The sequence below is a fragment of the Paraburkholderia sp. UCT31 genome (assembly GCF_014397655.1).
In the GTDB taxonomy this organism is placed as follows: domain Bacteria; phylum Pseudomonadota; class Gammaproteobacteria; order Burkholderiales; family Burkholderiaceae; genus Paraburkholderia; species Paraburkholderia tuberum.
This window is the reverse complement of record NZ_VZQP01000052.1, coordinates 1-57,671: the sequence shown is the minus strand read 5'-3', so window position 1 is coordinate 57,671 and position 57,671 is coordinate 1. Positions and strand designations below refer to the sequence as shown.

The 57,671-nt window shown below is 63.1% G+C and carries 47 protein-coding genes and 3 pseudogenes (1 of these 50 running past the window's edge); 27 read left to right on the top strand and 23 right to left on the bottom strand.

Translation table 11 applies throughout. From position 1 onward, the window contains the following. Positions 1-2,443, top strand: the 3' portion of a protein-coding gene (locus tag F6X40_RS32445) for a DUF3772 domain-containing protein (protein WP_262421629.1). It extends 110 nt beyond the left edge of the window; 2,443 of the gene's 2,553 nt are visible here — the last part of the coding sequence; its start codon lies off the left edge, out of view; the stop codon is at positions 2,441-2,443. Between the two features lie 67 nt (positions 2,444-2,510). On the opposite strand, the gene F6X40_RS32440 is transcribed toward F6X40_RS32445, so the two are convergent. Further along, positions 2,511-2,888 (bottom strand): hypothetical protein, encoded by a 378-nt coding sequence (locus tag F6X40_RS32440; protein ID WP_222946218.1) that lies wholly within the window; start codon positions 2,886-2,888, stop codon positions 2,511-2,513. Between the two features lie 511 nt (positions 2,889-3,399). On the opposite strand from F6X40_RS32440, the gene F6X40_RS32435 reads away from it, so the two are divergent. After that, complete coding sequence (locus tag F6X40_RS32435) at positions 3,400-3,822, top strand: DUF4148 domain-containing protein (protein WP_262421628.1); 423 nt, start codon at positions 3,400-3,402, stop codon at positions 3,820-3,822. 80 nt (positions 3,823-3,902) lie between these two features. On the opposite strand, the gene F6X40_RS32430 is transcribed toward F6X40_RS32435, so the two are convergent. Next, positions 3,903-4,067, bottom strand: a complete 165-nt coding sequence (locus F6X40_RS32430; protein WP_187630633.1) for a hypothetical protein — start codon at positions 4,065-4,067, stop codon at positions 3,903-3,905. Between the two features lie 402 nt (positions 4,068-4,469). On the opposite strand from F6X40_RS32430, the gene F6X40_RS32425 reads away from it, so the two are divergent. From F6X40_RS32425 to F6X40_RS32420, 3 genes are all read left to right on the top strand, one after another. Continuing rightward, positions 4,470-5,021: a YMGG-like glycine zipper-containing protein gene (locus tag F6X40_RS32425; RefSeq protein ID WP_187630632.1), complete on the top strand. Its 552-nt coding sequence runs from the start codon at positions 4,470-4,472 to the stop codon at positions 5,019-5,021. A gap of 932 nt (positions 5,022-5,953) precedes the next feature. Then, on the top strand, positions 5,954-6,076 hold the full coding sequence (locus F6X40_RS42820; protein WP_013094087.1) for a hypothetical protein: 123 nt from the start codon (positions 5,954-5,956) through the stop codon (positions 6,074-6,076). Between the two features lie 72 nt (positions 6,077-6,148). Then, a complete protein-coding gene (locus F6X40_RS32420) occupies positions 6,149-6,760 on the top strand; it encodes a recombinase family protein (RefSeq protein ID WP_184023420.1) in 612 nt (203 codons plus the stop codon). 165 nt (positions 6,761-6,925) lie between these two features. On the opposite strand, the gene F6X40_RS32415 is transcribed toward F6X40_RS32420, so the two are convergent. The 8 genes from F6X40_RS32415 to F6X40_RS32380 all read right to left on the bottom strand — a co-directional run bounded on the left by F6X40_RS32415 (position 6,926) and on the right by F6X40_RS32380 (position 16,182). After that, on the bottom strand, positions 6,926-7,924 hold the full coding sequence (locus F6X40_RS32415; protein WP_187630631.1) for a UDP-glucuronic acid decarboxylase family protein: 999 nt from the start codon (positions 7,922-7,924) through the stop codon (positions 6,926-6,928). A gap of 51 nt (positions 7,925-7,975) precedes the next feature. Next, positions 7,976-8,932, bottom strand: a complete 957-nt coding sequence (locus tag F6X40_RS32410; protein ID WP_187630630.1) for a glycosyltransferase family 4 protein — start codon at positions 8,930-8,932, stop codon at positions 7,976-7,978. Continuing rightward, entirely contained in the window at positions 8,922-10,061 is a 1,140-nt protein-coding gene (locus F6X40_RS32405) for a glycosyltransferase family 9 protein (protein ID WP_187630629.1), read from the bottom strand. The genes F6X40_RS32410 and F6X40_RS32405 overlap by 11 nt, the downstream gene beginning before the upstream one ends. Then, complete coding sequence (locus F6X40_RS32400) at positions 10,058-11,146, bottom strand: glycosyltransferase (RefSeq protein WP_187630628.1); 1,089 nt, start codon at positions 11,144-11,146, stop codon at positions 10,058-10,060. The genes F6X40_RS32405 and F6X40_RS32400 overlap by 4 nt, the downstream gene beginning before the upstream one ends. After that, positions 11,143-12,888, bottom strand: a complete 1,746-nt coding sequence (locus tag F6X40_RS32395; RefSeq protein WP_187630627.1) for a carbamoyltransferase — start codon at positions 12,886-12,888, stop codon at positions 11,143-11,145. The genes F6X40_RS32400 and F6X40_RS32395 overlap by 4 nt, the downstream gene beginning before the upstream one ends. A 22-nt stretch (positions 12,889-12,910) precedes the next feature. Then, positions 12,911-14,152, bottom strand: coding sequence for a lipopolysaccharide heptosyltransferase II (gene waaF, locus F6X40_RS32390; protein ID WP_187630626.1), 1,242 nt, complete (start codon positions 14,150-14,152; stop codon positions 12,911-12,913). Continuing rightward, complete coding sequence (locus F6X40_RS32385) at positions 14,149-14,751, bottom strand: D-glycero-alpha-D-manno-heptose-1,7-bisphosphate 7-phosphatase (RefSeq protein WP_187630625.1); 603 nt, start codon at positions 14,749-14,751, stop codon at positions 14,149-14,151. Before F6X40_RS32385 ends, waaF begins: the two co-directional genes overlap by 4 nt. Before the next feature lie 123 nt (positions 14,752-14,874). Next, a complete protein-coding gene (locus F6X40_RS32380; RefSeq protein ID WP_187630624.1) occupies positions 14,875-16,182 on the bottom strand; it encodes a glycosyltransferase family 4 protein in 1,308 nt (435 codons plus the stop codon). Between the two features lie 378 nt (positions 16,183-16,560). Between F6X40_RS32380 and F6X40_RS32375 the strand changes: the two genes are divergently transcribed. Then, positions 16,561-19,257 (top strand): ATP-binding cassette domain-containing protein, encoded by a 2,697-nt coding sequence (locus F6X40_RS32375; protein WP_187630623.1) that lies wholly within the window; start codon positions 16,561-16,563, stop codon positions 19,255-19,257. 28 nt (positions 19,258-19,285) lie between these two features. Here the strand turns inward: F6X40_RS32375 and F6X40_RS32370 are convergent, their stop codons facing one another. Beyond that, positions 19,286-20,218 carry a glycosyltransferase family 2 protein gene (locus tag F6X40_RS32370; RefSeq protein ID WP_187630622.1) on the bottom strand — a complete coding sequence of 311 codons (933 nt, stop codon included), beginning with the start codon at positions 20,216-20,218 and terminating at the stop codon, positions 19,286-19,288. Between the two features lie 58 nt (positions 20,219-20,276). Then, positions 20,277-20,984: a PIG-L deacetylase family protein gene (locus F6X40_RS32365; protein WP_187630638.1), complete on the bottom strand. Its 708-nt coding sequence runs from the start codon at positions 20,982-20,984 to the stop codon at positions 20,277-20,279. Between the two features lie 352 nt (positions 20,985-21,336). On the opposite strand from F6X40_RS32365, the pseudogene F6X40_RS43660 reads away from it, so the two are divergent. Further along, positions 21,337-21,657: pseudogene (locus tag F6X40_RS43660) on the top strand (phosphatidylserine decarboxylase); the annotation flags it as partial. Between the two features lie 28 nt (positions 21,658-21,685). On the opposite strand, the gene F6X40_RS32355 reads toward F6X40_RS43660, so the two are convergent. Next, the gene (locus tag F6X40_RS32355; protein ID WP_187630621.1) at positions 21,686-25,768 is read right to left on the bottom strand and encodes a CheR family methyltransferase; all 4,083 of its coding nucleotides are present in this window, start codon (positions 25,766-25,768) and stop codon (positions 21,686-21,688) included. Between the two features lie 136 nt (positions 25,769-25,904). Between F6X40_RS32355 and F6X40_RS32350 the strand changes: the two are divergent. The 3 genes and pseudogenes from F6X40_RS32350 to F6X40_RS32340 all read left to right on the top strand — a co-directional run. Then, positions 25,905-26,291: pseudogene (locus F6X40_RS32350) on the top strand (hemerythrin domain-containing protein); the annotation flags it as partial. Between the two features lie 166 nt (positions 26,292-26,457). Then, positions 26,458-26,730 (top strand): DUF6723 family protein, encoded by a 273-nt coding sequence (locus F6X40_RS32345; protein WP_184068463.1) that lies wholly within the window; start codon positions 26,458-26,460, stop codon positions 26,728-26,730. 300 nt (positions 26,731-27,030) lie between these two features. Next, complete coding sequence (locus F6X40_RS32340) at positions 27,031-27,309, top strand: DUF2934 domain-containing protein (RefSeq protein ID WP_187630620.1); 279 nt, start codon at positions 27,031-27,033, stop codon at positions 27,307-27,309. Between the two features lie 81 nt (positions 27,310-27,390). On the opposite strand, the gene F6X40_RS32335 is transcribed toward F6X40_RS32340, so the two are convergent. Beyond that, positions 27,391-27,918 (bottom strand): CinA family protein, encoded by a 528-nt coding sequence (locus tag F6X40_RS32335; RefSeq protein ID WP_187630619.1) that lies wholly within the window; start codon positions 27,916-27,918, stop codon positions 27,391-27,393. 229 nt (positions 27,919-28,147) lie between these two features. Here F6X40_RS32335 and F6X40_RS32330 point away from each other — a divergent pair, with 229 nt between their 5' ends. The 3 genes from F6X40_RS32330 (at position 28,148) to F6X40_RS32315 (ending at position 32,100) form a co-directional block, all read left to right on the top strand. Next, entirely contained in the window at positions 28,148-30,184 is a 2,037-nt protein-coding gene (locus tag F6X40_RS32330; RefSeq protein WP_187630618.1) for a protein-L-isoaspartate(D-aspartate) O-methyltransferase, read from the top strand. Positions 30,185-30,514: 330 nt separating this feature from the next. Continuing rightward, positions 30,515-31,450 (top strand): cation:proton antiporter, encoded by a 936-nt coding sequence (locus F6X40_RS32320; RefSeq protein WP_187630617.1) that lies wholly within the window; start codon positions 30,515-30,517, stop codon positions 31,448-31,450. Between the two features lie 233 nt (positions 31,451-31,683). After that, positions 31,684-32,100 (top strand): organic hydroperoxide resistance protein, encoded by a 417-nt coding sequence (locus tag F6X40_RS32315; protein ID WP_187630616.1) that lies wholly within the window; start codon positions 31,684-31,686, stop codon positions 32,098-32,100. Between the two features lie 107 nt (positions 32,101-32,207). On the opposite strand, the gene F6X40_RS32310 is transcribed toward F6X40_RS32315, so the two are convergent. Continuing rightward, on the bottom strand, positions 32,208-32,942 hold the full coding sequence (locus tag F6X40_RS32310; protein ID WP_187630615.1) for an ABC transporter substrate-binding protein: 735 nt from the start codon (positions 32,940-32,942) through the stop codon (positions 32,208-32,210). Positions 32,943-34,315: 1,373 nt separating this feature from the next. On the opposite strand from F6X40_RS32310, the gene F6X40_RS32305 reads away from it, so the two are divergent. Together F6X40_RS32305 and F6X40_RS42810 are read left to right on the top strand one after the other, a co-directional pair. After that, entirely contained in the window at positions 34,316-34,912 is a 597-nt protein-coding gene (locus F6X40_RS32305) for a lysozyme (protein WP_187630614.1), read from the top strand. A 199-nt stretch (positions 34,913-35,111) separates the two neighbouring features. Further along, positions 35,112-35,384 (top strand): lysozyme inhibitor LprI family protein, encoded by a 273-nt coding sequence (locus tag F6X40_RS42810; RefSeq protein ID WP_262421626.1) that lies wholly within the window; start codon positions 35,112-35,114, stop codon positions 35,382-35,384. A gap of 99 nt (positions 35,385-35,483) precedes the next feature. Here F6X40_RS42810 and F6X40_RS32295 read toward each other — a convergent pair whose 3' ends face one another. The 3 genes from F6X40_RS32295 to F6X40_RS32285 all read right to left on the bottom strand — a co-directional run bounded on the left by F6X40_RS32295 (position 35,484) and on the right by F6X40_RS32285 (position 39,500). Beyond that, entirely contained in the window at positions 35,484-36,773 is a 1,290-nt protein-coding gene (locus F6X40_RS32295) for an MFS transporter (RefSeq protein ID WP_187630612.1), read from the bottom strand. 51 nt (positions 36,774-36,824) lie between these two features. Beyond that, entirely contained in the window at positions 36,825-38,153 is a 1,329-nt protein-coding gene (locus F6X40_RS32290; protein WP_187630611.1) for an MFS transporter, read from the bottom strand. A 72-nt stretch (positions 38,154-38,225) separates the two neighbouring features. Next, positions 38,226-39,500: a glucarate dehydratase family protein gene (locus tag F6X40_RS32285; protein ID WP_187630610.1), complete on the bottom strand. Its 1,275-nt coding sequence runs from the start codon at positions 39,498-39,500 to the stop codon at positions 38,226-38,228. Between the two features lie 205 nt (positions 39,501-39,705). Between F6X40_RS32285 and F6X40_RS32280 the strand changes: the two genes are divergently transcribed. From F6X40_RS32280 to F6X40_RS32270, 3 genes are all read left to right on the top strand, one after another. Further along, the gene (locus F6X40_RS32280; protein ID WP_184068489.1) at positions 39,706-40,410 is read left to right on the top strand and encodes a GntR family transcriptional regulator; all 705 of its coding nucleotides are present in this window, start codon (positions 39,706-39,708) and stop codon (positions 40,408-40,410) included. 257 nt (positions 40,411-40,667) lie between these two features. Next, positions 40,668-40,925, top strand: coding sequence for a hypothetical protein (locus tag F6X40_RS32275; RefSeq protein ID WP_187630609.1), 258 nt, complete (start codon positions 40,668-40,670; stop codon positions 40,923-40,925). A gap of 133 nt (positions 40,926-41,058) precedes the next feature. Continuing rightward, positions 41,059-41,406, top strand: a complete 348-nt coding sequence (locus F6X40_RS32270) for a hypothetical protein (protein WP_084754269.1) — start codon at positions 41,059-41,061, stop codon at positions 41,404-41,406. Positions 41,407-41,503: 97 nt separating this feature from the next. Here the strand turns inward: F6X40_RS32270 and F6X40_RS32265 are convergent, their stop codons facing one another. Both F6X40_RS32265 and F6X40_RS32260 read right to left on the bottom strand, forming a co-directional pair. Beyond that, positions 41,504-42,517 (bottom strand): Gfo/Idh/MocA family protein, encoded by a 1,014-nt coding sequence (locus tag F6X40_RS32265; protein WP_187630608.1) that lies wholly within the window; start codon positions 42,515-42,517, stop codon positions 41,504-41,506. Between the two features lie 176 nt (positions 42,518-42,693). Next, on the bottom strand, positions 42,694-44,358 hold the full coding sequence (locus tag F6X40_RS32260) for an alpha-amylase family protein (protein WP_187630607.1): 1,665 nt from the start codon (positions 44,356-44,358) through the stop codon (positions 42,694-42,696). A gap of 48 nt (positions 44,359-44,406) precedes the next feature. Here F6X40_RS32260 and F6X40_RS32255 point away from each other — a divergent pair, with 48 nt between their 5' ends. Next, the gene (locus F6X40_RS32255; RefSeq protein ID WP_187630606.1) at positions 44,407-46,038 is read left to right on the top strand and encodes an alpha-amylase family glycosyl hydrolase; all 1,632 of its coding nucleotides are present in this window, start codon (positions 44,407-44,409) and stop codon (positions 46,036-46,038) included. 101 nt (positions 46,039-46,139) lie between these two features. Here F6X40_RS32255 and F6X40_RS32250 read toward each other — a convergent pair whose 3' ends face one another. Continuing rightward, positions 46,140-46,997: a helix-turn-helix transcriptional regulator gene (locus F6X40_RS32250; RefSeq protein ID WP_187630605.1), complete on the bottom strand. Its 858-nt coding sequence runs from the start codon at positions 46,995-46,997 to the stop codon at positions 46,140-46,142. Positions 46,998-47,101: 104 nt separating this feature from the next. Here F6X40_RS32250 and F6X40_RS32245 point away from each other — a divergent pair, with 104 nt between their 5' ends. Continuing rightward, positions 47,102-48,001: an SDR family oxidoreductase gene (locus F6X40_RS32245; protein ID WP_187630604.1), complete on the top strand. Its 900-nt coding sequence runs from the start codon at positions 47,102-47,104 to the stop codon at positions 47,999-48,001. A 57-nt stretch (positions 48,002-48,058) separates the two neighbouring features. On the opposite strand, the pseudogene F6X40_RS32240 reads toward F6X40_RS32245, so the two are convergent. Continuing rightward, positions 48,059-48,178 (bottom strand): annotated as a pseudogene (locus tag F6X40_RS32240) (phosphoesterase); the annotation flags it as partial. A 292-nt stretch (positions 48,179-48,470) separates the two neighbouring features. Here F6X40_RS32240 and F6X40_RS32235 point away from each other — a divergent pair. The 3 genes from F6X40_RS32235 to F6X40_RS32225 all read left to right on the top strand — a co-directional run bounded on the left by F6X40_RS32235 (position 48,471) and on the right by F6X40_RS32225 (position 50,646). Next, a complete protein-coding gene (locus F6X40_RS32235; RefSeq protein ID WP_187630603.1) occupies positions 48,471-49,343 on the top strand; it encodes an endonuclease/exonuclease/phosphatase family protein in 873 nt (290 codons plus the stop codon). A gap of 139 nt (positions 49,344-49,482) precedes the next feature. Next, entirely contained in the window at positions 49,483-50,268 is a 786-nt protein-coding gene (locus tag F6X40_RS32230; protein ID WP_187630602.1) for a hypothetical protein, read from the top strand. 144 nt (positions 50,269-50,412) lie between these two features. Further along, positions 50,413-50,646 (top strand): hypothetical protein, encoded by a 234-nt coding sequence (locus tag F6X40_RS32225; protein WP_187630601.1) that lies wholly within the window; start codon positions 50,413-50,415, stop codon positions 50,644-50,646. Between the two features lie 244 nt (positions 50,647-50,890). Here the strand turns inward: F6X40_RS32225 and F6X40_RS32220 are convergent, their stop codons facing one another. Beyond that, on the bottom strand, positions 50,891-52,075 hold the full coding sequence (locus tag F6X40_RS32220) for a glycoside hydrolase family protein (protein WP_262421624.1): 1,185 nt from the start codon (positions 52,073-52,075) through the stop codon (positions 50,891-50,893). A 1,883-nt stretch (positions 52,076-53,958) separates the two neighbouring features. Between F6X40_RS32220 and F6X40_RS32215 the strand changes: the two genes are divergently transcribed. From F6X40_RS32215 to F6X40_RS32200, 4 genes are all read left to right on the top strand, one after another. Continuing rightward, a complete protein-coding gene (locus F6X40_RS32215) occupies positions 53,959-54,603 on the top strand; it encodes an SCO family protein (RefSeq protein WP_187630636.1) in 645 nt (214 codons plus the stop codon). A gap of 17 nt (positions 54,604-54,620) precedes the next feature. After that, positions 54,621-56,579: an RICIN domain-containing protein gene (locus tag F6X40_RS32210; RefSeq protein ID WP_187630600.1), complete on the top strand. Its 1,959-nt coding sequence runs from the start codon at positions 54,621-54,623 to the stop codon at positions 56,577-56,579. After that, positions 56,579-57,013, top strand: coding sequence for a hypothetical protein (locus F6X40_RS32205; protein ID WP_187630599.1), 435 nt, complete (start codon positions 56,579-56,581; stop codon positions 57,011-57,013). The genes F6X40_RS32210 and F6X40_RS32205 overlap by 1 nt, the downstream gene beginning before the upstream one ends. A 456-nt stretch (positions 57,014-57,469) precedes the next feature. Continuing rightward, positions 57,470-57,671 (top strand): Wzz/FepE/Etk N-terminal domain-containing protein (locus F6X40_RS32200; protein WP_187630598.1); only part of this gene is annotated, 202 nt, incomplete at its 3' end.

Sequence of the window (57,671 nt, the reverse complement as noted above, 5' to 3'; positions counted from 1 at the left end):
TGCCTCCAACGCAGCGACGCTGCCACCCCTTAGCATAGATGCTCCTGCTGATTCTTCGCTATCCATGGGCGCGGGCTCCGAGGCATTACCAAGGCTCGGTGCGCTTCAGGAAAAACAGGACCAGATCCGGCAGCGTGCTTCGACGGCAACAAGCGATGCGCAGCTGTCCGAGCTGGACGCATTGAGCCGGCGCGTCGCCGAAGACGTCGACAGGCTGATAACCACGTCGCTGGAGCCCGATCGCGCGAAAACGCATGCCCAGCTCGACGTACTCGGAACAGCACCCGCTTCCGAATCCGCCGCGGAAACTCCCGCGGTCGCCCAACAGCGCAGCGTTCTCGCTGCTCAGCAATTGCAACTCGATGCCGAACTCAAGCAGGCGGCAACGATCAAGGAGAACCTTGCCAACCTGAGCGCCCAGATCACGCGACTGCTGCAAAACCATCTGAAAGATCAACTGGCCCTTCGTTCCGACAGTGTAGTCAGCGCCGCGTTCTGGGCGTCGGCGCTCCACCCGGACACGGCTGACTATCAACGTCTGCGAGACTTCAATGCGCAGATCGACAGGCAGATTCAAACGACATGGCAAACGGGGCAGCGGGTTGCAACGTCCCTGCTTGTGCTGCTCGCCCTGGCCGTTGCAACGATCGGAACACGGCTTCTTGACAGAGCATCAGAACGGTTCTGCCTACGCCGCCTTCCAGAAGGCCGGATACGGCGCAGCGCGATGGCGATCTCGACCGTCGTCGCGTCTTTGGTGACCACCATATGTGCCATTGATCTGCTCTATTTCGCGTTGACCCGTCAGCAGGCGCTGCCTCCTGCGCTGCAAAGCTTCGCCAGCGAAATCATCAAACACGTTGTGACCTGCGCGCTTGTCGCCGCCCTCGGCCGGGCATTGCTTTGCACACGACATCCGTCATGGCGGTTGCCGGCCATCGCGGATCCCGTCGCTCGCGCGCTACGCCCTTTCCCATGGACACTGGCCGCACTGCTGCTGTTTTCAGGAGCCATCGAGCAGATCAACCGGGCCGTCGATACCAGCGTGCAACTTACGCTCTTTACTCGCGGCGTGGTGGCGTTGGTGGTCGCTCTGACCATCGGGATGTCGCTTTTACGCGCAAACCGGGTACTCACTGCGCTCGCCGCTGCCGGAGAATCGCCTGAGGCGCGTTCTACCCTCGCTGGCATTATTCATGCCGCCGTCAGCCTTGCCGTCGGAGCCTCTCTGATTGCATTGCTCTGTGGTTATGTTTCGTTCGCGCGGTTCCTGACTTACGAACTGGTCTGGTTCGATCTCGTACTGAGCAGCGTTTATCTGCTGACGAAGCTCGCTCATGATGTTTGCGAAACCGTATTTTCGCCATGCCACGCCAGCGGCAAAACAATCAGGCATCTATTCGGGCTGCAAGATGTTCATCTCGAACAGGTGGCAACGGTACTCTCCGCCATTCTTCGCAGCGCATTGATGCTCGCCGCAGTCATCGCACTGCTTACGGGCGGCCTCGGGACAACGCCCCGAGATCTGGTCGATAGCATTCTCGACGTATTCGGTGGCGAGCGATTACATGCGCTCAATATCGTTCCCGCCCATATCTTCAGCGCTATCTTTACCTGTGCAGTGTGCCTGTATCTGGTTGGGCTCATGCGCAAATGGCTGGACGCCGAGTTTCTGCCCAAGACGCAAATGAGTTCGGGTATGCGCGCGTCGCTGGTGACGGTCTTCGCCAACGTCTGCTATGTCCTCGTCGCGCTGCAAACCTTGTCCGTACTCGGCGTGAAATGGCATAACCTGGCGTGGATCGTCAGCGCATTGTCGGTAGGCATCGGCTTTGGTCTGCAGGAAATCGTTAAAAACTTCATTTCCGGGCTGATATTGCTTGCTGAACGGCCGGTCAAAGTAGGCGACATGATCAGTATCACCGGCATTGAAGGCGATATCCGGCGCATCAGTGTGCGTGCGACCGAAATACAGCTCGCAGACAGATCAACGGTGATCGTTCCCAATTCGCACCTGATTTCTCAGAATGTGCGCAACGTGACAATGGGAAACAAAACGCAGGGGGTTGTCACACTGGCCCTTACTTTTGCGCTGGACGTCGATCCGGAGCAGGTGCGCGATGTTCTTCTGCAAGCTTACCTGGATCACCCATCGGTTCTCGATCGTCCCGCGCCATCGGTGATCTTTAGCCAGTTGACGCCTGACGGTATGACATTGACTGTTACCGGCTATGTCGGTAGCCCGAGAATCGCCGGGGATACCAGAAGCGATCTGCTATTTGCAATCCTGAAGCGACTACGTGCTGCAGAAATACCGCTGTCGATCTCTCGAACCGTCGTAGTCCGAAGTACGAGCGATATCATCTCGAACCAGGAACCCACCGATCGCAATTCCGGTCCGGTAGAGCTCCGTGTCCTGTCTGCAATCAGCGAGAATAGATAGTCGTCGACGTGATTTCTCGCACTCATGGGACTGGTAAAAGCCGTTATCGGTGGCTTGCTGGCCCTCGTTACACCGGTGATCGCAGCTCTACGCTATCGCCCACGCGGAACCGCTTTCCGCCGGGCGAATCCAGCGAAACACGTTCCTTGGTGTAGGTTCCGTTCGCTTGCAGGCATTCCGAGTAACTGATAACTGTCATCCAGTCATAGACTTTTCCGTCCTGGGTCACTGCAGCGATGCGCTCTGCCATGCCACGCGGCGCACGCGCAGTCTGCTGCAGTACACCGTAGTAACGGCACTTGCTGTCCGCTGACCGTAGCACTACGAGTCCGCCGAGTTGATTCATACCTGCGACGCTTTCAACCGTTGCGCTCATCGACGAATCGCCGGCTGCATGCGAACTCGCTGCGAATAAAATCAGCAGCGCGGCAAACCACTTTTTCATTGAAGACTCCTATGGGTTAAAGGAAGGGTAGCGGCTGCTTTTGCGCCGAGGTCCGATTGTCTGCGCTTGAACGTGAATCGTTGCGCTGGCTAATCCTTTGTAAATAACGGAGCCGGTATCCACCGCAAAACTGAGCACATGCTGTGTCAGATGTGGGTTGCAGTATATCGACAGCGCGTCGTTATTCGACGCGCGCAATTGTGAGTTGCCATTTCATGAACATGGAGGTTGGATGGCTCGCGAATCGTTGGCCGGACAAGGTAGACCCCGAGTTATCCAAGCGTATCGGTTCTTGACGCGCCTATACATTCGCCGTCCGCTCGCAAATTACGTCGGTTGGGCGGCCTTCATCAAATGCACGTCGCAGCACGAGGGCTCCGCGCCCCGAGATCGCCATTCGGTCCGGCGCCCTGTCGTTTCGCGACCGCTGCGCGCGGATAGATGCCTCTCGACGTTGCAAGCTCGGAAACAATGTATTGAAGAGAACTATTTGTAATCAAACGATAAGAAGATGACGGACCTCAACGGAACGGGCACTTGGGCTTCAAGACCTTGCCTGGTCGTTGTTTCGCTAACCCTGCGTCTGTTGTTCCCGGCGCTCGAGACTGGAAGCTTCATCATGGCTAAAGCGTTCATGCCCGTTCTCACTGTCGTGTCAGTCATCGCTCTCCCCACGGCCACCTCTGCTCAGGGTAATGGTCCTCTGACGCGTGAGCTAGTGCACGAAGAAGTCATCCGACTTCAGCTAGCGGGCTCTGACCACCCCAACGGTGACGCACACTATCCGGCGAACATCCACGCGGCCCTGGCGAGCGTGGCGGCTCAACAGCAGGCGTTCAGTGGGCACGGTGGCGTGAAACTGGGCTCCGCAGTTTCGGGGGTACCGGCAATGGCTCAGCTGGCCTCGTATCGTTCTATCTACAACGAATGTTGATTGGACATCACGGCGGGGCAAGCCGCAGCCTTGTCTGGCTTTCCATAGCGACGTCGGCGTACCCCCTCCGGACGCGAGGTTCAGCGGAAGGCGTAGATGTCGGGAATCTGCATTCGGGGTCGGCCGGCCCCGGAATCACCAGGTTCGGCCACGCGGGGATTCACTTCAACCAGCACCAACGAGATTCCCTTTTTTGTCGCGCAGCGGAATTCGCCAGGTTGAACCCGTTCGGTTTTTTGCGCCATGGCCTTACCGTTTTGCGCCGGATCGCGGCAGGCCCGCTTCATCGAATAGGAGAAAGTTTGTGAGATTCAGGATAGTTTTGCTTGCGCTGATCGCGACTACGGCCGTATGCCTGAATAGCACCGCGCAAGCGCATGTGCGCGTCGGTGTCCTTGTGGGTATCCCGCCCCCCATGATGATGGCGCCCCCCGTCGTCTACTACGCTGCGCCCGCCCCACTCGTCGTCCAGTCCGTCCAGCCAACCCCGAGCACCGTCTACGTCGAAAAAACGCAGACGAGTCCGCCGTCTGGTACCTGGTGGTATTGCCCGGTGACAAAAAAATATTACCCGTACGTGAAGGGGTGTTCGAGCGGCTGGGTGGAAGTGCCGGTGAGGCCAACCGGGCCGAAATGACATGAGCAAAATGAATTCCCTCTCTCTGGCAATGCGCACGAAACGAGGCGTATCCGCGCTAGTCACCGCCGCGGTCAGCCTGTGCTGCATCATCGCGCTCGACGGCTGTGCTGGCATGCCGACAGGTCCCACAGTGATGGCCCTGCCCGGCACGGGCAAGTCCTTCGATCAATTCCGCGCCGACGACGCGACATGCCAGCAATTTGCTTCCCAGCAGACCGGCGGCGTGAGCACCCAACAGGCCACAGCGACGGGCGCCCTGGGCGGTATGGCCGTCGGTACCGCGCTCGGCGCGGCGGCCGGTGCGGCGTTCAACGGCCGCCGTGGCGCAGCGGTCGGCGCAGGCACAGGTCTGCTCGGCGGCAGCATGATCGGCGCCGGCATGGCGCAGAGTTCGGCCGCCAGCCTTCAACACCGCTATGACCAGGCGTACGTTCAGTGCATGTACGCAAATGGCGAGCGTGTGCCGGTCCCGCGCAGCGCCGCCAATGTGTATCGGACGCACGACGAAGCGACGCCTCCGCCGCCGGCCTACGATGCGGCGCCTCCACCAGGTTACTGAACCAGGCACGCCGCCGTTTCGTGGCGCGTCAGGCTGGCTTGGCAAGACCTGTAAATCGAAGATCTCCGCGGATATCTGCGCCGCGAACTTTCGAGCCAGAGGCGCCGACCATCGAATTCGCCGATCGTCGCGCTGCGCGCGATGCTGCGGTTTCTCACCGTGATGGGTCTTGTGCCGTCCGGTCTCGAGGAAGCACTACCTCGAATCCGGAGATGGCGTCACGCGACGCTTCCAGCCAGCCTGACGAACGATTGTGTGGAACGGCTCATCAAGTGCGGGTCGACGCTGCTACGTTTCAGCCGCTGCGGCACACAGCAATCATATTGTTGCTCGCCAGGACCGGGATGCGGGCTGCTGAAGTCATGCACCTCGGTCTGGATGCGTAAAACGAAGCGATGTTGTCACCGCATAATGCCCACAAGGGTAGGGCGTAAGCCCGGCCGCCGGTTGTCCGGCACGGGGAGCTTCGATGGTAGTAATAGAACGGATAACGATGACGATGCGCGGCCGGCTTCAGTAAAGAGGCGAGCGAGCCGTCGCGTTCTTCGCGTCGGCTCGTATCTGCATGGCCGCTCTGGCGCCGAGCTTTGAGCAGGGCGCTACATGCCTTCCCGTCAGACGGATTCCGCGGTCGTCCCCGATTGCGGTTCCCGATGCGCGGCCGTCACTTGCCGCGCCTCCACCGCCCACGCAATGACAGTTCAATCGCGCCAATACCGACGCCAACCGTATTGGACGTTCAACGCGATTGATACACTTTGAAAATTCCTCCACCGGGCTGCTCGCATCGCCAGCGGAAGCGTCATAGCCGGGCGCTTGCATGCCCGCGCCGCAACGCTCTGGCGCGGGCAGGACCGGGAACGCTGGTTGCGGGTTGATCACGATGGCCGCGGTTAGCCACGGTCACCCGCAATCTCACGTAGGAGAGCGTCATGACTTCGGACAAGAACTCGAATCGTCAGCCGTCGAATCCGGCACAGCCCGGCCGCGACAGTGGACAGCAGCAACAGAACCAGACTCCTCCGACGCATCAGGGTGGCCAGCGGCAGCCCTGAGCGCGATGAGTGACGGCGTGTCCAGGCGTCGTCGCTCGAAAAAACCGGAACCCCGACGTAATAGCGCCGCTAATGGCGGATCGTCACTACGAAGGCGAAGTGGAAAAACTACACATCTATCTGTTCGGCGCGCACGATGCGGTTCGGCACGAGCAGGCGCTGATCCGGCTCGACAAGGCCGGCTACATGGTCACGCTCGCGCGGGTCGTGGTCGAAGATCTGCCGACCTATGCGCAGGCGCGCGACCGCCCCGAGCTGCAAAGTCTGATCCGACGAATCGCGCCGCGCGACACGCTCGTCGTGCTCGAGCTGGCCGCGCTTGGCTGCAACGCGCGCGACATCCTCGCCACCGTGATGCAGTGCCGGAAGGCCGGCGTGGCGCTGCGTTGCGTCGAAGTCGGCCATACCGATCTGGCCGGGCGCCCCGAGCCCTCGGCGGTGAAGGCATTGCGCGCGCTGGTGCGGCTCGACGCCGCGTGCCGCAGCCTGCGCAGCCGCGACAGTCTCGCGGCCGTTCGCGCGAGCGGCAAGCACACGGGCAGGCCGCCGTCGCTTTCCGAGCAGCAGCGTCAACGTGTGCTGCAATCGCTCGGCAGGGGACAGTCGGTCAGCGAGGTCGCGCGGCGCTTCGGCACGTCGCGTCAGACCGTGATGCGCATTCGCGCGGACACGCCAGCCGTGTAGAAATTGCGTGCCGGAGCCCGGGATCACTGCGAGTCGTCGAGGTCTGGAAAAGCCTGATCGAACATCGTGCGCAAGTGTGCGGCTGGTCCGCTCACGTGAACAACGCGGGCGGACGCGAGTCGCTGAGCGTCGATCTGGTCGATTGCCCTGCGGATCGCCTCGCGATTATCTCGGCCGCGTTGAGCTCGGGACCGATGACCGTGCTGGCGACCGACACTGAATGCGTGCGCGGAAATAACGCGCGGTGCGCGGCAGCCCTTCGTCAAGCGACGTGCCCGGCTGCCAGCCGAGCAGTTGTGTCGCCAACGAGATGTCCGGCTGTCGATGCCATGGATCGTCGGCCGGCAGCGGCCGTGTTTCGAGCGGCGACGCGGAGCCGGTCACCGAGACGATGCGCTGCGCGATCTCGCGCATCGACACTTCGTGCGGATTGCCCAGGTTGACCGGGCCGCCTGGATCGTCGGCGCTGTTCATCAGCAGGATGAAGGCGTCGATCATATCGTCGACATAGCAGAACGAACGCGTCTGCGAGCCGTCGCCATAGACGGTCAGCGGCTCGCCGCGCAACGCCTGCATCATGAAGTTCGACACCACCCGGCCGTCGGCCGGATGCATGCGCGGGCCGTAGGTGTTGAAGATGCGCGCGATGCGGATCGACAGACCATGCTGACGGCGATAGTCCATGAACAGCGTTTCCGCGCAGCGCTTGCCTTCGTCGTAGCACGAGCGCGGACCGATGGGATTCACGTGGCCCCAGTAGTCTTCTTTCTGCGGATGGACGAGCGCGTTGCCATACACCTCGCTCGTCGACGCCTGGAAAATCCGCGCTTTCACGCGTTTGGCGAGCCCGAGCATATTGATCGCGCCGTGCACGCTGGTCTTCGTAGTCTGCACCGGATCGTGCTGGTAGTGGATCGGTGACGCGGGGCACGCGAGGTTATAAATTTCATCGACTTCCACATACAACGGGAACGTCACGTCGTGACGCATCAGTTCGAAGTTCGCGCAGTCGAGTAGATGCGCGATGTTGTCCTTCGTACCGGTATAGAAGTTGTCGACGCATAGCACGTCGTGTCCCTGCGCGACGAGCCGTTCGCACAGGTGCGAGCCGAGAAAGCCGGCGCCGCCGGTGACCAGAATGCGCTTGCGGGTAAGTTCTTTCATGGTGCGTGATCCTGTGGTTGGACCGCATGAACGTTGAAAATCAGCGTGGCATCACGCCGTGACGTGCAGCAGCGCGTCGTGCCAGTCCTGCGCGAAACGGTCGATATGAAAGCGTTCGAGCGCCGTGCGCCGCGCGCCTTCGCCGAGCCGCCGCGCTTCGCCGGAATCGCGCAGCAGCCCGAGCATGGCGTCGACGAGCGCGTCGAGGTCGGTATGCACGAAGCCGTTTTCGCCGTTGCGGATCACGGTGGCGAGCTCGGCCGTCGCGAGACCGACGATCGGCATGCCGATCGTCATCGCCTCGACGATCGCGAGGCCGAGGCTGGTCCAGCGGATCGGATTGAAAAAGAAGCGGTAGCGCGCGCTGAACGCGGCCAGATCGAGGTTGCCGATTTCACCGATGCCGTCTAGCCGCTGTGCGTCCATCCCGACGAGATCGAGCGGCACGCGCGTGCGCGTTTCGCTGAAGACATCCGCGCCGAGCCGCCGGCCGCGCTGCGCGAGATGATTGACGACCACGATGCCGCGCTGCAGTTCGCCGCTGTAGCGCACGCCGTCGGGCACCACGACGCCATGTTCGATCACGCGCGTCGGCGTGACGCCGCTGTCCCACATCAGCCGGTTGAAGTGCGTGACGTGGACCAGCAGCGTGCCGGGATCGTCGACCCAATGCCATTGCTCGAACGGGTTTTCCTGCGGCGGGTCGTGCTCGACATAGACGCGTGGCAGACGTTGCTGCGCGGCGCTTAGCACGTGCTCGCGGTCGTGGTCCCAGTGGGTGCGATGCTGGAACAGCACCACGTCGAACTCGTGGTTGGCCACGTCGTCGATTGCGATCTCGTGCACGTTGTCGCCCCACGGCAATACGCCGACCTTGCCGGCATAGCCGGGCGGATGACCGGGTTTCGTCACCAGATAGAAATCGTGCGGCGTCTGGCTCAGGTAATACATGTAGTTGCCGTGCACGTGCCAGGTCAGCACGCGCAGCCGGCGGCAATTACGCAACATGGTGCAGATCCTCGAAAGACAGCGAAACGGTTCCCTCATGCAGACTGCCGGGCGTGCCTGGTCGCGCGCCGGGCGCGCGCGCAAGCTGCTCGCGGGCGGTCTCGACCACTTGTTCGACCTGCACGTTCAGCGCGCACGGATGACCATACGGGCAGTCGCGGAACATGCACGGCCGGCACGCCGGATAGTCGGCCAGCACGCGATGCCGCGCATGATCGAGCGGCGCCCAGCGTCGCGTGTCGCTGCCGCATGCGATCACAACCGACGCGCTCGCCATCGCCGTGGCGATGTGCGAGATGCCGGTGTCGTTGCAGACCACGAGCCGCGCACGCGCGACCAGCGCGGCGAGTCCGCCGAGCGACGTCGCACCCGCCAGATGCAGCGCGGGCGCGCTCATCGCGCCGAGCACCGCGCAGGTCAGCGGCGCTTCGGCGGCCGTGCCGGTGATCGCGATCTGCCAGCCGTCGGCGGCGAGGTGGTCGGCGACGGCCGCGAAGCGCTCGGCGGGCCAGCGGCGCGACGGCAATTGCGAACCGGGGTGAACCAGCACGAGCCGCCCGTCTTCGATGCCGTGATACGTGCGCAGCGCGGTGTACTCGTCGAGGTCGAGCTCGGTGAGCGGGAACGTCAGACGCCGGTCGTGCGACGGCGCGCCGAGTGCGCTCATCAGCGCGAGATAGCGCTCGGGCTCCGGCAGCGCATCGGGCCAATCGATGAAGCAACCCTCGCGCGGTACCTCGTCGGGCTGCACGAAGCCGGCGTCGGCACATGCGCCGAGTTGATGCAGCAGATCGTTGGCGATGCCGCCGCTGCCGTGCAGCTGGACCGCCAGATCGAAACGCCGCTCGCGCATCCGCGCGAAGAACGCGGGCAAGCCATGGTTCGATTCGGGCTGCTCGGGAAAACCGACCGCGCCCGGAAACACGATCAGCTCGTCGACGAGCGCCGCATAGCGCTCGACGAACGCGCGTGCCCACGGCAGTCCGATCAGCGCGATATGCGCATCCGGCGCGGCCGCGCGCAGTGCGCGCAAGGCGGGCACCGCGCACAGCATGTCGCCGAGCTGCAGCGCGCGAAACACGGCGATACGGCGCGGCGCGAGCGCCGCCAGCAGCGAGGGTGGGGTCATGGAAAGAACACCTTGAAACGGATGGCGCCATAGAGCCGCCAGTAGATCGATAGACACGGAATGGGGATCGACGTCCAGAGCATTTCGGCGACGTGGCGCCAGCCGTGGTTGCGCCCGCGCAGCCGCCGCGCGCAGAAATAGCCGGTCAACCCGCACCACGCGATCAAACCCGCGCCCGCGAGCATCGGCTGATCCGCAAACGAACCGCCGATCGCCAGCAACGCGGCGCAGAGAATCGCGTAGTACAGCAGCGGCGGCCGCGAGCGGATGCGCGTTCGAAACAGTTCGGGATGCTTGCGATAAAGCAGCGCATCGAACTGGCTCTTTTTCTGCTGCGCGATGCTGACGCCCCAGCGCGCGGGCCGCACCGGATGCACGACCACCGCGTCGCGGGCGCGCACGATCTGGGCGCCCGCGGTAAGCAGCGTGAACTGCAGGTCCGAATCCTCGCGCCACGCCGACGTGAACCGTTCGTCGAAGCCGCCGGTCGCGACGAGCGCCGCACGCGTGACGAACACGTTCGCGGTCGCGAATTCGGCGCGCGCGAGGCCGCTCGCGTCGGCTTCGTAATCGGTCGGCAGATCGGGCGGCGAGGGCAGCGGCACGACGATCGTGCCGGCGGCCGCCATCGCGCCTTGCGCGAGGGCCGCGACGCCAGCCGTCAGCCAGTGCGGATCGGGCAGCGTGTCGTCGTCGGTGAAGGCGATCAGCGAAGCGCGCGCATACTGCCAGCCCGCGTTGCGCGCGCCGGCCGGCCCCTGGGTGCGCGTGACCGGGAGGTAGTGCACTTCCAGCCCGCGCGGCGCCATCTCGCGTGCGAATCGTTCGACGCAGGCGCGCGTGGCGTCGTCGGGACCGTCGTCGCAGACCACGATCTCGTAGCGGTGCGGCGCGAACTGCTGCGCGCATAGCGCGGCAAGACAGTTCGCGAGCATCGCGGGACGGCGGTAGGTGGGCACGACCACCGACACGTCGGGCCTCGACTGCGTGCGCAACGTGCGGCCGGTTTCCTCGTCATCTTCGCTGCTGTAGCGCGCGGCCACGCCGCCATGCAGGGGCGACGGACACATGACCGAGGCGTTCATGCGCGGCCCCCCGCCTTGTCGACGAGGAACGGGCCGATCACGAGCGCGTCGAGCGGCGAGGTCCAGAACGACTCGACCGCGTCGCGCGGCGAATTCACCATCGGCTCGCCGCGCGTGTTGAACGACGTATTGACGAGAATCGGCACGCCCGTGCGCTGCTTGAACGCCGCCAGCAAGTCGTAGTACAGCGGGTGCTGCGCGCGGTTGATGGTCTGCACGCGCGCGGTGCCGTCCACATGCCGCACGGCCGGAATACGCGCGGCCTTGTCGGCGCGCACGTCGAACACGAACAGCATGAACGGCGCGGTTTGGCCGTTCACGAACCATTCGTTGGCTTCCTCTTCCATCACGACCGGCGCGACCGGGCGAAAGTCCTCGCGATCCTTGATCTCGTTGAGCTTCGCCTGCATCCGCGGATCGACCGGCGATGCGAGGATCGAGCGCGCGCCGAGCGCGCGCGGCCCGAATTCGGTGCGCCCCTGATACCAGCCGATGACCTTGCCTTGCGCGAGCAGATCGGCGGTCTCGCCGGCGATATCGGCGAGTCGCCGGTACGGTACTTTCGACCAGCGCAGGAACTGCTCGATTTCCGCTTCGCTGTATTCGGGCCCGAGATACGCGTGATCCATTTTCCAGTGACGCTCGCGGTCGCCGCGCGCGGCACGCTCGCGATAATCGGTCCACAGTGCCGCGCCAAGCGCGGTGCCAGCGTCGCCGGCCGCCGGCTGTACCCACACTTCGCTGAACGGCCCGGCGTCGCGCACCTTCGAGTTCATCACGCAGTTCAGCGCGACGCCGCCCGCCATGCAGAGCCGGCTCAAGCCGGTCTGCCGATGCAGCCAGTGCGCGAGTTCCAGCACGGTCTCCTCGAGTACGCGCTGCAACGAATTGGCGATATCGAAGTGGCGTTGTTCGAGCGGCCCGCCGCGTTCGCGCGCGGGACCGAAGCGTTCGGTCAGCCGCGGAGCGTCGACGGTATAGCTGCCGTCCTGCCGATAGCGGACGATCTCGCGGAACACCTCGACATAAGCCGGCTTGCCGTACGACGCGAGCGCCATCACCTTGTACTCGTCCGACGAGTGCAGGAAGCCGAGCCAGTCGGTGACCGCTTCGTAGAGCAGCCCGAGCGAGTGCGGCAGCTCGACCTGTTTCAGACGCTTGTACTCGCCGCCGACGAATTGCCCCATGCTGGTCGTCACGCCCTCGCCGCGGCCGTCCATCGTCAGCACGGCGGTGTCGTCGAACGGCGCGGCGAGAAACGCGCTCGCCTCGTGCGCGAGATGGTGCTCGACGAAGTGCCATGCGAAGCCGTGCTCGCGATCCACGCCCTGGAAGCGCTTGCGCAGATGATGCGGCGCGCCGTCGAGCAACTGGCCCTTCGCGTTGGCGATATAGCTGAGGAACAGCGGGTCCCACGCCGACGCGGACGGGTTGTCCGGGCGCGTGCCGGCCGGATCGAACGGCAGCTCGATCGTCGCGCCCGGCCTCTTCGGCATGCCGCCGAATAGCGTGGGGTCGTACGAGTAAGCGACGTGAGCGATCGCGGCGAGCGTAATGCCGGCGGCCTTCAGGCAGTAGTCGATCGCATCGAACGGGAGCTGCCAGGTCGAGAACGGCACCGGACGTTTCGCGTGCTTGACGTGCGTGAAGCGTTCGTCTTCGGCGGCCGCGAGCACCACGCCGTCGCGCAGCAGCGCGGCGGCGCTGTCGTGATAGACCGCGTTGATTCCGAGTGTGTACATGGCATTAGCAGTGGAAGTGGGTTCAGGGGACGGTTGGCTGATCGATCAGCGACGGCGCGCTCGTGTTATCGGCGCGACCGGCGCGCTCCGATACACCACGACGCGGCGCATGCGCGTGCGCTTGCCGCAATTCGAGTGCCGCGTGCACGACCTCGTCGGTCGGAACGCCGAGCAGGCAGGCGTGATGCCCGTGCGGACACACGCTGCGATAGCACCAGCGGCATTCGACGTCGCGATACAGCACGCGTTGCGGCGTTTGCCACGGTGTGTGCTGCGGGTTGGTCAGCGCGTAAAGATCGACGACCGGCGTGCCGAGCGCGGACGCGACATGCACGGGGCCGCTGTTGTTGGACACGAGCACGCTCGCGCGTTCGAGCAGCGCGGCGAGTTCGGCGAGCGTCAGCGCACCGCTCAGGTCGTATAGCTGCGCGCGCGCGCCAAGCGCGGCCGTGCGCATCACGGTCTCGACGAGCGCTTGCTCGCTCGCGCCGCCGGTCACGAGCACCGAGGCGCCGGTTTCGCGCGCGAGCTGCGTGGCGACCTCGCCGAAGCGCTCGGGCGGATAGCGGCGCGACGCAGCGGTCGCACCTGGATGCAACACGATGCACTCGGTGTGGCGGCAGATGCCGAGCGTCCTCAGTTTCGCGTCGAGCGACTGGCGCGCGGCCGGCGGCACGCGAAAGCGCATGCCGGTGTCGCCCGTCTGCGCGCCGACGTGATGCACCAGATCGAGCTGGCGTTGCACCTCGTGCCGTGTGCGCTGCTGCGGCTCCGGCTCGCGCAGCCAGTCGGTCAACAGCGCGTACGGATTTTCACGGCAATGCGCGAGGCGGCGCGGAATCCCCGCGAGATAGCACAGCATCGCGGCCGGCAACGGGCTCTGGCTATAGACGGTGAAAATCACCGCCGCGTCGAAGCCGCCGCGCCGCAGCCGCTGCTGCATGCGGTGATCGTCGAGCAGATCGCGCGTCACGGTCGACGCGGGCGCGACCCACGGCGCGTCGTATTCGATCACATCGTCGACGTCGTCGAGAAACGGCGCGAGCGCGACGCCGCTGCGCGACGCGAGCAGCGTGATATGGCGGTCTTCGGCGGACTCGCGCAGCGCGTGCAGCGCGGGCGTGGTCATCAGCACGTCGCCGAGATTGTCGAGGCGCACGCACAGAATCCGTTTGACCTCGCCGCCCCAGCACACCGGCTGCGACGTATCGGGGGCGCGCGCGTGAGCCAGCTTGGGCGGCGCAAGTGGCAGAGGTGCGTTCACCGTGGCGCCTCCTTGCGGCGCGCCGCGGTGTCCGGCGGCAGGCCGTGCAATACGACGCGTTGCGCGGCCTCGTGGAGACCGGCGGCGCGCGCGCCCGGCGTGCGCTGCGGGCCGGTTCGCCATTCGGTCTCGTGGCCGTTGTCGAGCAGGATCGTGCGGCAGCCGGCGCGATTGCCCGCTTCGACGTCGTCGAGAATGTCGCCGATGAACCAGCTGTTGGCGAGATCGAGCTCATGCTCTTCGGCCGCGCGCAGCAGCATGCCGGGCGCGGGCTTGCGGCAGTCGCAGACGATCGCGTAACGCGCGACGCTGCCCTCGGGATGATGCGGACACCAGTACGTGCCGGCGAGCGTGGCGCCGCACTCGGCGAACATCTGCCGCAGCCGGCGTTCGACGTCGAACAGCGCTCTGTCTTCGAACTTGCCGAGCGCGATGCCGGACTGATTGCTGATCACGAACAGCGCGTACGGGTACGCGGCGAGCAGCGCGAGCGCTTCGCGCGCGCCCGGCGCGAAACGCATCAGCGCGGGATCGGCGTTGTAGGGCACGTCTTCGAGCAGCGTGCCGTCCTTGTCGATGAACACAGCGGGTAGCGTCATGATGGTTCGTGGTATGCGCGAGCTTCGGTCATAAGTCGAAAAAAGGCGCGCCGCAGCCGCTGGACCGGCCGCGGCGTGTTCCAGATGCGCACACCGTGCGGGTTCGCGCGGCGTGCGCCGTCGTCAACGGGACGACGCTGCGGCTGCTTCTCGCAGCGGTAGCTGCGCCGGCTCGGACGCGGTGTCGAGCGATGATTTGGTCGGTGCGAGCCTTGCCGCGCGAGCATAGATTTGCGCGAGCGCATCGCTGACGCCGCGCCAGGTGAAGCCGGTCCGCGCCCGGTCGAGGCCCGCTTCGCCCATCCGGCGCGCGAGCGCCGGGTCGCGCCGCAAGCGGTCGAGCCGCGCGGCGAGCGCGTGCGGATCGCGCGGCGGCACGAGAAAGCCGGTCACGCCATCGAGAATCGAGTAGCGGATGCCGCCGACATCGGCGCCGATCACCGGCGTCGCGCAGGCCATCGCCTCGATCGGCGTGATGCCGAACGGCTCGTACCAGGGCGTCGTCACGAACACGTCGGCGGCGCTGTAGAAGTAGCGCAGCCGCGTGCGACCACGCCGGCCGACGAAGCTCGTCTGCTCCGCGACGCCGCATTCGCGTGCGATCTCGCGCAGGCGCGCGATCTCCGGCGTCGCGATTTCGTTGGGGGCGTCCGAATTGCCGCCGACTATGTACAGCTGCGCCGACGCGTTGAACGTGTGCTTCAGCACGCCGACGCCGCGCACCACGTTGTCGATGCCTTTGCGCGGCACGAGCCGGCCCAGTTGCAGCACGATGAAGTCGTGCTGGCGCCAGCCGAGCGCATCGCGGGCGGCTTCGCGCTCGACGGGCATGAACTCCTCGGCATCGAAACCGCACGGCACGATCTGGATGCGCGCTGGATCGGCGCGATAGTGTTCGAGCAGATCGGCTTGGTCCTGCGGACATTCGGCGACGAGCACGTCCGAGCCTGCGACCAGTTCGTCTTCGATCGCGAAGCGCTCGTCGGGGAAGCCGTCATCCGTTCCCTGATGGATACGCCGCACGCGGCCGAGCGCGTGAAAGGTCGTGACCAGCGGCACGCCGAGCGCAGCCTTCACTTGCAGCGCGGCGAGGCCGGACATGAAGAAGTTCGCGTGCATCACGTCGTAGGACTGCGGTTCGCGGCGAAAGAACGCGCTCAGAAACGCGGCGAACTCGTCCATGAACGGCAGCAGTCGTTCCTTTGGCAATTGCCGCGGCGGTCCCGCGGGCACATGAATCACGCGCACGCCGTCCATGTCGACGCGCTCGGGCAGCAGTGCGCGATCGCGGCGCGTAAACACGTCGACCTGATGGCCCATTTCCACCAGTTGACGCGCGACGTTCGCGACGTAGATGTTCTGTCCGCCGCTGTCGACGCCACCGGCGACAGCAAGTGGCGACGCGTGTTCGCTGATCAGGGCGATCTTCATTGGCATTCCTTCCTGCGATAAGCGGCTATTGATGTTGACTTTCGTAAGCGGCGCACAGCATGTGGTGTGCCATTCGCATCCTGCGGTGCGGACAAACGACGCAAACGTCGCGCGGAACCGTACGAAGCGCTGTAGCGTGCCCTTTTTCGTGGGTAGAGAAGCGCTGTGGCGTCCCCTGTTTCTACATACGGTCATGTAACTTCGAACCGCTCGCGCCGCGCCGGTACCAGGATGGGCGAAGGACCCCGCCCAATTGATAAGTAAGAAGTGCGCGGAAAAGGGCTGGAGCCAGCGCCTTTTTTGCTTGCGCCCGGGCGCGCCGCTTGCGCGACGCCACACTTGTGCGACGTTTCTTCCGGGTGCCCCCACCACGACCTCATGCCGAATTCCGCCCCGCCGCCTCGCTCCGAACTGACGCGCCGAATCGTCGGCGATCTCGCGCATGCGGTATGGCGTTATCGCTGGCAGACCAGCGGGGCGCTCGCGCTGATGATCGCCGCGCGGCTCGCGACCGTGCTGATGCCGCTCACGCTGAAGCACATCGTCGACGAACTGAGCCATCCGCTCGCGCAGGTGGCGTTTCCAGTGTTCCTCGTGCTCGCCTATGCGCTGCTACGATTTTTCGGCGACGCGCTGAACGAGGCGCGCGACGTCGTGTTCAGCATCGTCGTGCAACGCACGGTCGCGGCGCTGACCGAGCGGACCTTCGCGCATCTGCATCGGTTGAGCGCGCGCTTTCATGCGCGGCGCGAGACTGGCGCGATCGTGCGCGACGTGCAGAAAGGCGCCGACGGCATCGGCTTTCTGCTCGGCACCGCGCTGTTTACGATCGTGCCGACCTTCTTCGAGATCGCGGTGATCGTCGCGATCATGGTGCATAGCTACGCGCGCGAATTCATGCTCGTGATCGTCGTGACCTTCGTGCTGTATGCGGGCTACACGTTCGTGTTCACGCGGCGGCGCGTCGCATTCCAGCGCGCGGTCAATCTGCTCGAAGCGCAATCGGACGGGCGGCTCGTCGACAGTCTGCTGAACTACGACACGGTCAAATACTTCGCGACCGAAGAGAGCGAGACGCAACGGCTCGGCAACGTGCTGGAGAAGTGGGTGCACGCGCGCATCGCTAACCAGAACGCGTTGACCGCATTGCACGTGGGACAGAGCGCGGTGATCGCGCTCGGGGTAGCGGCGGTCATGCTGCTCGCCGCGCAGCACGTGGTGGCCGGCAGCATGAGCGTCGGCGATCTGATTCTGGTGAACGCCTACCTGATCCAGATCTGCATGCCGCTGAATACGCTCGGCTTCGTGTTTCGCGAGACCAACGACGCGCTCGTCAACGTCGAGCGCATGTTCGTGATTCTGGTCGCGCGCGGCCGCGTCGGCGAGGATATCGATGCGCGCGACGCGCAGCCGCTGAAGGTCGGCGCGGGGCTGATCGAGTTCGAACATGTCGATTTCGGCTACGACACGGCGCGTCGGGTGCTGCGCGATGTCGACTTTCACGCGTATCCGGGCAAGACGCTCGCGGTGGTCGGCGGCAGCGGCTCGGGCAAATCGACGCTCGTGAAGCTGCTGTTTCGCCTCTATCGGCCCGAGCGCGGCATGATCCGCATCGACGGGCAGGACATCAGCATGCTCACGCAGCGCAGTCTGCGCGAGGCCATCGGCATCGTGCCGCAGGACACCGTGCTGTTCAATGAAACGATCGCCTACAACATTGCCTATGGACGTCCGTCGGCGACGCGCGCGGACGTCGTGCGGGCGGCGCGGGCCGCGCAGCTCGACGAGTTCATCGAGCGCTTGCCCGACCATTACGACACGCGCGTCGGCGAGCGGGGCGTGCGGCTATCGGGCGGCGAGCGGCAGCGCATCGCGATTGCGCGCGCGATTCTGAAGGACCCGCGCATCATCGTGTTCGACGAGGCGACCTCGGCGCTCGACACGCGCTCCGAGCGCGCGATCCAGACCGAGCTGACGCGCCTCGCGCAAGGCCGCACGTCGATCGTGATCGCGCATCGACTTTCTACCGTCGTCGACGCGGACTGGATTCTGGTGATGGAGCACGGCCAGGTGGTCGAGCAGGGCACGCATCGGGAACTGCTCGCGCGCGAGGGCGTGTACGCGAAGATGTGGTCGCTGCAATGGCAGCAGGGCGAACTCGAACACGCGCAGCGCCGGCTGACCGCGCGATCGGTCAGCGTCAGCGCATTGACGGCGGGTGTGATCGATGCATTGCACGACGAGATCGCCGAGCGGCGCGTCGTCGTCTACGCGGAGCCGTCCGACCACGAGCTGCGGTTGACCGGCGATCCGAGCGTGCTGCAACCGTTGATCGCCGAGTTGTGCCGCAATGAGATCGCGCAGGCGAGCCCGGGGCAGCGCATCGCGTTGCGCGCGCAGCGGCACGGCAATCATGTGGGGTTCAGCGTGCTCGGCATGGGCGACAAGCCGGCCGAGCTATCGCAGGCGGCGGCGCGGCAGATGGAAAGCGCGCTGGCGGCCGCGGGCGGCAGCTTCACGCTGACGCCGCTGAACGGGCGGCTCGCCTATGTGGCGATGCTGCCGCTGCGGCCGGTCGCGGATGCGCAATCGCCACTGGCGTCGGCGCCCACGGCGCCGGATTCGGCGGAGCCCGCTCCGCTCGATGGCCTCTTCGTGCTCGCGATCGACGACCAGGAAGAAGCGCGCGACGCGCTCGAAGCGGTGCTGAGCACGAGCGGCGCACGCGTACGGCTATGTGCAGCTGGCACCGAAGCGCTGGACTGGCTGCGCGCGACGGACCCGGCGCAATGGCCGCACGTGCTGCTCTGCGATCTGATGCTGGCCGGCGAAGATGGCCATGACGTGCTGAGCCGTTTGCGCGCACTGGAAGGCGGCCGCCCGTCGATACGCGGCGGGCCACTGCCCGCGATCGCGCTGACCGGCTACACGGACGCACTCGACGAACAGCGTGCGCGCACCGTGGGTTTCGACGCGCACTTGCACAAGCCCGTGGCGCCCGCAGAACTGATCGCCGCGATCCGGCGGCTCGCGCAGGCGCCGTCGCGCACGGACACGGCGTTGCCGCGATCATGATGCGCGCGATTCAGGTCTGGGCGAGGTCTCAGATCGGCGCGTCGAACTTGCCACCAACAGTCGTCGTTGCGGACGCGTCGAGATTGCGCTCGGCCGCGCGCACGCGGTCGCGCATCGCGAGGATCGACCGGGGGACCACCCGGCGTTCTCGCACGGTCCACGCCAGCCCGGCCAGTAATTCGGTGCCGTCGCGCATCAGCGTGCCTTCCCGCGCGAATACGTCGAGGGCGCGCAGAGTCGCGCTCAACGCTTCGCCCAACGGCAGACGCAGCCACGCGACCCACGCGGCGTTGCGCGCGAGCATGCGACGGCGCAACGCGCTGTCGCGCACCGGCGACGGATGGTGATGGAGCGTCAACTGCTCGCAGTAGACGATCGCATGTCCCGACGCGAGCACGTCGAGCGAAACGAGTGTTTCCTCACCGCCGATGAAAAGACGCGGCTCATAGCCGCCGATCTCGCGATACAGCGCCGCGCGAAACACGCACGCGCCCGCCATCAAGCCGATCAAGGAGGGCCCCGGCAGACCGACACGGCCGAGCGGGCTTGCGCGCATCAACGCACAGGTCGGATCCGTCGTGTTGTCCGCGCCGACCGCGACGCGCGCATTCAGCACGCCGACGCGCGGCCATGCATCGAGCAATTGCACCGCGCGTTCGAGCGAGCCCGGGCCCCACCAGGTGTCGTCATCGCAGAACGCGACATAGTCGGTCTCGACGCACGCGACCGCGTGGTTGCGGCCCGCCGCGCCGAGATTGCCGTTGCATTCGACGACGCGAACGCTCGGATAGCGCGCTTCGACGAGTGCGACCGTGTTGTCGGTGGAACCGTTGTCGGCGACGATGATCGGCGGGTTTTCGGGTAACGCGAGCAGACGTTCCAGGGTGGTGAGCAATTCGCCCGCACGGTTATACGTGAGAACAACGACCGAAATACGCGGGTGGGGGGCTTTGGTTTGCATGCTGTGCAATCGCTTCGACGGTTGGACTGCGACGACGAAGCAAACCTCGTGCCGTGCGTCACGCGTTTTGCGTAGATCGACACGATTCGTCGCGGCCAAGCGGCCAATAGCGTTCGGACGAAAAAAGGCTTGCCTGTCCTTCGGGACCGAATGCGCGCAATTGGCTGCGATAGGCGTCGAGTGCCGCGCGCTTCATGCGCTCGTGTTGCGTGGTGCCGGGCACGTTCAACGCATGCGGCGTGTTGGCCGCATAGCCGCGTTTCGCGAGGTCGGACAGGCGCGCTTGCACGACGCCGGACATGCGCCGGTAGGGCACATCTTCATAGGCGATGAACGGAGTGGCCGGCTGACGCTGCATCAGGGCGAGACAGGCATTGGACACGAGAACGTGATCCGAATGGAACAGGCCCAACGGCATCACGACGCGCGTCGGTTTTGCGTGAGAAACAGTCTGGCTCAACGCGGTGAACAGCTCATCCGCACCGGGCGACGCATGGTATTGCGCGTCGCGGAACAGCAGATGCACGGGAATCGCCGACAACAACCCCAGCGCCTCCCGGTCTTCCGCCTGACGTGCGCGCATCGCTTCGAGCGCGTCGGCGAAACCGGCCGCGCGGTCCCAATCGGTCGTCATGTTCCCGGCGGGCGGCGCGGTGAAAACCGTGCAGACGACCGTGCCGGGATGCGCGGCGGTCAGAAGTCCGCAGCTGAGGACCGCATCGTCGAGATGCGGTGAGATGACGAGCAAGCGCTGGTTCGATTCCATACCGGCGATTAGCAAGCTACATTCCGCCGGCGCGGTGCGCGGAGGGTCGGTGCGGGAATAGCACTTGCTGCCATTGCGGTTCTGCTACCCGCTTGCCACTTCAGCTATGAGCCCCCCTGTAAAACCGCCCGACCACATTCGCGCGGCGGGCGCAAGGAACCGGACGACTGCCTCGGCACTCCGCGCGCCAAATGATCCGCAACTCACTTCAGAAGGGCGAAGCATGACGAACGACGAAGTGGCGAGCCCGCGCACGCAACGGCGGCGGCTTGGAGGATGGCTGCCGCGCGAGGAAGCGCAGCTCGCGCACTACCGGACCATGCTGGTGGCCAAAGCGCGCGAACGTGCGCGCACGGCGCCACGCACGCGCGCGGTGATCGTGATCGAGTGCGAGGATCCGGCGGTGGGGCAGGTGGCGTGCGTGTTCGTTGGCATGGCGGACGTGTCGTCGTGCAGGATCGAGGCGTTGCCTGGTCAGCGCGTCAGAAAGGGCGATGAGTTGGGTTTTTTCCAGTACGGCGGATCGACCTGCTGCCTGGTGTTCGAGCCGGGCGTGATAGATCGCTTCGTCGTGGAACCGCCGTTCGGCGACAGGCAGCCACCGATCGAGGTCAACGCGGCCGTTGCGAGGGTCGCGTCGCGCAACGCGTCGTCGTCGCAAAGCAACGGATAGACCCGTTGCGCCCCGTCAAGCCGCTAGTTCAGCCGCGCAGCCGCGCGAAAATACTCATCAGGTCTTCGAGAACCACCGGCTTTTTCAGGTGCGCGTCGAAGCCCGCGTCTGCGGCCGCGCTGACGTCCGCCTGCTGGCCGAAGCCGCTGACCGCGATACAGATCACGGACTTCATCGCCGGCATACCGCGCAGCTTGCCGATGAACTCCATACCGTCCATGCCCGGCATGCCGATGTCGGACAGGATGATATCGGGCGCGTTGCCGTTGATGATCGTCAACGCTTCCTCGCCGCTCGTCGCGGTCCGCACTTCGGCGCCCTCGCTTTCCAGCAGCAGCTTGAAGGTTTCGACGGTCGCGGCGTCGTCGTCGACCATCAGGATACGTGTGCCTTTCAACGGCTCGGCGGTGACTTCGATACCCGCGCTCGTGCGGGTGGCGAGCCGGTGGGTGGGCAGGGTCACCGTGAACGTTGCACCGCGGCCGACGCCGTCCGACTCCGCACGCACCGCGCCGCCGTGCAGGTTGACCAGATCACGCACCAGCGCGAGGCCGATGCCGAGGCCCCCGCGGCGCGAGCCCGGATCGCGGCTCTGCTGGAACATCTCGAAGATATGCGGCAGCAGCGACGCCTCGATGCCGATGCCGGTATCGCTGACGCGCAGCACGGCCTCGGCGTGATCATTGACCTGCAACGACACCTGGATCGAACCGCGCTGCGTGAACTTCAGCGCATTGCTGATCAGATTCCACACGATCTGCTCGATCCGTGTGAGGTCGGCGTGAACGATCACGGGCGCATCGGTCATCTCGACGCTGAGCGTGATGCCGCGTTGCGCGGCATCGTCCTGCACCGCGCTGCACACGCGCTGCACGATCTCGCGCATGTCCACTACGGTGCGCACGACCGACAGCTTGCCCGTGCGCACGCGCGAAATGTCGAGCAGATCGTCGATGATTTGGGCCTGGCCCATCACGGTGCGGCGGATCGTATCGGTCGCGCGCGACACGTTCAGGTTCTGCCGCGCTTCCGGCGCGCGCGCGATCAGCTCGGCGCTGGCCGAAATCAGGTTCAGCGGATGCTTGAGCTCGTGCGACACGACCGCGAGAAATTCGTCGCGGCGCCGCTGCGCGTCGCGCTCGCTCGCCGCGCGCAGCGTTTCGACATGGGTGCCGCGTCCCGAGGTCGGTTCGTGCACATATTCGCCGAGATCGCGCGTGATCTTCGCAAAGCCGCTGATGCCCGGTTCGTCGAGACGGGACAGCACGCCGCTCGCGAAAAAGCGCGTGCCGTCCTTGCGCAGATGCCAGCACTCCTCTTCGGCGCGGCCGTTCAGACGCGCTTCGGCGAACTCGCGTTGCGCGACGTTGCCGGCGCGGTCCTCGTCGGTGTACAGGATGTCGGCGGACTGGCCGATCATTTCGGCTTCCGAATAGCCGAAAATCCGTTCCGCGCCCGCGTTCCAGCTAGTGATCACGCCGTTATCGTCGAACGTGATGATCGCGTAGTCCTTGGTGCCCTCCGCGACGATGCGCATGCGCCGCTCGCCTTCGCGCAGCCGGTCTTCCGCCTGACGGCGATCGGTGATGTCGATGAACGACAGCACCGCGCCGTCGATGCGGTCTTCCGTCGTGCGGTAGGGCACGAAGCGGGCAAGATACCAGCGCCCGTCGTTACTCTTCAGCTCGCGTTCGATCAGGCGCAGCGAGTCGAACGCTTCGGCCGCGTCGTCGGCGAGCCTGTCGTATTCGAGCCGGTGCGTGATGTCGAGCAGCGAGCGGCCGATGTCCGATGGAATGATGCTGAAGACGTCGGTTGCGCGCGGCGTATAGCGCTTGATGCAGAAGTTGCGGTCGACGAAGATCGTGCCGATGTCGTTCGCGGCGATCAGGTTGTGCAAGTCGTCGTTGATCTTGCCGGTTTCCTCGACCTTCGACTTCAGTTCCGCGTTGACCGTGGTCAGCTCCTCGTTGATCGATTGCAGCTCTTCCTTGCTGGTTTCGAGTTCCTCGGTCGCCGAGCGCAGTTCCTCGTTGATCGCCTGCAATTCCTCGTTCGACGCCTTCAGCTCCTCGGTCGAGGTTTCCGACTGCTCGATCGTGGACTGCAACTGTTCCTTCGTGCGTTGCAGCTCGCGTTCGAGCTGGCTGATGATCGGGTCTTTCTGCACGTCGGCCGAGGCCGTTTCCGCGTTGGCCATGCTGTCCTCGACCTCGTCGAACAGCACCAGCACGAAGTCCGCGTTCGCTTCCGGATCGTGCACCGGCCGCGCGGTCATCTTGACGAAGTACGAACGGCCATCGCGTTCCATGTGTACACGGCGCGCTTCGACACTGCGGTTCGTGTGCAAGGCCTGATAGATCGCGGTGCGCAGTTCGAGCCGCAGTTCCGGGCGCACGGCGGCCACGATGTGATGCGACGGCTCGCCGCCGGAATATTGCAGAAAACGCCCGGCGCGATCGGACAGATGAACGATTTCGGATTCGCGGCTCACCAGCACGCTGGGCGGCGCATATTGCTCGACGAGCCGCTGATGCAGATCGCCGAACGAGAAGCGCCGGCGCCCTGTCGGCTGCACCGTGGTCACCACGGGTCGCGATCTCATCGTGCCCGACATCGCGATCGGCACCGGCGTGTCGCCGCGCACGGCCAGGTTCGCGCGATAGATGCGGTTGCGCTTGTCGACCACGGTGAACATCGAGCTCACGCTGTCGGCCGATTCCGAGCTACCGAGAAACAGCACGCCGCCGGGCCGCAGCGCGAAGTGGAACATCCGCAGAATTTCGATCTGCGCTTCGCGGTCGAGGTAGATCAGCAGGTTGCGGCAGCAGATCATGTCGAGCCGCGAGAACGGCGGATCGCTCAGCACGTTATGGTGCGCGAACAGCATGCGTTCGCGCAGTTCCTTCTTGATCCGGAAGTGCGCGGCGTCCTTCGTGAAGAACTGGCGGATGCGCGCCGGCGTCAGGTCGGCGAAGACCGAGTCCGGGTACAGACCGGTGCGTGCGAACGAAATGGCGCGCTCGTCGATGTCGGTCGCGAATACCTGAAACGACACGCCCTCGTGTGACTTTATCGAGCGCTCCTGCATCAGCATGGCCAGCGAATACGCTTCCTCGCCGGTCGCGCAGCCCACCGACCAAACGCGGATACGGCCCTGCTCGCCGCGCTGTTCGAACAGGGGCGGCAACACCTCCCGCTCGAGCACGTCGAACGCTTCCTTGTCACGGAAGAAATTGGTGACGCTGATCAGCATGTCCTGCAGCAGCGCCTGGGTTTCTTCGGGATGCAGATGCAAATAGTCGCGATACGCCTGCAGCTCGGTGATGCCGTTGACCTGCAGCCGGCGTTCGATGCGGCGCAGGACCGTAGCCCGCTTGTAATGGCGGAAGTCGTGCGCGGTGCGGGTGCGCAGGATCACCATGATCTCGCGCAACGCGCGTTCCGCCGACTCGTTGACCGTGTCTTCGTCGGGCTCTTCCGCCTGCGCGGCCGGCAAATGGATTTCCCGCGCGGTGGACCACAGATCCATCAGCCGTTGCGGCATCTCGGCCGCGGTCATCACGAAGTCGGCCATGCCGGTCGCGATCGCGCTGCGCGGCATGCTGTCGTATTCGGCCTCGGAAGGGTCCTGCACGAGCGTAATGCCGCCCATTTCCTTGATACGCGACAGGCCGACCGAGCCATCCGAGCCCGCGCCCGACATCACGATGCCGATCGCGCGTTCGCGGTGCGCCTCCGCGAGCGTGCGGAAGAACAGATCGATGCTCGCCCGGCGTCCTTCCTCGGACTGCTTCTGCGTGACGCGCAGGTAGCCGTCGACCATGATCATCTCGAACGAGGGCGCGACCAGATAAACGTGATCCGATTCGATTGGCGTGGGGCCCGTGACCTGTTGCACCGGCATGCTGGTGACTTTCTGCAGCAGCGAGGCCAGATTGCTTTCGTGATCCGGCGACAGGTGAACGACCACTACGAAGGCCATCGACGTGTGCGCAGGCAGCGCCTCGAAGAATTCCGTCAGCGCGTTGAGCCCCCCCGCCGATGCGCCGATACCGACGATCGGATAGTGTGCCTGGCTAGGCAGAGACTGCCCTCGCTTTTTTGACATGGCTGCGCGTCCCTTCTTGGAAAAGGATAGTCCAGCGGTGGATTTTTATAGGGCAACGAGCCCATTTCCTGCTGGGCCAGACACCCATTATCTCGCATTGGACTTATATTTCCAGCAGCATGGAATGCAGGAGTTCGGCCGCGTGGCCCCGCGCGCGTGCGAAGAGCTGACGATGCATACGATCATCGAGGAAGAGCTGTTGTATCCGGCCGCGCAACAGGCGCTGCCCGACGACGACAAGCTCGATGTCGATGAAGCCTACGTCGAGCATTTTCTGGTGAAAACGCTGATCGCGAAGTTCGAGACGCTGAAGCCGGGCGACAAAGGCTTCGACGCGACGTTCAAGGTCATGTCCGCGCTCGTGCGGCATCACGTCGAGGAAGAGGAAGGCGAACTCTTTCCGGCCTTGCGGCGCACCGGCTGCGATCTCGCCGCGCTCGGTGAAAAGATCGCGGCGCGCAAGCAAATGCTGCAAGCCAGGCTGGATCAGGCGGGCAGTCGCGCGGTCGGCGACAAGACCTGATGGGAGCCTTGAATTTGCGCGCGGCGCTCGCACTGATTCGTTTAAAACGTCGCTGCGACAGTCATGTCTATAAGTCGACACTTACGGACGTGCGCACCCTGTTACATGTCCATTAACATCGATTTCAGGAGGTACAACAGGATCGCCTGATGAAGCAGGGAGAGCCATGTCAAGGAGAAAGCTGAAACTGACGCAGTATCTGGCGGCAGGGGTCGCCTCGCGCGACGACTTTTCCATCTACGTCACCGCGCGCCGCAGCGCCGATGGGCGATTCTATGCCGATCTGCTGGTGAGCCGTAAAGTGGATGGCCGCCGTCTGTTCCCGTTCGATGGCGCGCCCGAAGTCGGTCCGTTCAACAGTATCGAGGAAGCGCGGCTCGCCGCCGAGGAGTACGGTGCGCGAATCGTCGCGGCCGACCTTGCCTGTCCCGAGGCGTGAGCGCGCGGCCCGCCGCGATATCGCCTGGCGACACGATCGCCTTCAAACGCTTGCCCTGGTTCACGACTGGCACGCGGTGGATCTGTGCCCGCCGTTTTCGTTCTGACGTCGTCGATGTCGCCTTCCTCGAGCACCAGTCCGGCGGCGCGCTGATTTGATTGGCACGTCGAATAGCGGGGTGCCATCGAACGAACGCGCGCCGCGGGGAACAACGCTTGCTAGCCTGTGGCTCGCCGTCATTCGGGCACGGTGCATGTGGCGCCGTACCGCGGCATCGCTCACGTTCACGGAGAAGCACTTATGGACAAGGAACTCGAAGCCCGCATTCGCACGCGGGCATACCAGATCTGGGAAAACGATCCGTCGCCGGAAGGGAGAGCCGACGACCATTGGGAAGAAGCGCGCCGGCAGATCGAGGCGGAAGGCGCGGCCGACGAGGCTGCCGTGCCGCAGGAGGCGACCGATCAGTCCGCGGAGCGCGAGCGCGGCTCGCGCATCGCGCCCGAAGAGCAACTGCAGGAAATGTCGGACGATGACATGGAACCGCCGAAGCGCGCCACGCGGCCGCGCGCCGGATAAGCGAGCGCCGCCCCTTTACACCGACGCCGGCGATGGCGTCGGTGCCACCGGCCATGCGCGTTGGTGGCGCGTCGCGGTCTCTCATCGGTGGTCCCGCTCGACGCGCTGGAGTTGATCGAAGTAATGCTCGACGCGCGACAGCGCATACAGCGCGGCGGCCGACCGCACGTCGTTGCGGTCGCCCGAAAAGCGCCGCGTCTCGGCGAAGGTGGTGAACTCATTGCCGCGCCGTCGGAACGACCACGCGAAGCATTGCGTGCCTGGTGGCGGATCGTCAGCGGAGCCGCCATGCGCGCCGCTATCGGCGAGCCCCGTGTTCGATACCGCGATGTCCGCGCAGCAGCCTTCCTGGCGCAGCGCGCCCTCGGCCATTTCGCGCGCGACCGCTTCGCTGGTAAGCCCGTATTGCTTCATCGTGCTTTGCCGCACGCCGAGAAAGCCTGCTTTGCCCGATGGCGAGTAGCTGACGAAGCCGACATCGAGACACGCGCCGCTACCCGGCACGCTCGCCAGATACGACGCGATCTGACCGCCGGTGCAGGATTCGGCGGTCGCGAGCTTCAGACCTCGCGAGCTGAGGAAGGACACGACCTGCATGGGAATGTTCATGATTTTCGCTTTGGTTGTGCGACGGATTCGGACGGCATTTGGTTCGTGCAATCGCTCCCGAGAAGCGCGCAGCAAAGATCGGTCCGGGCGCGCTTCACGTTTCGCGCATCGCCACGAGCACCTGCCGGCGGTATGCTCATTACTGAAGCGTGAAAGAGCAGCGGACTCGCGCGCGGCCTCGTCGCAATGCGTGGCGCGCGCAGCGCTGCGCATTCGCGAGGAGGTGGCGATGAGCGATTTCGACGAAGCGCGCGCATGGATGGTCGAACGGCAGATCGTGCAACGCGGCGTGCGCGACGACTACGTGATCGAGGCGATGCGGCGCGTGCCGCGCGAGGCATTCGTGCCATCCGAACTGCGCGAATTCGCGTATGACGATACGCCGCTGCCGATCGGCGGCGAGCAGTCGATCTCGCAGCCGTACATCGTCGCGAAGATGCTCGCGGCCGCCGAGTTGCAGCCCGGCGATCGCGTGCTCGACATTGGCACGGGCTCCGGCTATGCGGCCGCGATCGCCGCGGAGATCGCCGGCCGGGTGGATTCCATCGAACGCGACCCGAGCCTCGCCGAGGGCGCGCGCGAGCGCTTGCAGCGGCTCGGCTACGAGAACGTCGAAGTGCATGTCGGCGACGGCACCGCAGGTCTTGCCGCGCATGCGCCCTATAACGCGATCATCGCGGCGGCGGGCGGACCGCGTGTGCCGCGAGCGCTGCGCATGCAACTCGCCGTGGGCGGACGGCTCGTGATGCCGGTCGGCAGCAGTCAGAGCCGTCAGCGGCTCGTGAAGATCGTGCGGCGCGGTGAACACGACTACGACGAACATGCATTCGGCGACGTGCGCTTCGTGCCGCTCGTCGGCGACGATGGCTGGCCGGAGCCAGGCGGCGCGCCGCGCGCGGATTTGCGGCCCGCATCCACGTCCACGCCCATCCCGCTCACGCCTACGCCGGCCGCACCTACGCCGGCCGCGCTCGAACTCGCGATTCGCGACGCGGCCGAACCGTTGCCCGACATCGATTCCGCGGAATTCGCGGCATTTTTCGACCGCTTCGCCGGGCAGCGCATCGTGCTGCTCGGCGAGGCCAGTCACGGCACGTCGGAGTTCTACCGTGCGCGCGCGGCGATCACGCGGCGCCTCGTCGAGCAGCACGGCTTTTCGATGATCGCGGTCGAGGCCGACTGGCCCGACGCCGCGATCGTCGACCGGCATGTGCGCGATCGGCCGATGCCCGGCGGGCGGTCCCGACCGTTTCGCCGCTTTCCGACCTGGATGTGGCGCAACACCGACTTCATGGGCTTGGTCGCGTGGCTGCGCTCGCACAACGCCGCGCACCCCGAGCGCGAAACGCGCTTTTACGGGCTCGATATCTACAGCCTTTCCGAATCGATCGACGCGGTATTGCGCTATCTCGACAGCGTCGACCCTGCCGCGGCGCGCATCGCTCGCGAGCGTTATGGGTGCCACAGTCCGTGGCAGAAAGATCCGGCCGTGTATGGACGCGCCGCGTTGAGCGGCGGCTACGCGCAGTGCGAAGAACACGTGGTCGCGCAACTCGGCGATCTGCTGAAAAGCCGGCTCGACTATGCGCGCGAAGATGGCGAGCGCTTCCTCGACGCGGCGCAGAACGCGCGGCTCGTGGCGGTCGCCGAGCACTACTATCGCGCGATGTACTACGGCGGGCCGCAAAGCTGGAATCTGCGCGACACGCATATGTTCGACACGCTGCGTCATACGCTCGACAGCCGCGGGCCGCAGGCGCGTCTGGTCGTGTGGGCGCACAACTCGCATATCGGCGACGCGAGCGCCACGCAGATGGGCCGCATGCAGGACGAGATCAATCTCGGCCAGCTGTGCCGCGCGCAGTTCGGCGACGCGGCGGCGCTGATCGGGTTTGGCACGCACAGCGGCACGGTCGCCGCGGCGAGCGATTGGGGCGGACCGATGGAGGTCAAAACCGTGCAGCCATCGCTCGAGGGCAGCGTCGAATTCAGCATGCACGGCACGGGTCTCCCGCGCTTCCTGCTCGACCTGCGGCCCGGCATGCACGACACGCTGCGCGAACGGCTGCGCGCGCCGCTATTGGAGCGCTTCATCGGCGTCATCTACCGTCCCGGGACCGAGCGGTATAGCCATTACGCGGAAGCGTCGCTGGCCGAGCAGTTCGATGCGTTCGTGTGGTTCGATCGCACGAGCGCGGTGAGCGCGCTGCCCGTTTCCGCCGACGAAAAGAACCACGCGGCGGAGACTTTTCCGTTCGGTGTGTGAGGGCGATCGGCACGCTCACGCCTCAGGCGAGGAACGCGGCTTGCAACGGAACGGACAGTGCATTCCAGCTGGTCCGAACCGAGGGGGCGCTCATGAACAAGGTTGTACAGCGCCTCGCCATCGCCGCGATGTCGGGTGTTGCCAGTGGCGTCGTCTGCGCGCAAGGCGCCTGGCAAGTGGAGCCGCGACTAGGCGAACCGTGAACATGCGGGGCGCGCGAACCAGGCCGTGGTTCAGCACGGACAGCGCCGCCAGCATGGCGCGAGCAGTGCGCGCTAGCGGCGACGCGGCCTGGCTGCCGCCACCGCCGCGCGTGCTCGCGGTTCCGCCATGAAGGACGAACCGGTCTGGTTCCTGCTGATCGGCGCGCTGCTCACGTTCATGGCCGTCGCGCGCGGGCCGATCCGCCGCTTGCCGCTGACCGGCGCGATGATCTATCGGCTGGTCGGCGTGGCGGTCGGGCCGGCCGTGTCCGGGCTCGTCGGGGTCGATCTGCTCCGCAATACCGCGTTGGTCGCGACGCTGGCTGAAGTCGGGCTCGTCGTGTCGTTGTTTTCGATCGGCATGCATCTGCGCGTGCGGCTGCGCAATCCGCTGTGGTTGTTGCCGCTGCGGCTCGGCGGCCCGGCGATGCTCTTCACCGTTGCCTTGATGTTCGGCTTCACCGCTTTGGTGACCGGACGCGCGGACGGCGCGGCGCTGCTGCTGCACGCGTATGCGTTCGTCGCGGTGTTCGTGGCGGGCGTCGCCGTCCGTCACGAGGAACTGCGCGCGACGGGCGACAAGAATCCCTCGGAAGTGCTCGACGAGGTGCAGCACGGCGAACAGGTCGATGTCGCCCAGGATCCGGAAATGGCGCATGCGGTCCTCGCCGAATCGATGATGGGCTTCATGCGCGAAATGGAGCGACTCGCGGAGTTGTCGCTGATGCTGATCATCGGCTGCGTCGTGTCCGCGCACTGGCACGAGATGTTCGATCTGCGCGCCGTGTTGCCCGCGGTGTTTCTGTTTTTCGTCGCGCGGCCGCTGTCCGTCGTCGTCGCGATGATGGGTGCGCGCATCGACAACAGCCAACGGCATCTGATGGCGTGGATGGGGATTCGCGGCGTCGGCGCGTTTTACTACCTGATGTTCGGCCTCGAATACGTGCGTGGCGCGATGACGCCGCTGCTGCCCGCCGTGCTCGATGCGATCGTGTTGTCGGTGCTGCTGCATGGCTCGACCGCGAACTATCTGTTGCGGCGGTATTTCGACCGGCGTCGCTGAATGAAGCGACGGGCGCGATGGCTCGCGTTAGTTGTCGGGCCGCGCTCCGCCTGGCTCCCGTTTGCCGCTCCTTGTATCGCAATGTATCCGTGCGGCCCGGGGATACGTGCGCTTACCAAACCCGCTGATCCAGACACATGCGAGATACGTCGGCGCGTTCAAATACGTGCACCGCAAGTTCGAGCCCGGATTTGCAGACCTGAATATCACTGGATCAACAGGAGTAAGCCACCATGACCCGCATCGAAGAAGTGCTGTACACCGGCAAAACCCATACGACTGGCGGCCGCGAAGGCGCTGCGCGCAGCTCGGACGGCCGTCTCGACATCAAGCTGTCGTCGCCGGGCACCTCGGGGGGTGGAACGAATCCCGAGCAGTTGCTCGGCGCGGGCTGGTCGGCGTGTTTCATCGGCGCACTCGGGCTGGCGGCGCGCGCGTTGCACCTGTCGTTGCCGGCCGATACCAGCGTCGATGCGGAGATCGATCTCGGCACCACCGATGGCGCTTATTTCCTTCAGGCGCGGCTGTTCGTCAGTCTTCCCGGTGTCGAGCGTGACGTGGCGCACGGGTTGATCGAGCGAGCGCATCTGACCTGCCCGTATTCGAAGGCGTTGCGCGGTAATGTGGATGTGCAGACTACGCTCGTTTGAGCGTCGCTGAAGGTGGTGGCGGGGCCGCGCCGAAGCATCGCGCGGCCCCGCGTATCTGCTATGCCAGCAGGTTCGAAAGCTACGCGGTGTCGGGTTCGAGCGGCCCGCTACGCCGCAGGCGCAACCGACGCTCCCGCGATCTTGTGCCGCGCGAGCGATTGCGCCACAAAACCCGAGGCCTTCATCTCTTCGACAAACGAACGCAGCGCGTGAGCCGCCGCTTCGCCGCGGCTCTTCGGCACACCCATCGCCTGCCGGATCACCATGAAGCGCTCGTCTAGCAGCCGCAGACCGGGAGTTTGCTTCGCATCGGCCTCGAGTTGCTGCTTCACGCCTGCCGCCACTTCCAGATGCTGCTCGACAAACGTCGGCACGACGCTCGGCGAGCTCGGCGCGCGCACGATTTGCGCGGATTTCAGCTCGCGCGTCAGAAACAGATCGTACGCACTGCCTTGGCCAACGACGACCCGGTTGTGCGCCTGATCCACATCCTGATTCGAGCGTACCGGCGAGTCGTCGCGCACCAGGTAGAAGCCTTCGATCAACACATACGGCGCCGTGAACGCAATCGTCTCGCCGCGCAACGGATCGATCGCGAAGAAGCCGAAATCCGCGCGCTCCTCGCCGACGGCCTGCACCGATTTGCCGGCCGTATCGAAGACCACCAACTCCAGTTCGACGCCGAGTTTCGCGGCGAACGCGCGCGCGAGATCGACCGATACGCCGAACGGCTCGCCGGAGTCGGCGTGACGATTGGCCAGGATTGGATTGCCGAGATTGATCGACGCGCGCAGCTTGCCCGTGGGCGTGAATGCGGCGACGACGGAAGGATCGATGGTCATAAGGCCTCTCGTGGCGATGGCGTTGGGGCGAGCGAAGTCTCAGGGTTCAAGGATTTCGCTGATGCGGGATAGCGCGTTGAGAGTATGCAGCAGATGCTCGCGCGTTGCTTCTGACACTTCTTCGTTGCGCTCGCGCTCCAAGAGTTCGGCAGATGGTCGATCTCAAGCCTGCTGCGTCGTCAAACTTTTCTGCAATGTCGACGGGAAGTCAAGACGCGTTTCGATGACCGCGGTCGCGTCGATCGGTCGAATGGTCAGAAGCTGGTGAAGGTCAATTATTGATAAATCTATCTGATTCGCATGGACTGTAACCAATTTTCAGAGTTGGTTGATTGCGGTCCGCACAAATCTGATGAACGATCGAAGCGGATGCGGCGGAATCATTGCCATCATTCTCAATAGGCGCCTGACTTGCGTCACTGGCGCATTTTTCATTAAGGAACACTGCAAAATGCCGGACACGCGACAACGTAATAGCAAGTTATATCGGTTGGTCACAGGGGGGCGTTATCGCAAGCCCGAACGACGGAATGTAATGGACATAGGTAGCGGGTCGGCCAGCAGCGTCGCACACGCGACATCAGCGATCAGCATTGCGGGCAACTTCGACCAGCGGTTCGCGCTTCGCGATGGCAACGGCCGTGCGCTTCTTGAGACGCTCCATGCGGTCCGTTTCCGACCGGGCGAGCTAAAGCATAGCGTCACCGATCAAGCGGGAGGTACAACCAGATACGCAACAGACGGCGGGCGAAATCTGGCCGTGTACCCTGGACATAGGGAGGCTTGATGCCGAGCGTCCATTACGCAGCGGTCGAAGGCGATCCGCTGACGAGCGGCGACGGTAGTCGCGTGTTTGCAAGCGAGAGGGTTGGAACTATCGCAGACCAAAGCGGTAGACAACGCCGCATGGCATTTATCGGCGATCACGCATATTGCGGAAAGTGCAAGAACACGGGCCCGATCACCTGTGGTGCGGGTGTGGACGACATGCGCCGCATGGTTGATCTTGCAAACGGCGGGCGACGTCAGGCGGTGGGCGGTGACATCGTTCTCTGCAAATGCAGCGAACCACCGCGAATCATTGCAGTGCATGGGCGTCGATGAATGATCCACGATAGCGGTGCCGCCGACCGGATCGTCGCACGGTCCAACACGTCTACCTCTTTGTTTACGTCTCCTGTCGAGACTATTCCATGACCAGCAATTCACGCTGAAGGATGCAGGCGGTAACGCGCTCGCCGATACCAATTACACGGCCCGGCTTCCATCGGGCGCACTTGTTCACGGTATCACCGATTCGCAGGGACGCACCAGGCGCTATAGGACAGACGGCGTGCGGTCCATTCACATTTATCTTGGTCATAGGGGGCGTAATGCCTGATGCGCTTGGCACAGCACTAACAAATACCGACCCGAATTCGAGCGTAACAGTCCGATCGGACAGGCTCGGCAAGCCTTGGCGTTTTTCGACAGACGGGTATCAGTTTATGGCCGTCCTCGAAAGTGGCGTAGTAAATGGAACCTATCTTGGCAAACCCGTCGTAAACGGCTTTATTGTGAAGGTCTATGACGACGGTTACGGAATTCCGACAGTTGGTTTGGGGCATAAAGTGCTCCCACAGGACAATCTCAGAATTGGCGATGTAATACCCGTGGAGCGAGCAGAGTCTTTTTTTGAAGTAAATTTGCAGCCAATCGAGAAAGCCATAAATAACGACGTGCGGGTGCCACTCTATCAATACGAGTATGACGCGCTTGTGTCGATCCTTTATAACTCGGGGCCGTATCCACGTGATGGCGATGCGTGGTATCCGAAATCTCGCTGCAAGTATCTCGCGGATTATCTAAACCGCGGTGAATATGACAGAATGCGCGATGTAATTCGCTCGTTCGTCGCGCATCGAGTGCCATGGCGTCGTCGCCTGGAAGCGCAACTGTTTGTAACGGGGGTTTATGATGCGCGCCACTAGTATATTCGCGTTGCTCTGCTTGACCGCGCAGCTGACTTATGCATCCACATCGATCTACGGGTCCGCCTTCGACTATAAAAAGGCTCAGCCCACAAGCATATATTTCACGGGAAAAAGCCCCGCGGAGATTGCGTCGTATTGCAAGAAGGAATATCTTGGGACGACGGATATATCGGCTTGTGCGCAATTCGATTACGAAATGGAAGCTAAGACCCTGAACAAGAAGATTGCCGAAATAGAAAAGGTAACGAAAGACTATGATCGCGAGCATCGAGCAAACGGAGAACCTGAGGCACTTCCTTTTTTCGAAAAGGCGCAAGCGAGCTGGCAACGTTACAGGGACAATAATTGTTACTCAGAGGTTTATCAGGTTGGGCAAGCATCATTGCACTTTGTATACTTTTGGGACTGCATGACCCGAATGACAAAGAACAGGCTTGATGAATTGACCAGGCCGGACGCTGAGGAATAACAAGAAGCGGCCCCGCGCCTGCGGGGTTGTGCCTGCAAGGGCGGGGGACGCCAGTTATCCGTGCCACGTCCCCTCGCCCTTTCACCCGCCAGCGTTACTTCAATCGCGCAACTTAACCGCCGTCATCCGCGGCATCAACAGATGAATGATGCCCAGCGCAACCAGATACGCCGACGCGCCGACCGTAAAGAGCGCCCAATACTGCCCGGTGCGCTGCAAGGTCTCGCCGATCACGCCGGAAAAGAAGAACGAGCCGACCATCCCCGCCACGCCGCCAATACCGACCACCGTGCCGACCAGCCGCTTCGGAAACACGTCGCCGACGGTCGTGACGAGGTTCGCCGACCAGCCCTGGTGCGCCGCTGCCGCGAGACCAACGGCGAAGACCGCCCACCACAGGCTCTGGAAATACGACAACGTTGCGATCGGCACCACGCACAATGCACAAATGAGCATCGTGAGCTTGCGCGCGAAATTCGGCCTGTTGGTGCGGGCCATCAAACGCGACGACAGCCAGCCACCCGCCACGCTGCCGACCGATGACATCGTATAGATAGCGATCAGCGGCAGGCCCATGTTGCCGATGTCGATATGGCGCGACTCATTGAGCCACTTGGGCAGCCAGAACAGATAGAACCACCACACCGGATCGGTCAGCAGCTTGCCGAAGACAAACGCCCACGTTTCGCGGTACTTGAGCACCGACAACCAGCCGACTTTCTGCTCGACGACTTCCTCGCGATCCGCATTGATGTAGTCGAGTTCTTCCTTCGACACCGACGGATGCTCCGAAGGCTGACGATAAACCAGCATCCACACCGCCAGCCAGATGAAACCGGTCGCGCCGCCCGCGATGAACGTCGCGCGCCAGCCCCACATCACGGCAGCGATCGGCACGAAGGCCGGCGCCACGATGCCGCCGATCGTCGCGCCCATGTTCCAGAAGCCCGTCGCTAGCGCGCGTTCCTTCTTCGGAAACCACGTGGCGGTAGTGCGGATCGCAACCGGAAAATTGGCCGCCTCGCTGAAGCCGAGCAGACCGCGCACGGCCGCGAAGCCCGGCACGGTCGATGCCACCGCGTGGAGCATCGCCGCGAGACTCCACAGCGCCATCGCGCTGCCGTAGACCTTCTTCGTGCTGACGCGATCCGCGATGCGGCCGAAGATCGCGAGACCCACCGCATAGGCGACCGTAAACACCATCACGGTCTGCGCGTACTGCACCTGGCTCCAGCCGATATCCTTTTGCAGCAGCGGCGCGAGCAGCCCGAGCATCTGACGATCCATGTAGTTGATCGTCGTCGCGGCGAAGATCATCGCGCAGATGGTCCATCGGTATCGTCCGACGGCCGTGCGTGCGGCGGCCGTCGTGGCTTCTATCGTTTTCATCGTGTCTCCTAAGGTTTCTGGAAATAGTGTCTATACGGTTGTTCGATGCAGTCAATGCGCGGAGGCGGGCATTCCTTCGCGCGGGCTCATGCGGGAGAAGAACACGACCCCGGCGGCCACCACCGACATCACCGCGAGTCCAGTGAGGCCGCCCTCGATCGAGCCGGTTTTCTGTTCGAGGAAGCCGAAGGCCGCTGGCGCGACGAAGCCGCCGAGGTTGCCGATCGAGTTGATCAGCGCCAGCACCGCGGCGGAAATCCGCGCGTCGAGATAACCCTGCGGGATCACCCAGAACAGTGACGAGGCGGCCTTGAAGCCGATCGCCGCAAAGCAGATCGCGACGAACGAAAACACCGGGCCGCCCTGGCCGGCCGCATACATGCCGAGCGCGGCGATCAGCAGCGCGCACGCGACCCACGCCTGCTGGAACTTGAAGCGCGCCGCGAGCATCGCGAACAGATACATCGCCGCGATCGAGATCAGCCACGGAATCGAGTTGTACAGGCCGACCTGGAAATCGTTGAAATGGCCCATCTTGCGGATGATGCTGGGCAGCCAGAAGGTCGCGCCGTAGATGGTCAGCGATACCGCGAAATAGATCAGGCAAAAGATCAGGATTTGCGGATCGCGCAGCAGCGCGCCTATCGATGGCTTGACCGGGTGCGCGGCAGCGCGCTGGCGTTGCTCTTCGCCGACCGCATCGAGCAGGGCGTCCTGCTCGGCGCGGGTGAGCCAGGCGGCGTCGCGCGGCTTCGAGTCGAGCCACAGCAGGATGAAGCCCGCGAGCACGACCGAGAACATGCCTTCGATGATGAACATCCACTGCCAGCCGCGCAGCCCCGCGCCTTCGATCAGCATCAGCCCGCCGGAGATCGGCCCGGACAGCACCGACGCGAGCGCCGAGCCGCTCAGGAAGATCGCCATCGCCTTGCCGCGCTCGTTGCTCGGCAGCCATTGCGTGAAGTAGTAGATGACGCCGGGAAAGAAGCCCGCTTCGGCCGCGCCGAGCAGGAGCCGCATCGCGTAGAACGACGTCTCGCCGCGCACGAACGCCATGCCGGCCGCGGCCAGCCCCCACGTGAGCATGATGCGCGCGAGCCATAGCTTCGCGCCGTAGCGCTGCAGCAGGATGTTCGACGGCACTTCGAAGATCGCGTAGCTGATGAAAAAGAGCCCCGCGCCGAGCCCATAGGCCGCCGCCCCGATGCCCAGATCGGCGCTCAGATGCTGGCGCACGAAGCCGATGTTCACGCGGTCGATGTAGTTGACGATGAACATCACGACGAACAGCGGCAGCACGCGCCATTTGATCTTGCGCACCGCGCTCGCCAGCGCGCCGGCGCGCTCGGGCCGCGCCGTGTCGGCACTCGGGCTACTCATGGGGGTTGTCTCCTTCGATGGCGACGCGCGTTGCGCGTCGCAGGGCTCGTAGGCGCGGATTGGAAGCGGGAGCTAAAAGCGCGGATTCTTGCCGGTGAAGCCCGGCTCGTACTTGCGCATCTGCGAGAGGTCATCGCGATTGCGCACGCCGCACGACAGATACTGCGCATGCAGTTCAGCGAGCCGCTCGCGGTCGAGCTCGACGCCGAGGCCCGGCGTGGTGGGCACGCGCACCGAGCCGTTGTCGAACTCCACGCGGCCGCCCTTGATGACTTCTTCCTCCTGCCACGGATAATGCGTGTCGCACGCATAGGTCAGGTTGGGGATGCTTGCCGCGACGTGCGTCATCGCCATCAGGCTGATGCCGAGGTGCGAGTTCGAGTGCATCGACATGCCGAGATCCCACAGCTTGCACATGCGCGCGAGCGTCTGCGTCGCGCGCAGGCCGCCCCAGTAGTGGTGATCCGACAGCAGGACCTTGACCGAACCCATCTCGGCGCCGCGCCGGAAATCTTCCATCGTCGTGATGACCATGTTGGTCGCGAGCGGCAGGCGCGTGTGCTTCGCCAGTTCGGCCATCCCTTCGAGACCCGGGCACGGGTCTTCGTAGTACTCGAGCAACTCGTCGAGTTCAGGGGCGGCGGCGATGCTCGTTTCGAGCGTCCAGTTGGCGTTCGGGTCGAGGCGCAGCGGCACGCCGGGGAACGCCCGATGCAGCGCGCGCATGCACGCGATTTCGTGTGCCGGTTCGAACACGCCGCCCTTCAGCTTGATGCTCTGGAAGCCATACAGCTCGATCATTCGCCGCGCCTGCGCGACGATCTGCTCGGGGCTCAGACCTTCGCCCCAGGCATCGGGTGCATAGGGCTTGTCGACGTGCTCGGCGTATTTGAAGAACAGATAGGCGCTGTAGGGCACGGCGTCGCGCACCTTGCCGCCGAGCAGGTCGACGACCGGCGCGCCGACGATCTGCCCTTGCAGATCGAGCATCGCGACTTCGAGCGTGCTGATGACTTTCGGCGCGTTCTTCGCCGAGTGCGAGCCGGGCGCGAGTTCGAATTCGACCGCGCCCGGGCTCGCCTTGATCGACGCTCGCACGCGCTCTTCCATCCGATTGAGGTCGAACGGCGACAGGCCGGTCACCAGCGACTTCGCCTGTTCGAGCACGCGCAGCATCGGTTCGTCGCCATAGGTCTCGGAGATGCCGACGCGGCCGTCGCTCGTCTCCAGTTCGACGATGGCGCGCAGCGCCCAAGGTTCGTGGATTCCGGCGGCGTTGAGCAGCGGGCCGTCGCGGAAGGCGATCGGGGTGATGCGCACCTGCGTGATGGTGATGTCGCGAGTCATGATGGCAATCGGCATAAGAGGAGTTTGATGGGACGGATGGTAAAGCACTAATGTATTAGTGCGTTACTGGGGTAAGTACCCATGTGCACTGTTCGCGGAATTCCGCTCGCAAGCCCGCTGGAAGGAGCGCGCGTCGGCTATAGTACTAGTGCCTCAGCGGACCGCCATGCCGGGTCACGCCTGCTTCCATGCTTCAGTTTCTGCCATGAAAAACCACGCTCATTCGTCGACGGTAACCCGGCTCGACCGCTCCCGCCACGCCGCGCCGCAAGTATTCGAACGACTGCGCGAAATGATCCTTTCCCTCGAACTCACGCCGGGTACGGTGCTGTCGCGCACCGAGCTGGCGAACCGCTACGGGCTCAGCCAGACGCCGGTGCGCGACGCGCTGATGAAGCTCGGCGAGGAAGGTCTCGTCGACATCTACCCGCAGCACGCGACGGTCGTCAGTCAGATCAACGTGACGTCCGCACTGCAGGCGCATTTCCTGCGCCGCTCGATTGAACTCGAAGTGGTGCGCACGCTCGCGCAGCAGCGCGACGCCACGCTGATCGCTGAACTGCGCCTGACGATCGCGCGGCAAACGGAAGTGCTCGACCTGAAGAACTACGAGCAGTTCTCGCTGCTCGATCAGGCGTTTCATCGGCAGATGTACGAGGCGGCCGGCGTGCCGCAGCTATGGGATCTGGTGCGTAGGTTGAGCGGCCATATCGACCGGCTGCGGCGCCTGAATCTGCCGGTGGAGGGCAAGACGATAGCGGTCGTGCGCGATCACACCGAGATCGTCGATGCGATCGACAAAGGCGATGTCGAGGCGGCGCAGGCAGCGCTACGCAAGCATCTGTCGGGGACGCTGAGTCAGATCGATCAGATCCGCACAAGTCATCCGAATTTTTTGGCGGACGAGTGAGCGTTCGCTGATTCGCTGGCTACGGCTGGTTCACGGTCATTCTGAATGGACCGCCGTTCGCCGCCGCGTGGGGTACCGCTTCGTTGAGCGGATCGCAGCATCCTCGTTTTCATGTTCATCGAACCGGAAGCACGGCGGCTGGTGGATCGCGCACGACGCGACAGCCCTAGGACCTTGGTCCGATTGACGCGACAGCCACGCGTGGCACCCTTGTACAAAGCCGGAATACTCATATTCAACCTGTCAGGGAGGTCGCCATGTTTTCATGGAGCCGGGAGTTCGCGGTCACGGTCACGGCTGTGTCCGTGATGGCTTGCGCGGGAAGCTCCTGGGCAACCGAACAGGCTCAGCAGCGTCGCGCCGGACGTGACGTTCGCCAGGAGACACGCCAGGGTTCCCGCCACACGAAGCAGGAGTGCCGGGCCACGGACCAGAAGAGCAATTCGCAATGCCGGCAGGACAAGCGGCAAACCAAGCAGAACGGCCGTCAGACGGCCAGGAATATCAAGTATTGAGCGTTTGCGTTCGCGTGCGCCAGCTGGGCACTGAACCAGCGACAGCAGGGGATGGCAGACACCACGTCCACCAGATCAAGCGGGGAAGCTGATGCGAGCCTGCCGATACGTAGCGCTTTGCACCTTGCCGTTCATGATCGTCGGCTGTAACACGCCTCCGATCGCACCGGGCAAGCCGGTCGATATCCCGACTGCCCTCGAGCAGGTTCTCCAGGGCCTGTGCAATTTCCGCAAAGATCAGGCCGGCCGGAAGCAGGATCTGGGCGCTGCAATCGACTCTATCACCGTGGAACTCGACCTGACCGTCGACGGAGCGAGAAATCCCCCGGTGGCGGTGGCACCGGATATCCAGTTCATTCCCACGGTTAGCTATGGTCAGATCATGACGGCAAACAGGGGTAGCAGACTCGTGCTTACGCTGAAAAACACTGGCAGCGGTGCCCACGGCGGCGACTGCGATGTCACCGCGCCGGCCAGGTAGGGACCACTTTCGCTTGCCATAGTCTATGGCTTTGCGAAAGCGGACAACTGGGCACTTGCCGCGCGTCGAACAGCGCAGCAAGTGCAAGCGTTGCACGTCAACCTTGGGCGATGCTCTCCCACGCGCCCGATTGAGCCGAGCGGAACACGGCATCGATCACCCGCATATTCGCGCGCGCATCTTCTAGCGGAATAGCCTGCGGACCCCCACTCAGGATCGCCTCCGCGAACGTGGCGGCGGCCACGCCATATTGATCGCACACCGCAAGCTCCAGCCAGCGATCAGTCGCGACACCGTCGCTATTGTGCTCACTGATTAGCAGGCGCGTCGGTCGATCGTTTGGTGCATTGAATGGAATTTCGACTTCGATTCGCCCCTTGGTACCGTGAAATTGCATCCGCTGGTACGGATAGGTCTGAGTCGAGAAAAAGAAACTCGCCTGCACGCCATCGAAGTCCATCAGCACGGAGCCGAGCCGGTCCACTTTGAAGGTCGGATCCTGCTCCACCAGCGCAACTACGCGCCGTGGCTCACGCCCGATAGTGAAGCGCGACGTCGTGATCGGATAACAACCAATATCGAGCAGACCGCCGCCACCTAGCTCGCTCTTGTTGCGGATATTGTGTTCGTTCGTGTTGTGATAGGTGAAACCGCCGGTCACTGCCCGCAATTCGCCGATCGCGCCTTCGTCGATCAAGGTCCGCACCTTCAACCATTGCGGATGCGTGCGAACCATGAACGCTTCCTGGATGTATCTGCCGTTCTTGTCGCGCGCGGCGATCAGCCGTTCAACCTGTTGAGCGTCCAGGCTGATCGGCTTCTCACACAGGACGTGCTTGCCCGCCTCGACCGATTTGATCGTCCATTCCACGTGGAGATGATTAGGTAATGGAATATAGACCGCGTCGATTTCCGGGTCCGCGAGGAGCGCCTCGTAACTATCGTATGCGACAGCCAGACCATACCTGGCCGCGGCTTCCCGCGCCTTCTCCGGAGAGCGTGACGCGATGCCTTTCACCCGACACTTCGGCGCGTTGTGCATGGGCACGACCACCTTGTCGTTGATCTTTGCGGCGCCCAAAATTCCCCAGACTATTTCATCCTTTGCCATGACATCCCTTTATTCGATTGCGTATCCGATGAGTCGAGCAGGCGGAACATTCGCGTGAGTCGACAAGTCGTGTGAGTCCGCGAACGACCAGAAGCACGCGATCGTATCAGTTTAACCGTGTCGACCCGCGAGACCCGATACCCGGTCCGACCGAAGGCACGATCGCGACTCGTCAGCTAGACCTCGGTCCGCCTGAGCAGATAGCCGAGGCCGCCCACCCGGTACCATCGGTAGCCGAACGGCTCGAGCACCACCGCGTGGCGGCCGCCATCGTCGGACTCGCTGTGGTCGTCGGACAGAAGATTGATCAGCGACTGTGTACCCGGTTCGTCGGAGCTTAGGCGGAATTCGACGGTACACGCTTCGGCGCGGAAATTATGCAGAAACAGCACGGAGTTGTTACGCCACTGATAACTGAGCGCGAGCACATTGATTCGCGAGGTAGGCAGCACTTCGAAGTCCCCCCAGCTGATTTCCGGCACTTCCTTGCGCATGCGAATCATCCGCTCCGTCCAGTTGAGAAACGAATCGGGATCGCGTCGCTGCTTCGCCACGTTGACCCGCTCGAAGCCATAAGCCCCGCCGCAGATCGTCGGGACGGGCGGGTTTGAATGACTGGTAAAGCCGCCTTGCGGCTCGCCCGACCATTGCATCGGCGTGCGCGCACATTGGCGCTCGGGCAGGCGCAGGTCGTCGCCCATGCCGATTTCATCGCCGTACCGGAACACGGGCGTGCCGGGCAAACTCAACATGAGGCTGTAGGCAAGTTCAAGGCGGCGTCTGTCGCCCGACAGCATTGGCGCAAGTCTGCGGCGGATGCCGCGCCCATACAGCTGCATGTCGGGGTCCGGAGCGAACGCGGCGAACACTGCCGCGCGCTGAGCGGGCGTCAGCCGGCCCAGATCGAGTTCGTCGTGATTGCGCAGAAACACCCCCCATTGCGCGCTCGGCGGCCGTGGCTTCGTCGCAAGGAGCGCGTCCTTCAACGGCTTCGTGTTGCCCGTCGCGAGCGTGTAGAACGTGTTTTGATTGACCCGGAAGTTGAACATCATCGGCAGGCGCTCGCCCTCGTCGCCGAAGTAGTGGAGGTCGGTTTTGGGCGGCACGTTGGCTTCGGCCAGAATGATCGCATCGCCCTCGCGCCACTGCAGAAACTCGCGAAACGTTCGCAACATGTCATATTGCTCGACGGGGTGGCGCACCTTCGGGCCCTTCGTCGCGATGACGAAGGGCACCGCGTCCATGCGGAATCCGGAAACCCCCAGCTGGATCCAGAAGCCCATGATCTTCAGCAATTCCGCCTGCACATGCGGATTCGATGTATTCAGGTCCGGTTGAAAATCATAGAAACGATGAAAGTACCAGCGTCTCGCCCGCTTGTCGAAACTCCAGGTCGACTTCTGCACGCCCGGAAACGCGACGCCACGTTGCGCATCGGGCGGTTTGTCGTCCGACCAGACATACCAGTCGCGATACTTCGAAGCGGGATCGCTGCGTGCTTCCAGGAACCAAGGATGCTGATCGGACGTGTGATTGACCACCAGATCGATGATGACGCGCAAGCCCCGCTCGGCGCACGCATGCGTCAACTCGGCGAAATCGCCGAGCGTGCCGTACTTCGGGTCGACGTTGTAATAGTCGCAAACGTCGTAACCGTTATCGCGTCCGGGCGAGGGGTGGAAGGGCATCAGCCAGATCGTCGTCATGCCAAGCCCTTGCAGGTAATCGAGCCTGCGCATCAGGCCCTGGAAGTCGCCGACGCCGTCGCCATTCGCATCCATGAAGGTGCCTACCGAGAGGCAATAAATGATCGCGTTCTTGTACCAGAGGTCATTGAGCATAGGTTCCGCGCATAGCGCCAAAACGATCGATCGCCAAGAGGAATTGCAATGTCGGAGCTTGCGTGGTGGCAACGCGGCGTGATCTATCAGATCTATCCGCGCTCGTTTCAGGACAGTAACGGCGATGGCATCGGCGATCTACCCGGCATCAGCGCGCGCCTTGAATATGTCGCGGCGCTAGGCGTCGATGCGGTGTGGATCTCCCCCATCTACCCGTCGCCCATGGCCGACTTTGGCTATGACGTCGCGGACTACTGCAACATCGATCCGATATTCGGCACTCTGGACGGGTTCCAGCAATTGATGGGCCACGCACATCGGCTTGGGCTCAAGGTGCTGCTCGATTTCGTGCCGAATCATTCGTCGAGCCGGCATCCGTGGTTCGAGGAAAGCCGCTCGTCGCGGGACGATCCGAAACGGGACTGGTATCTGTGGCGCGATCCCGCGCCCGATGGCGGGCCGCCGAACAACTGGTTGAGCCGCATGGGAGGCTCGGCGTGGGAGTGGGACGAGGTGACGAGACAGTACTACTATCACGCGTTTCTGCGGGAGCAGCCTGATCTGAACTGGAGAAACCCGCAAGTACGCCGCGCGATGGATCAAGTGCTGCGATTCTGGCTGGAACGCGGGGTGGACGGCTTCCGCGTGGACGTGCTGTGGCTGTTGATCAAGGACGCGCAGTTTCGCGACAATCCGCCCAATCCCGGCTATCGGCCCGGCGAGCCGGAACATCATCGGTTCTTGCAAAGTTACACGGAGGATCAGCCGGAAGTGCATGAAATCGTCCGCTCGATGCGAGCCACACTGGACGAGTACGGCGAGCGCGTGCTGATCGGCGAAATCTATCTGACTGTCCCGCAACTGGTGAAGTATTACGGCGTGAACGGCGAAGGTGTGCACATGCCGTTCAATTTCCAGCTGCTCAACGCGAGATGGGACGCGCAGAACATCGCCCGCATGATCCGGGATTACGACATCGCGTTGCCCGAATACGGGTGGCCGAACTGGGTGCTGGGAAACCACGACAATCCGCGCGTTGCATCGCGCGTCGGCGCGGCGCAGGCGCGGGTGGCCGCTGTGCTGCTGTTGACGCTCCGAGGGACGCCGACGCTTTACTACGGCGATGAGATCGGCATGACGGATGGCTATATCGCGTCAGATGAGATCCAGGACCCGGCGGAACTCCGGCAACCGGGCATTTGCCAGGGGCGCGATCCCGAGCGCACGCCTATGCAATGGGATGGCTCGCTGGCGAATGCGGGCTTTACGGACGGCAAACCGTGGTTGCCGATTGCGACGGCGACGAGCGTGCGCGAACAGGACGGCGACATGTCGAGCATGTTGTCGCTCTATCGGCGCCTGCTGAGCCTGCGCCGCAGCAACGCCGCGCTTGTGCGGGGCACGATCGAGAACGTCGTTGCTGACGGCGACGTGCTGACCTATGAGCGGCGATACGGCAATCAACGCCTTTTCATCGCGCTGAACATGGGGGTCGAAGATGCCACCGTGCAGTCGCGCCCGGGCATGGTGTTGCTATCGACGGTGAGTGCGCGCATCGGCGAAACCTTCGTGCAGGGCGCCAATTTGCTTGCCGCCAGCGAGGCGGTCATCGTGATTCTTACGCGAAGCTTGTCCGATGCCGTGCGGCCAATTAACGGGCCGAACGATGCAGTTCGGTAGTCGTCCCCAAGGTGCTTCAACCTCATTGGTTTCCACGAGCAATTGCGGAGTCGCCCGAGTGCGATCCGGCAGCCGCGCTCGCGCTCGAGCGTCAAAGCCGATCACGCAGCGGTCAAAGGCGCGGCGCTGGCACTCTCATCGATCGATGAAACGGTACTGCGGATGCGCGCCGCGATTCGCGCGTCGAGCGGCGTGTACACGAGCATGCTCAGGTCTGGCCGACCATCGACGGCGAACAGCGAATACTCCATTTCGATGGTCCCGAACGCAGGATGCAGCAGGCGCTTAACGTGCTGTCCTTCGCTGTGGCCGAATACCTGGTTTTCGCGCCACATGCGTTCGAAGTCCGGGCTCGCGCGACACAGATCGTCGACCAGATCGCCCACCTCGGAAGCGAGCCCCGCGCGAGCAACGTCCGCTCGGAACGTCCCCACGACGAAGCGCGCGACACTCTCCCAGTCGTGCTGTTTTGCCCGGACGGCCGGATCGCCGAACAGGAAGCGCAGGATGTTGCGCTGGCCCGGCGGCAGCGCGCTGTAGTCGGTCAGCACCACGGCTGCGGCGCGATTCCACGCGACGACGTCCCACGTCGCGGTCTTGATGATCGACGGGCTGGCATCGAGTGAATCGAGCACGCGCTGCAAGCGCGGGTCCACTGCGTCGGTGGACCGGTAGCGCACTTCCGGGGGGCGTCCGAGGCCCAGCATGAAAAGATGTTCGCGCTCGGTATTCGTCAGCATCAGCGCCGCGCAGATCCGCTCGAGCACCGCGGCGGACGGCGCGCCGCCGCGGCCCTGCTCGAGCCACGTGTACCACGTCGAGCTGATACTCGCGCGCTGCGCCACTTCTTCCCGGCGCAATCCGGGCGTACGCCTGCGGCCCGAGAAGCCGAAGCTGGCCGGCTCGAGCCGCGTGCGGCGGCTGCGCAGAAAGTCCCCGAGGGTTTGGGCGGTGTTCACTGGGATGATTAACCTGTTAGTCGCTTTACCGGGATAAGCTCACTACTTCAATAGCATAGTGAATGATCGCATAGTGCGTCGGTGGCTATTCTGGAGACTTGACCATGCGAATCTTTCTGACGGGCGCAACCGGGTTTATCGGCTCGGCTTTGGTGCCCGAACTTATCGAAGCCGGGCATCAGGTCATCGGCATGACCCGGTCCGATCAGGGCGCGCAGGCTCTCAGCGCAGCCGGTGCGGAGATCCATCGCGGCACGCTCGAAGACACCGACAGCCTGCGCAGCGGCGCCGCGAAGGCGGACGCCGTCGTACACCTTGCTTTCGACCACGATTTCTCGCACTTCGTGGAGAACTGCGAGAAGGACAAGCGTGCTATCGCTGCACTGGGCTCGGCGCTGGCCGGCTCGGATCGGCCGCTTCTGATCACGTCGGGCACGGGCGTCGGCAGCCGCGATAACGGGCAGCCGGCCACCGAAGACGTGTTCAACACCGGTCACCCGAACCCGCGCATCGGCTCGGAGCTGGCCGGCAACGTGCAGCTGGAGGCGGGCGTCAACGTGTCGGTGATGCGCTTGCCGCAAGTGCATAACCCGTACCGGCAAGGCCTCATCACGCCGCTCATCCAGATCGCGCGGGACAAAGGCGTGTGCGCATATGTGGAGGAGGGACGCAACCGCTGGCCGGCGGGGCATCTGTCGGATGTCGTGCGGCTCTACCGGCTCGCGATCGAGAAGGGCGAACGCGGTGTGCGCTATCACGCGGTCGGCGAAGAAGGCGTTAGCGCCCGCGAGATCGCCGAGGCGCTCGGACACGGCCTGAAGTTGCCGGTCTTCTCGATCGCGCGCGGCGAGGCGCAGGCGTACTTCGGATGGATGGCGATGTTCGCCGCGCTCGATATGCCGGCATCGAGCGCGCAGACGCAGGCGCGTTTGGGCTGGCGACCGACAGGTCCGACGCTTCTCGCGGATCTGAACGAAGCGCGTTACGTTCAGGTGTCCGCGTAGCTTTCGCTGTCAGCCGCCGTCGCACGAGAACAAACCTGGGAGCAACCATCGCCGCCATCATAGGTGTTTCATTACGCCACTCGCCAGCTTGCGCAGTTCGTCGAACTGCGTGACGAGCTGGAGGCACAGAATAAAGGCCAGCGTCGCTGCGGGCGCCGGGTGGCGTTCGGTCCATCTGTCGATGGCCTGGATGGATAGAGTCGCGAAATCACCGAAGTGTATGTTGGACAGATATGTTTCGATGGACAAATCGAAGCTATTCATTGTTTTCTAAAGAAATTGAGCCGGTCGCGGATGAGGGTCAGCATAACAAGGCGAGGCGTGTGGTTGAAATGCGCTCAGCATCGGAAGTTATTTCAGTGACAGCGCTAGCGAAAGACCTCGATCTTTCGAAGTCGTCCTGTCCAGCGCTGAGTCACCGCGCAGGATGCGGCGATACCCTGTAGCCGGATCTTTCAAGGAGGCCGTCATGAAACTGGTCGACTGGAACATTCAGTGGGGATGCGGCGTCGACGGCCGCGTCGACCTCGGACGGATCGTGCGGGAAGCACGCGCGTTGTGCGACTTCGACGTCCTGTGTCTGCAGGAAGTCACGCGCGGCTTCAACGAAGAACCGGCGGCCGGCGGACTGAAAGGCGCGCCATCGTCCGATCAGTTCGCCGAACTTGCCGCTCTGCTGCCGGAGATGACCGTGCTCGATGCGATCGGCTCCGATCTGCCCTCGTTGGGCGCGAGCCGTCATCGGCGGCAGTTCGGTAATGCCATCGTGACCCGTTTGCCGGTTCGTCAGGTGCTGCGCCATTCTCTGCCGTGGCCCGCGGACCCCGCCAAGCCGTCGATGCTGCGCGTCGCGCTCGAAGCGGTGCTCGAAGCCGACGTCGGTCCGCTTCGTGTCATCACCACGCACCTCGAGTTCTATTCGGAGAAACAGCGGCTCGCACAAGTGGCGAGACTGCGCGAGTTGCATCAGGAGGCGTGCGCTCACGCGCGCGCTCCCGCGCGTGGCGAGAAGCCGGACAGTCCGTTTGCCGATACGGCGCGCCCGGTCAGCGCGATTGTCTGCGGAGACTTCAACAGCGCACTCGAAGACACCGCCTTTTGCCGAATGCTCGAACCGATCACCGACGCTCCGGCGTTCGTCGATGCGTGGGCCCGCGCGCATCCCGGCGAGCCGCGTGCCGCGACGGTCGGCCTATACGATCGCGAGCAATGGCCCGACGGAGCATTCGCGTGCGATTTCGTTTTCGTCACGGAAGACCTGAGCGCACGCATTGCATCGTGCGATGTCGATCAGCACAGCCGCTCGTCCGATCATCAGCCGATGTGGCTGGAACTGCGTTGAAGGGACTCGGAGTTACCGCCCCGTTATTGGCGCAGGAAAATCCGACCGCGTGATTCGGTGGGATGCTTAAGGTGCTGTTAAGGGTTGCTCTGCGATGGTTGAGCCTATGTTCAAGCCATGAGAATAGTGAGCACGTCACATGAATAGCAACCCGTCGCAAACTCGCGCGCATGCAGTCAGTAAAGTCCCGCAGATCACGCTGGGCTTCTGGATCATCAAAATCGCCGCCACGACGCTTGGCGAAACGGGCGGCGATTGGGTGACCATGTCGCTCAAATTGGGTTATCTGATCGGCACCGCGATTTTTGCGGTGATTTTTATTGGGCTGGTCGCAGGGCAGATCAGGGCGGAGCGGTTCAATGCCTCGCTCTATTGGGCGACCATCGTTGCAACGATTACGCTCGGTACCACGCTGGCCGACTTCTTCGATCGTTCGGTGGGAGTCGGCTATCCGGGCGGTGTAGTCATCGTCTTCGCGCTTCTGCTTGCGAGCCTGGGCGTCTGGTACAAATCGGAAGGTACGGTGGCGGTGCAGAGCGTAACCACGCCCAAAGCCGAGTGGTTCTATTGGGTGACGATCCTCTTTTCGCAGACACTGGGTACGGCCTTGGGCGATTGGGTGGCGGGATCGGACGAAGGCGGTCTGGGGCTTGGCTATGAGTACGGCGCTTTGATCTTCGGTGGGGGGCTGCTGATCGTCGGTGCGCTTTATTACTGGTCGCGGCTGTCACGGACCGCTATATTCTGGGCGGCGTTCATCCTGACGCGTCCGCTTGGCGCGACCTTGGGGGACCTGCTCGACAAACCCATTTCTCAAGGTGGGCTCGAGATCAGCCGACTCTATGCGTCGGTGATTCTGGTTTCGTTCATGGCGCTCTGCGTGATTTTCTTACCGCAACGCCCTGCTGGGCGAGCGCCGCAGTAGATGGCGCGAAGAGGCTACGAATGTTCGGGAATAGCCATTGCGTGCCCGCTTTCGCCGCGACACCGACGCGCAGAACGAGCGCGTCGACCTATCGGTGGCTCGCCCGCTCGACGTCCGTTCAATCGAGGCCGACATGAAGAATCCGTGGACGAAGAAGAACCCGTTCCTGAGCATGTGGTTAAGCGGCGCCAATACCGTCGCCAACTCAGCGCGGGTAAGAACGACAGCGGCAGCCAAACGCGCGACCTCCGCATTCTGGAGCGCCGCACTCACCTCACCGAAGCCGAAGAAAAGCAGAAAGACACGCCGCTGAGCGGACTCGTCCGCTGTCGGGCGAATATGCCGGCTGGCATGCGCGTCCGGACGCACGGCGTATGAGGATCGGGCGTTTCTCGACTCTCGGGTGGCGCCGCGTTGTTTGCCGTGTCTGCTCCTTCGATTACGGCAGCGACGAGTTTGACGCAACGCATTGGCACAGTGCCAGTTCATCCTCGCGAAGCTCGGCCTCGGGAATTTCGCTGCGCCCTCAAACTGGATGCGGTCCTGTCAACCCGGCCAAAACGGAAAAACGAAGGAGCGCGATAGTCGCGCTCCGTTCATTCATGGGTTACAGCAGGCAGGCTTACTTGATCGCAGTCAGGTAAGAGCCGGACAGGAAGCGTTGCGAACGCGGAATGGTCGCCGTGTAGGCCTGAATCGCGGCTGCCAGCTGCGGACGAATCAGGTTACGGTTGTAGTCGTAGATCGAATAGCCGTCGCCTTCGCCATTGCTCGGATCGCCGTTACGCACGACATACCAGAACGCCTTTGCCACCGAACCGTTGTTCATCAGAACCTTCAACTGGTTGAATGCGGCCGTTTGTCCGGCGTCCGTACCGTTGGTGCCATTGTTGGTCTCGGTCAGCCAGATCGGCTTCGCGCCACTGCTGACGAGGTTCGACACCGTGGTCATGAATGCCTGCACCATCATGTCGTATTCGGCGCTGCCGAAGTAGGGGTGAACGTCGACGACATCGATCGTGGTGTTCAACGGGCTGGAAGCACTCTTCGTGTTGTTACCCATTGCCTTGATGTAGTCGGTCGCCTGGATCAGCTCGCTGCCCGCGGGCGGTTTCCAGCCGTTATTCGGGTACGCCGAGTTGTAGAAGTACGAGATGCCCTGAGTGTGCAGAACCGTTTTGTAGCCCGACTGGCTCTTCGTGTTCAGGATCTGCTTGGCTTCCGAATAGAGCGTCTTGCTGCGATTCAGAATGTATCCGGAGATACCGTTCGGATCGCCGTAAGACGGGTCCGAAGCGGAGAACGACCAGTTGGTCTCATTGAACAGTTCGATGTCAGCCGTAAAGGGCAGAACGACGTCCATGAGCGAGCCGAGATACTTCGTGAACGTCGCGTCGCAGAAGTCGAGTCGCGGTGACGATGCGCTCGGCGGATTTTTGGTGGCCGGGCATTGGTATGCACTAGACGGCGCGTACATGCCCACCTGGAAAAGAATCTTCATGCCGCGCGTGCGTGCGGCGTTCAGAAGCGACTTCAGAAAGGCCACTTTGTTGGGGTCCAGCGTGCTGCCGTCGGCCAGCGTCATGAAGTCCCACGAAACGCCGAGGCGAACCGTACCGACGCCCAATCCGGCAATCAGATCCAGGTCCTTTGAGCATTCGCTCAGCGCCGTCTGATCCGCACTCCAGAGATTGCAGTTCACGTCCATTGCAAAACGGTCGTTTCCGCTTCCGGTGGGCGGCGGCTGCAGCGCCGCGAGTTGCTGGGCGGTGGCGGCGGTCGAAGTCGTCTGGGAGAACGCTGGCATCGATTGCCCGCATAACAGGGCTAAAACGGCGAATAGTGAGTAGAGTCTGAGTTTCATGGCTTAGCTTTACTATAAATTGCTACTGACCGGGGATGGGCCGAGAACGTTGGAATTACGTTTGCCGATGACCATCAGTTCCTGAAGCGATGGCATACGTAACGCAAACACGTCAAACGCGTGAGTCAACGGTCGCTGACATCACGATTGAAAATGCTCTTGCACGGGATATGCGGGTTTCGTATCGATCGTCGCGAAACGGTTCAATCGCCTTGTCCCGCCCTTTGCACCAGGGCGCGGTTATAAGGCTGACCGTTCGCCTGAACCGGCGGAGAGCCATTGTCGGGGGGCACTACGCCGTTGCTGTACGGATCTGTAGCCGCGTTCGCGACTGTGTCGGCAGGCAGGGAGTTGGCGGTCACGGACGCGGTGCTGCCATCATCGCTTGTTTCACCGCCACAACCTGCAAGGCTTAGTACGCCTGCGATGAATGCAAGCGCCGAAGCAGTTTTTGCGATCTGGGGAAGCCGACGAAATGACGGTTTCAGTCTTGGAGAGAGTCTGCTGGAGAAGGACATCTGTCTATCAAGGCCGATGGAACCTGGCCGCTAAAACGAACAACGTTCGCGTGAGAAGGACGTCGCCACGAAAAAATACGCAACAACACGAAGTACAACTGAATAATGATCGGCTTTTGTCAAGAGCCGCCCGCTGCCGCACTCGCGTGGGGCACTAATCGCGTTTTAATCTTCAGATTTAATCCTACTGAAAACCCGCTTCATCATTTTCAATCGGAAGATTCGGTAATTCGCCGCAAATTGCGAAGTTTTTCCAATCGAATCAAAATCGATAAGGTTTTCCCTGAGTGATCTGATGAATACGAATGGTACAGAATTGAAACAAATCTTGCGCCATCGGACGTAACTAAGCGTAACAACGAAATTTGTGCTATGTGAGCCTAACGGCAACGCCTCCCTCCTCCCTTCCCACGCTTATCCAGAGGCGTTCTCGCGCCCGAGTTCGAGATTCACGAAGCAACAAAAAAACCGTTACAAAATTGTTACTTGTCGCTTTTAGACAGCCGGGGCACTTTAATTTCCGCCAATGTATGGTTCTTATCGGAATGGCTCTGGACCTAATTAAATGCTAATTAAATATCTCGGTATGGTTTTCGAAAGAAAATAATGCTGCCGAGGTATTTATATGCGCCGCACCGCTCGCATCAAATAAATCGCGGAATGCGAATTTTGCCACGGTTTGACTTTGTGCTTTGGAACAAGGAGACGGCCGGGAGCCACGGGCGCGGAGCCTGCATATCATCGCCAGCGAAACACGCGCAATGGCTCGCCGTGGTCGCGGCGAAACTCGAAGCTGCCGGAACACCGCCGCTGCTTGCTATTCGCCACCGCGGACTTGCCATCGCGCCGATGCTGAGGCCTTGTTGGGCAACGCCTTCGTTGTAGGAGCAGGGCTTGGCAGTTCGGTAACGGTCAGCCGAGTCTCTTCGGCCAGGCCGACCTGGTCCGCCTGCCTGACGCGTCTTGCCGCCACGTTTGAGCGCGCAATCCATTTTCGCGACTTCGCCATTTCCGCCGCCTCACGACGAATCTCAGGACGACATGGGGTTTTGCTCGGGCTCTCTAAAACAACCAGTCTTTGAAGTTTCATTGTTATGTGGCCGACCTCACAAAGCGGAGCAAGTCGCCGGCCTGACGCTGTCATTTTCCGGAAAGTTCTCTGCTACGCTCCCTAATACCATTGGCTCGCAATCAGAAAGCGAACGTAGCCGTCGCGCGACTCGTGCGCATTATCGCGCGGGTAACACGCAATAAAAGATGGCGACGAATGGTTCTGCGAGCCATTACCCGTTGCGGGAGATCATAGTCATGTTCCATCAACATGCGCCGACTCGCGCGGCGTTGCGTGCGTGTGCGCCGGTCCGAAGTCCGGGACGCCGCGCGCTGCTGCGTGGCGTATCGGCCGCGGCGTTAGCAGGCGTTTCTTTTCCGCTATACGCGCAGCACGCAAGCGTAGGACTCGTCACGCCGCCCATTCGTCTCGACGACTTCTGGCTGGTCGATCAAAGCGGCCAGAAACGGTTGCTAACCGACCTGTTGCGTCAGAAAGTGACTGCGTTGCAGACGATTTACACAGGATGCACTTCAGTTTGTCCTTTGCAGGGTGCGCTGTTCAGCACCGTTCAGCAACGGATATCGCAGTTACAGCACCGCCACCCCGTTCAGTTGGTGTCGATCGGAATCGATCCGCTTTCCGACACGCCGCCCGCGCTGCACGCATGGCTCATGCGCTTCCAGGCCGGACCCGAATGGCGGGCGGCCACGCCGACGTTGCAGGACGTCGACCGGATGCGCAGAGCGCTTTCGGGCAGCACCCTGCCACTCGGCAACATTGCCGATCACTCGACCCAAATCTACTGCTTCGACGCGAACGCAATGTTGCGCTGGCGAAGTGACGACCTGCCTCGCGCGGATCAAATTTGCGATGTACTGGGCGCATTAGGGCGTGTGTAACCTACTGGACTGAGGCTATGTCACAAAACCGATCGTTTAGGATCCTCTCGCAATCGTTCGACGGGTGCGTGAAAGCGTTGCTGCTGATCACATTCATGGCGACGCTTTCGATGTTCTCCACAGCTGCCGACGCGCAGACATCGAGCACGCTCACCGTCAACGGCACGACCTTGTGCGCCGATGTGAACGCCGAATCGAAGACGCCTGGCGCCTCGGTTATCGAGTGGACGTGCAATGGCGGGAATAACCAGCACTGGACATTGACGCAGAACAACGGGCTTTATCAGTTCGTCAACGTCAACAGCAACCTTTGCCTCGACATCTACGGTGTCAGCACGGACGCCGGCGCTGGGGCGGACCAGTGGACCTGCAATGGCCAGGCGAATCAAAGCTTTCAGCTGATCCCGCAAGCTGGCGGCTTTGCAATCGTCGCGTCGCAGAGTCAGCTGTGTCTGGCTGCTGCCAGCCTCACGGCGCAGGGCTCGCAGATCACGCAGCAGCCTTGCAGCGGAACCGCTCTGCAGACGTGGCAGATCAGCGGCATGACCGCGAAAACATTGCCGGCAAAGTGGACTACACCCTATAACCTGTCGATCGTGCCGGCAGCCGCGGCGAATCTGCCCGATGGCACCGTGGTAGTGTGGTCCGCCGACCAGAAGCTGGACTTTACGGCTGGCGAAGTGACCCCCGGCAACACATACACCGCAATCTTTAACCCGACTACCGGCACGAGCAAACAGGTTCTCGTGACGAATACCGGCCACGATATGTTCTGCCCGGGCATCGTCAATCTTCCGGATGGCCGTATTTACGTCACTGGTGGCTCGAGCAGCGACGCGACGAGTTTCTACACGCCTTCGACCGGAAAATGGTCGTCAGGTCCTCTAATGAATATTCCGCGCGCCTACCAAGGCAGCGTAACGTTGAGCAATGGCAACGTATTCCTGGTGGGCGGCTCGTGGAACGGAGGCGAGGGCGGCAAGACCGGCGAAACCTGGTCATCCAGTACGGGTTGGCAGGTCAATAGCGCCATCCTCGCCGACTACATCCTCACGAATGACGCGGCTGGCATTTTCCGCTCCGACAATCATGCATGGCTGTTTGCGGTGGCAAATGGGCGAGTCTTCCACGCCGGTCCGAGCGTTGCCATGCACTGGTTCGATACCGCCGGCGCGGGCAGCGTGACGCCTGCCGGCAACCGGGGCAGCGATGCCGATGCGATGAACGGCAACGCCGTTATGTACGATATCGGCAAGATCCTGGCTGTAGGCGGTGCGCCGAGCTACGAGTATGCCAACGCGACTGCGGACGCCACGCTAATCGACATCAGCAGCGGCACCGCGGTGACGCAAACGCTTACGCCGATGAATTACCGCCGCGCCTTCAACACCAGCGTGGTCTTGCCGAACGGTCAGGTGGTAGTCCTGGGTGGAGAGGCGTACCCGGTAACGTTTTCGGACGACACCGCCGTGCTGGCGCCAGAGTTGTGGGACCCTACCACCAAGACTTTCTCGGTGCTCCCGCCGCAAGCCGTGCCGCGTAACTATCACAGCATCGCACTGCTGTTGTCGGACGGTCGCGTACTGAGTGGTGGCGGTGGACTGTGCGGAAGCTGCTCGACAAACCATACGAACCTCGAAATACTGACGCCGCCGTACCTGCTCAACGCGGACGGCTCGGCGGCAACACGACCGACCCTCACAGCCGCGCCCACTACGGCACAGCTCGGGACATCGATCGCCGTAACGGGCAGCAGTGGCATCACGGCCTTTGCGTTGATGCGCATGTCTTCGTCGACCCACGCGGTCAACAACGAGCAGCGGCGGGTACCCGTGACTTTCACGGTAGGAACGGCGGGCGAATATCTGATCAATATTCCTTCCGATCCGGGTGTCGTCGTGCCTGGCTACTACATGCTGTTTGGCCTGAACGCGAAGGGCGTGCCGAGCGTTTCGCGCACGGTGCAGATCCAGTGATGGCGTTACGGTCACGGCGAACCGCGGCGCGTGCGCTGGCGCTGGCGCTGGCGAACATCACGTATGCCGCGCATGGCGCGCCGCCTTGTGAGTCGAACGATCTCGGGTGTTCGATCTTCAACGGGCAGCATTCGGTTGAGGCGCAATTGCGCGACGACGATCGTCTGTTGCCCGGCTCGACCACCCGTTGTGCGAACTGCCATTCGCAAACCGGCTCGGGCGACGCATTCGCACCACCCTTGACCGCCGGCAACCTGTTTCCTGCGAAGAGTCGAAGGGACGGTCCGGCGAGCAGTTACGATCAGGCAACGTTCTGCAGGGCGCTGAGGGAAGGCATCGACCCGGTCAACGTAATGTTGCGCAAAGCCATGCCTCACTACCGGATATCCGAGACAGAGTGTGCGGCGCTCTGGCATTTCGTGACGAAGCGCTAGCACCTTTGCGTGCGGTTGCGCGAATTCGGCGCCATTTGCTCCACCAGCTTTTGTCGGTGTTTTCACGCTATACGGGCGCTTGTTCGAAATGATCGAAATAGTGACATCGCAATTGCGCACGACCCCGTTGGTGCGAAAAATGCGAATGTGCGGCAGCGTACGGAGGTGCGGCAAGCCGTCAGATAGGCTGCGATGACTTCTGCTATGAATAACTCGATTTCTGTTTGCTGGCGCAATACATAGGATGCGGAAAAATTAGAAGTCTGCGCCAGACCCGGCGGAAGTCTCTTTTAGACCATAAGACGATTCATTTCGAGCACGCTTGCGAGCAGGACTGACGTACTCGGCCTGTGCGTCCGATTTCAGCCGTGACAAAAAGCGAGATCTGGCAACGCCGCATCGCCTGCACATTAAATCGAGCTTCCACCCTTTTCGTACACCCGCCCTGGGGTTTCGATGAATCAGAACTCTCTGCTTACGAATGCTGCCGTGCTCCGGAATAACGATGTAAGTCTTTCGCGTTATTTCGAGGTTCTAATGGCCAACCGTTGGCTGGTCGGTGGAATCGCCGGCGGCGTGCTCGCCGTGGGCGTGGCCTACGCGTTTATCGCGCCGTCGGTGTACCAGGCCGATATTCTCGTGCAGGTGGAAGACAGCA

Bases quoted from the DNA above. Each gene is read 5' to 3' on its own strand.
- F6X40_RS32440 (WP_222946218.1), bottom strand. From the start codon at position 2,888: ATGAAAAAGTGGTTTGCCGCGCTGCTGATTTTATTCGCAGCGAGTTCG.
- F6X40_RS32435 (WP_262421628.1), top strand. From the start codon at position 3,400: ATGACGGACCTCAACGGAACGGGCACTTGGGCTTCAAGACCTTGCCTG.
- F6X40_RS32430 (WP_187630633.1), bottom strand. From the start codon at position 4,067: ATGGCGCAAAAAACCGAACGGGTTCAACCTGGCGAATTCCGCTGCGCG.
- F6X40_RS32425 (WP_187630632.1), top strand. From the start codon at position 4,470: ATGAATTCCCTCTCTCTGGCAATGCGCACGAAACGAGGCGTATCCGCG.
- F6X40_RS42820 (WP_013094087.1), top strand. From the start codon at position 5,954: ATGACTTCGGACAAGAACTCGAATCGTCAGCCGTCGAATCCGGCACAG.
- F6X40_RS32420 (WP_184023420.1), top strand. From the start codon at position 6,149: ATGGCGGATCGTCACTACGAAGGCGAAGTGGAAAAACTACACATCTAT.
- F6X40_RS32415 (WP_187630631.1), bottom strand. From the start codon at position 7,924: ATGAAAGAACTTACCCGCAAGCGCATTCTGGTCACCGGCGGCGCCGGC.
- F6X40_RS32410 (WP_187630630.1), bottom strand. From the start codon at position 8,932: ATGTTGCGTAATTGCCGCCGGCTGCGCGTGCTGACCTGGCACGTGCAC.
- F6X40_RS32405 (WP_187630629.1), bottom strand. From the start codon at position 10,061: ATGACCCCACCCTCGCTGCTGGCGGCGCTCGCGCCGCGCCGTATCGCC.
- F6X40_RS32400 (WP_187630628.1), bottom strand. From the start codon at position 11,146: ATGAACGCCTCGGTCATGTGTCCGTCGCCCCTGCATGGCGGCGTGGCC.
- F6X40_RS32395 (WP_187630627.1), bottom strand. From the start codon at position 12,888: ATGTACACACTCGGAATCAACGCGGTCTATCACGACAGCGCCGCCGCG.
- F6X40_RS32385 (WP_187630625.1), bottom strand. From the start codon at position 14,751: ATGACGCTACCCGCTGTGTTCATCGACAAGGACGGCACGCTGCTCGAA.
- F6X40_RS32380 (WP_187630624.1), bottom strand. From the start codon at position 16,182: ATGAAGATCGCCCTGATCAGCGAACACGCGTCGCCACTTGCTGTCGCC.
- F6X40_RS32375 (WP_187630623.1), top strand. From the start codon at position 16,561: ATGCCGAATTCCGCCCCGCCGCCTCGCTCCGAACTGACGCGCCGAATC.
- F6X40_RS32370 (WP_187630622.1), bottom strand. From the start codon at position 20,218: ATGCAAACCAAAGCCCCCCACCCGCGTATTTCGGTCGTTGTTCTCACG.
- F6X40_RS32365 (WP_187630638.1), bottom strand. From the start codon at position 20,984: ATGGAATCGAACCAGCGCTTGCTCGTCATCTCACCGCATCTCGACGAT.
- F6X40_RS32355 (WP_187630621.1), bottom strand. From the start codon at position 25,768: ATGTCAAAAAAGCGAGGGCAGTCTCTGCCTAGCCAGGCACACTATCCG.
- F6X40_RS32345 (WP_184068463.1), top strand. From the start codon at position 26,458: ATGTCAAGGAGAAAGCTGAAACTGACGCAGTATCTGGCGGCAGGGGTC.
- F6X40_RS32340 (WP_187630620.1), top strand. From the start codon at position 27,031: ATGGACAAGGAACTCGAAGCCCGCATTCGCACGCGGGCATACCAGATC.
- F6X40_RS32335 (WP_187630619.1), bottom strand. From the start codon at position 27,918: ATGAACATTCCCATGCAGGTCGTGTCCTTCCTCAGCTCGCGAGGTCTG.
- F6X40_RS32330 (WP_187630618.1), top strand. From the start codon at position 28,148: ATGAGCGATTTCGACGAAGCGCGCGCATGGATGGTCGAACGGCAGATC.
- F6X40_RS32320 (WP_187630617.1), top strand. From the start codon at position 30,515: ATGAAGGACGAACCGGTCTGGTTCCTGCTGATCGGCGCGCTGCTCACG.
- F6X40_RS32315 (WP_187630616.1), top strand. From the start codon at position 31,684: ATGACCCGCATCGAAGAAGTGCTGTACACCGGCAAAACCCATACGACT.
- F6X40_RS32310 (WP_187630615.1), bottom strand. From the start codon at position 32,942: ATGACCATCGATCCTTCCGTCGTCGCCGCATTCACGCCCACGGGCAAG.
- F6X40_RS32305 (WP_187630614.1), top strand. From the start codon at position 34,316: ATGCCTGATGCGCTTGGCACAGCACTAACAAATACCGACCCGAATTCG.
- F6X40_RS42810 (WP_262421626.1), top strand. From the start codon at position 35,112: ATGGAAGCTAAGACCCTGAACAAGAAGATTGCCGAAATAGAAAAGGTA.
- F6X40_RS32295 (WP_187630612.1), bottom strand. From the start codon at position 36,773: ATGAAAACGATAGAAGCCACGACGGCCGCCGCACGCACGGCCGTCGGA.
- F6X40_RS32290 (WP_187630611.1), bottom strand. From the start codon at position 38,153: ATGAGTAGCCCGAGTGCCGACACGGCGCGGCCCGAGCGCGCCGGCGCG.
- F6X40_RS32285 (WP_187630610.1), bottom strand. From the start codon at position 39,500: ATGACTCGCGACATCACCATCACGCAGGTGCGCATCACCCCGATCGCC.
- F6X40_RS32280 (WP_184068489.1), top strand. From the start codon at position 39,706: ATGAAAAACCACGCTCATTCGTCGACGGTAACCCGGCTCGACCGCTCC.
- F6X40_RS32275 (WP_187630609.1), top strand. From the start codon at position 40,668: ATGTTTTCATGGAGCCGGGAGTTCGCGGTCACGGTCACGGCTGTGTCC.
- F6X40_RS32270 (WP_084754269.1), top strand. From the start codon at position 41,059: ATGATCGTCGGCTGTAACACGCCTCCGATCGCACCGGGCAAGCCGGTC.
- F6X40_RS32265 (WP_187630608.1), bottom strand. From the start codon at position 42,517: ATGGCAAAGGATGAAATAGTCTGGGGAATTTTGGGCGCCGCAAAGATC.
- F6X40_RS32260 (WP_187630607.1), bottom strand. From the start codon at position 44,358: ATGCTCAATGACCTCTGGTACAAGAACGCGATCATTTATTGCCTCTCG.
- F6X40_RS32255 (WP_187630606.1), top strand. From the start codon at position 44,407: ATGTCGGAGCTTGCGTGGTGGCAACGCGGCGTGATCTATCAGATCTAT.
- F6X40_RS32245 (WP_187630604.1), top strand. From the start codon at position 47,102: ATGCGAATCTTTCTGACGGGCGCAACCGGGTTTATCGGCTCGGCTTTG.
- F6X40_RS32235 (WP_187630603.1), top strand. From the start codon at position 48,471: ATGAAACTGGTCGACTGGAACATTCAGTGGGGATGCGGCGTCGACGGC.
- F6X40_RS32230 (WP_187630602.1), top strand. From the start codon at position 49,483: ATGAATAGCAACCCGTCGCAAACTCGCGCGCATGCAGTCAGTAAAGTC.
- F6X40_RS32220 (WP_262421624.1), bottom strand. From the start codon at position 52,075: ATGCCAGCGTTCTCCCAGACGACTTCGACCGCCGCCACCGCCCAGCAA.
- F6X40_RS32215 (WP_187630636.1), top strand. From the start codon at position 53,959: ATGTTCCATCAACATGCGCCGACTCGCGCGGCGTTGCGTGCGTGTGCG.
- F6X40_RS32210 (WP_187630600.1), top strand. From the start codon at position 54,621: ATGTCACAAAACCGATCGTTTAGGATCCTCTCGCAATCGTTCGACGGG.
- F6X40_RS32205 (WP_187630599.1), top strand. From the start codon at position 56,579: ATGGCGTTACGGTCACGGCGAACCGCGGCGCGTGCGCTGGCGCTGGCG.